Origin of the sequence: Dysgonomonas sp. HGC4 (assembly GCF_001261715.1) — a bacterium.
GTDB lineage: Bacteria > Bacteroidota > Bacteroidia > Bacteroidales > Dysgonomonadaceae > Dysgonomonas_A.
Window position 1 is genome coordinate 1 of sequence record NZ_CVRU01000059.1, and the last position, 45,561, is coordinate 45,561.

Genomic DNA, 45,561 nt, shown 5'->3' on the forward strand with positions numbered 1-45,561 from the left:
TAAAAAAGTAATGCGTAGTGTACTTAAGAAGAACTTATACCAACGTTTATTTGAAGGTAAAAACATATCGTTGAATTGGAATGAAGAAATTTTTAAACCTTTTGATGAATAAAAGGTCCTTTGAGAATATAGAAAAGGCTTATTTCCTACGAAATAAGCCTTTTCTTATATATGTATATTAAATATGTTCTAATAATTACGAAATAAAGATAAGGTCTGTAACCTTAAAATCCTTTGAATCCCATAATCTCGCGTACCTCACGTAATGTTTTTCTGGCACTTTCGCGAGCTTTCTCCGTACCTTCTTTCACTACTTTGTGTAGGTAAGCTTCGTTATCCTGAATATCGAGAATACGATCGCGGATAGGTGAAGTAACTGCAATAATATCTTCAGCCAATTGCTTTTTAAGATCGCCGTAGCGGATTTCGCAACTATTCCATTTGTCATCAAAGTGTTTTACTACTTCTTCTGTTGATACCACTCGCAGAATAGTGAATAGATTTTCGATACAATCGGGCTTAGGAGAATTAGGGCTTTGAGGTCCTTCATCGGTTAAAGCTCTTTTTACTTTCTTTTCTATTACCTTAGGTTCATCAAAAAGATAGATACAATTACCTTCCGATTTACCCATTTTTCCGCTTCCGTCTAATCCCGGAATTTTTATTAATTCGCCTCCGAAGTTATAGGCAATAGGCTCCTTGAAATATTCTACACCGTAAAAATTATTAAAGCGACGGGCAAATTTGCGAGTCATCTCCAAATGTTGTTCCTGATCTTTTCCTACGGGTACTTTATCCGCATTGTGCATCAATATATCAGCAGCCATCAGAGTGGGGTAGGTTAGCAAACCTGCATTCACATTTTCGGGCTGTTTACGGGCTTTATCTTTAAACGATGTAGTTTTTGCCAGCTCACCCATGTAGGCGTGCATATTAAGCAATAGGTAGAGTTCGCAAACCTCAGGTACATCACTCTGAATATAGATTGTCGAGATATCTGGATCGATACCCGCAGCCAAATATTCGGTTAATACGTTTTTTACATTGCCATGTAATATTTTAGGGTCGGGGTGAGTCGTAAGAGAATGATAGTCTGCAATAAAGAAGAAACATTTGTTTTCTTCCTGCATTTTAATAAAATTCCTCAGGGCTCCATAGTAATTGCCTAAGTGCAGATTACCGGTTGAGCGAATCCCGCTCACTACTGTTTCCATACTATGTTATTTAGTTTTCTAGTACAAAGTTAACGATTATTCCAGATTTATTAGCAGTTTATGCTCTTTTTCAGAATCTGATGAAGTTGTGATTGTGAGGATTTCTGTCTCAAAATCATTAAAAGATTCGATTTTGAGATCGACTTTGGGTTGAATGTTTACACTGCTTATTGTCTTCTTATGAGGTAGATATAAGGAAGTCGTATTTCATTTATTTTCGCCAGAATGCAGGCATAAATAAAGATAGTATTGTGAATAGTTCGAGACGTCCTGTTAGCATTAAGAAAGAAAGATACCATTTGGCTGTATTCGAGAGATGCCCAAAGTGTCCGCTATCGCTTAGACTGCCAAGTCCGACATTCCCCATACAAGAAACAGAAGCTGTAATTGAATCTTCGAAATCGATACCCGTAAATGATAATACAAGAAAACTCACAAATAGAATGAGCAGATATAGAAATATAAAAGCAAGAATTTTGGTTACTACATCTACGGGAAGCACCTGATTGTTTATACGTACGGGAAGAATTGCATTTGGATGCACTTGGCGTTTAAACTCATTTATAGCATTCTTGAAAAGTACTACAACCCGAATGACCTTGATTCCTCCGGAAGTAGAGCCTGCACAGGCACAAATCATCATCAAACAGTAAATAAGGAACATATAAAAAGGTCCCCAACTTGTAAAGTCGGCAGTAGAGAATCCTGTGGTGGTTATGGCTGAGGTTACTTGGAAAATAGACGTTCTAAAAGCGTCTTCAGCTACACTTATTTTACCCGAATATATTAAGCCAAGAGTTATAATAGCGGTGAAGGTGATATATATAAAGAAGTACCATTTCAATTCTTCATTTTGAAACAGCTTTTTGTACTTCCCCTTAAATAAGAAATAAATCAGAGAAAAGTTAATTCCTCCTACAAACATAAATATAGTAATAACATAGTCTATATATGCCGAATCCCAATATGCAATACTAGCCTGTTTTGTGGAGAATCCTCCCGTTGAGGCAGTAGACAGTGCATGGCATATGGCATCAAAAGCATTCATGGGACCTAGCCACAATAATACTGCTATGATAGATGTGATAGCTATGTATGTGAACAGTAGTCTTTTTGCGACTTGGGTAACTCTGGGTTGAAAACGTTCGCGAGCAATACCTGTGGTTTCGGCATCGAATAAGAAAGACGCATTTCCTCCGATAATGGGTAGTACTGCTAATGCAAATACAACTATACCAAGACCGCCGACCCATTGAGTAAGGCAACGCCAAAATAATAATCCTAAGGGAACAACATCAACATCGGGTATAATGGTAGAACCTGTGGTTGTAAAACCCGACATAGTTTCGAAGTACGCATCACTTACTTTGGGGATAACACCACTGAATAGGAAAGGAAGCATTCCGAAAGCCGATAAAACCACCCATGAAAGGCTGACAACAAGGAAACCTTCGCGTTTTCCGATAAATTGCTCTCTGGTTTCTGCTCCCAATAAGCGGAATATTACTCCCACACCAATAGTGATAGAAGCACTTATAAGAAAAGCGTCTCCACTTATTTCATGGTAATAGAATGATACAACAGCCGACAGCATCAATAAAATAGATTCTATAATTAATAAGAATCCCATTGTTTTAAAGATGAATCGGAAATTAAAATTTCCCATCTTAAGATTATAGCCAAAGTAAAGTTGAGGTTTTTAGACCTCCTATAATAGCTTTGGATAGCGTACTAACCAAAGACTGTAAACTCTAAATATGTGATCTTGTTTTACGTTATTAATTGAGGTTCGTCTACCTTAATTAAAAAGTTTTTCCGCATTACGTAAAGCATCATCTAAGCAGAATACAACAACATTATCGTATGGTTCTACCTGAGTATCACCGTCTATCAACATTGGTTCGCCATTGCGTATTAATCCTCCCAAAGTCACATTATTAGGCAAAGATAGGCGCTTTATTTCTTTTTTGGTAATTATTGAATTGGGGCGTGCAATAATCTCAGCTACGTCTGCATTTGCAAATGTTAGAGACTTGACGTTTGAAACGTCCGCATTCAATAAAAAACGGTATATATTACTTACTGTAATCAACTTTTTATTAATGATAGAGCCGATGTCGAGATTCTCAGCCATAGAGATATAGTCCATGTTTTCAACCTCAGCAACGGTTTTTCTTACACCAAACCTTTTTGCGGCAAGACAAGCCAATATATTGGCTTCAGAGTTTCCGGTTACGGCTATAAAAGCATCTGTGTCTTTAATACTTTCTTCTTGTAGAAAATCAGAGTTACGACCGTCATCATGGAATACGGTCACATTTTTTGGGACTTTTTCGAGTAGCTTGTAGCATTTCTCTTTATCCGACTCCAGTAGTTTTATATTTATATCGCTAGGTAAATACTGACAGGTACGAATAGCAATACGACTACCGCCCATAATCATTATGTTCTTTACCTCAAAGTCTTTCTTTCCCGTTATAGCCGGAATTTCTTTTATAAACTCTTGGGTAGTAGTAAAGAACAGAATATCACCAGACAATATCTGATCAGATCCTTTCGGAATAATAGTTCTGTTGTTTCTTTTTATAGCTACAATGTGAAATTTCTTCGGGGCAACCGATATTTCGTGCAGGTATTTTCCTACTAATTCAGAGTTATTTCTAATTTTCACTCCTACAAGTATAATTGCACCTCCAAATAATTCGACCCATAGTCTTACCCAAGGTCTTTTTATTGCCGATACAATTTCTTTAGCCGCCAGCATCTCGGGATATACCATCGAATCGACTCCGAGGCTTTCAAAGAAATCTTTATTTTTTGGTAATAAGTATTCGAAGTTATCTATACGGGCAAAAGTTTTTTTTGCTCCCATTTTCGAGGCAAGCATGCAAGAGGTTACGTTGACCGATTCATCAGGAGTTACACCAATAAATAAGTCAGCATCTTCAACCCCTACTTCACTTAAGTCCTTCAATGAAGTGGAAGACCCTTCCATAGTCATTATTTCGAAATGGCTTTTCGAGAAATTTAATTTCTCTTTATCGGGATCCATGATGATAACATCTTGATTCTCGCCCGATAATAGTTTAGCCAAATGGGTTCCTACAGCTCCTGCGCCGGCAATAACTACTCTCATGTCATAGAAGTCTCAATTTTCTCGTTTTTCAAGGCATAGACAATATGCTTCTTTATGCCTTCAACATCCAGTTCACATAGTTTGTTCAGTTCGGCAATAGAACCATGTGTAACGAATTCGTCTGGTAATCCTACACGTGTAACATCTATGTTGCGGAAGTCATTGTCTGAGAAATGTTCTAATACGGCCGATCCTAGTCCTCCGTTTATAACACCATTTTCAACAGTCATCACTTTTGTGAATCTTGCTGCAACCTCATTCAAGAGATCTTTATCTATGGGTTTTAAGAATATGATATCGTAATGAGCTATGCTGTAACCTTTAGTCTCGAGGTCTCTGATTGCTTTCGTAACAGTATTTCCTATTGGTCCGATCGAAATTATAGCCATATCCGATCCGTCTTTTAATTTACGACCTTTACCTATTGGCAAAATCTTCATTTCACATTCCCAATCTTTTAATTCGCCTTGCCCTCTAGGATAACGTATTACAAAAGGACCATCATTACCATAGGTAGCTGTGTACATCAGGTGTCTTAAGTAATGCTCATTATAGGGTGATGCGATAATCAGGTTGGGTATGCAACGCATATAAGCAAGGTCAAATGCTCCATGATGTGTGGGGCCATCTTCACCAACAAGTCCGGCTCTGTCTAGACAGAATATTACATGTAACTTTTGCAATGCAATATCGTGTATTACCTGATCGTATGCACGTTGCATAAATGAAGAATATATATTACAGAACGGAATTAGTTCTTCTTTTGCTAATCCTCCTGCATAAGTAACAGCATGAGCTTCGGCAATACCTACGTCAAAACTTCTTTCGGGAAACTCTTTCATCATAAAGGTCATAGAGCATCCAGAAGGCATGGCAGGTGTTACTCCTACTATACGCTTGTCTTTTTCAGCCAACTCTACCAATGTATGACCAAATACGTTTTGATATAGCTGAGGTTGGTCTTTTGCCTGATTGATTATTCTTTCTCCTGTATCTTTATTGAATTTACCAGGAGCATGCCATTCGGTAGCCGATTCTTCGGCAGGTTTATAACCTTTTCCTTTTATGGTATGTATATGAAGAAGTTTAGGTCCTTTTAGGTCTTTGATGTTTTGGATGATACGGATCAAACCTTTCAGATCATGACCGTCTATTGGTCCGAAGTATCTGATATTTAGACCTTCGAAGATATTCTGCTGTTTGGTAATTAATGATTTCAAACTGTTGTTGAATCTCAGTATGAAGTTTTTACCTTTTTCTGTAATTAGATTCTTTCTTTTGAATTTTTCGTAAACATCATTGCGTACTTTGTTATAGGCATGCGAAGTTGTCATTTTTACGAGATAATCTTTCAAGCCGCCCACATTGTCGTCAATCGCCATATCGTTATCATTAAGAATGATAAGTAAGTCGTTGGGCTGAGAGCTGGCATTGTTTAAGCCTTCATAAGCTAATCCTCCTGTGAGCGAACCATCTCCGATAACAGCAACTACATGTTTGTTCTCGTTTTTAAGGCTCGAAGCCACAGCCATACCTAATGCTGCAGATATAGAATTGGATGCGTGACCTGCTGAGAAGGTATCATATTCGCTTTCATCAGGACTAGGGAAACCTGCCAATCCTCCGAATTTGCGGTTTGTATGGAACTTGTCTCTTCTTCCTGTTAGTATTTTGTGACTATATGCTTGGTGCCCAACGTCCCATACGATGCGATCGAATGGAGTGTTGTAGACATAATGAAGAGCTACTGTAAGCTCTACTGTGCCTAAGCTTGATCCAAAATGTCCCGGATTTTCGGATAATTGATCTATGATAAAAGTTCTAAGGTCTTTGCAAAGAGTTTCCAATTGGTCTAGACTTAAACTTTTAAGGTCTTTTGGATAGTCGATGCTTTTTAGCAACGATATATTATTATTTTGGTTTTCGGGCATATGTGTGAGTATAAATAATCGATCATTTCTTAAGAAACGAAAAATAAAGAGCAAAATTATAAAACAATTATATCTTATCCTATGTTTAGTGAGTAAAATAAAAAAGTATGAGGTTTATAGGCTTACAAATCAATAATAAATAAAATTTATAAACCGTGGCGTATTGCTGTATTAACAAAAATCAACTACTTTTGTTGCTATCATAGTACTAGGCGCGGTAGTTCAATGGATAGAATAGAAGTTTCCTAAACTTTAGATCCGGGTTCGATTCCCGGCCGTGCTACTATAATCTTTTATTTCCTTCGTCTATTAAAACAATTTTAGGTCATTCTTTGTTTCAACTGCATAAAGAACTTAAAATATTACAAAATGAAAAAATTAAACTTAAGATTACTGGTTATTCTGTGTATCGCATTATTAAATGTAGGTTTTGCATCATCACAAATTAGATTTGGTGTGAGAGGTGGTACCGATGTGAGTAATAACCGTATCAATAAAGATATACTGAATGCTAATAATCGCTTAGGATTTCAGGTCGGAGGAGTATTGGAGGTTATGGCTCCTATAATAGGTTGGGGAGCTGAGGCTGCTGTTCTTTACGGACACCAACAATTTGATGTTACTAAAGATGGTTACGATCTTTCTAATTATAACTATTTAAGAGTTCCTGTAAGTTTGAAGAAAAAATTTAGTGTAGTTGGTCTATTCGGTATCTTTATCGTGGTCGGACCATATGCCGAATTTAGACTTAGCGGTGGCGATCTTTCAGGTGAAAGTTTGGCCGAGCAATATAAATCAAAATCATTTGGAATGGGATTTGATGCAGGTGCAGGGGTTGAGCTTCTTAAACACCTAGAAGTGGGTATGTATTATAGAAAGGCTTTGACCGAAAATTATTCGAGTGATGCCCCCAATCTTGGAGATGCTTTGAGAAAAAGACCATCTAACTGGGCTGTAAACTTAACTTATTTCTTTTGAGAATAAATGCTATACATTGATGTAATAGTTCCACTGCCACTGCCAGGCGTGTTTACTTATAAGATACCCGATCTGCTTGCAGATCGGGTTATTGTTGGTAGCAGGGTTATTGTGCAGTTTGGTAAGAAGAAATTCTATACTGCAATTATTCATCATGTATATCATTCGCAAGAGCCTAAAGAAGGGATTAAAGAAATAATATCTGTTCTAGACGATCATCCGATAGTATTACCAGAACAACTTCAGTTTTGGGAGTGGATATCCTCTTATTATATGTGTACCTTGGGGGATATTTATAAAGCAGCATTACCTTCGGCTCTAAAATTAGAGAGCGAAACACTAGTTTTTTTGGATGCATCGTTTGAGGCGAAAGAACCTCTTACAACTAATGAGTCGAAAGTGTTTTATGTACTTTCAGATTCTAAGCCTCTCCGTATTGCGGAAATAGAAAAGCTTACGGGATTATCTAATGTGATTCCCTATGTGAAATCTCTCACAGATAAAGGAGCAGCATACCTTAATGAAAACATTCAAAACAAATACACTGCAAAAACAGAGGTTTCGATACGATTGGCTAAAAACTATTCGGAAAGCGAACTTAATGAGATTTTAGATAAACTAAAGCGGGCTAAAAAGCAAGAGCAAGCTTTAATCTTATTTCTTGAGCTGAAAAAAGAAGCAGGAGATCATCCTGAGTTTTTTATTCAGAAAAAACTATTTCTGGAACAAACGGGAATAAGCTCTTCTGTTGTGGACGCATTAATCGAAAGGAGCGTATTAATTGCATTTCAGAATGAGATAGGACGTTTCGATTATGGAGATCCCGACCTTCTGTCTTCTAAAATGCTTAACCCTTTTCAGGAGAAGGCATACAATCAAATATATGATAGCTTCAAAGAAAAACCAGTTGTGTTACTTCATGGGGTGACATCTTCGGGGAAAACCGAAATATATATTCAGCTAATAAAAGATGCCATTGAGCGTGGTGAACGAGTTTTGTACCTTTTACCCGAAATTGCATTAACTACTCAAATAACTGAACGGCTTAAATCGGTTTTCGGAAATAAATTACTTGTATATCATTCCAGATTCAATGATAATGAACGTGCCGAAACGTGGCAGTCTTTACTTCAAAAAGAAGAATGTCAAGTGGTATTGGGTGCACGCTCTGCTGTTTTTCTGCCTTTACGAAATCTAGGATTAGTTATTGTGGACGAAGAGCACGAGGCTTCTTATAAGCAGCAAGATCCGGCTCCACGTTACAATGCACGTAATGCGGCTATTGTGTTGGCTGGGATTTATCAGGCAAAGACATTGCTGGGAACGGCAACCCCTGCTATCGAAACTTATTACAATGCGCTTTCGGGAAGATATGGTCTGGTGATTCTTAGTAAACGTCATTCTGAAATAGAGTTGCCCGAAATAGTACCCGTAAATACAAAAGACCTCAGAAAAAGAAAACAAATGAAGTCTATCTTATCTCCTCCGTTGATTGAGGAAATGAGAAACGCCTTAGGACGAGACGAGCAGGTGATTTTGTTTCAAAACCGAAGAGGATTTGCTCCTTTGATAGAATGTAAAACCTGTTCTTGGACTCCAAAATGTTTGCATTGCGATGTAAGTCTCACTTTTCATAAAGGACAACGGGTGATGGTTTGTCATTATTGTGGAGCAGTTTATTCGATACCTACCGAATGCCCTGAATGTAAAACTCCGACGTTGGAGATGCAAGGGTATGGAACGGAAAGAATTGAAGAATTAGTGCAGGAAACTCTTCCCGAGGCTAATGTGGTGCGTATGGATTTAGATACAACCCGAAGCAAAAGATCTTTTGAAAGGATAATTGCTGATTTTGAAGCGAATAAAACCAATATTTTAGTGGGTACTCAGATGGTATCGAAAGGGTTGGATTTTGATAATGTAAGTGTAGTGGGTATTCTCAATGCTGACAGTATGCTTAATTATCCCGATTTTAGAGCGCATGAACGAGCTTTTCAACTAATGATGCAGGTGAGCGGACGTGCAGGTAGAAGGCATAAGCGTGGGTTGGTGTTGTTACAAACGGCTCATCCAGGACATCCGATTATTTCTTATATCAGAAATAACGATTATGCATCGTTCTACGAAATGCAAATAAACGAACGTCAACTTTTTAGATACCCTCCTTTTTATCGATTGATAGAAATTGTAATTAGAGGAAGAGAAGAACACGTAGTTGATGGTTTAGCCGTAGAGTTTGCTCAGGTTCTAAGACAATCTTTTCAAGAAAGGGTGTTAGGTCCAGTAAAACCGGGGATATCAAGGGTGCAATCTCTTTATATTCGCAAAATAGTATTGAAGATCGAAAATCAGGCATCACCCCAGAAAATTAGAGAATTAATTGAATTCTATCAAAAGCTGGTGATGCAGAATTCTAAATATAAATCGGTACTTTTACATTACGATGTCGATCCGATGTAAGGTCGTAAATTTTTGTCGTATTTCTGCAAGTATAGTAATCGATAGATAATTATAATAATGAAAAAGAATTTGTTGGGCATGATTGTTTTGTCTCCTCTTTTTATGCTTTCGTGTCAAAATAAAGCGGAAGTTACTCCCTCTCAAACTATAGAACAAGATACTCTGCAATCGGATATTGTGGTTGTTGAAGAGGTTTCTGCTCCTCAAAAGTCTACGATGGCATTGTATATGGAGGAGCAAGGTTTGGTGAATATTCATACATTAGACTCAACTATTCGTGTTGATTTGAAATATGCAACAACTGATAATTTCACTAAAGAAATACTTTACGATGATCTTGCTGAAGCATATCTGCATCCTATTGCGGCTAAAAAACTAGCGAAGGCTCAACAACTATTGAAGGAATGCGATTCTAATTTGTCTTTATTAGTATATGATGCTGCCAGACCGATGTCTGTTCAGAAGAAGATGTATAAAGTGGTGCAGAATACTCCATATCGAGAATATGTTGCCGACCCTAGTAAAACGGGTATGCACAACTATGGTATGGCAGTAGATCTGACGATTTGCGATTCTGACGGGGTGGCTTTAGATATGGGTACATCTTTCGATTTTTTTGGAAAGGCTGCAGGAATCAATCAAGAAGAACAGCTTTTAAAGGAGGGTTTGTTGACTAGAGAACAAATCGATAATCGGAAATTACTTCGTAAGGTGATGACCGAGGCCGGATTTATTACCATACGCGGCGAATGGTGGCATTTTAATGCCAGCTCGCGAGCTGAGGCCAAAAGTAATACTAAGCTTATTGATTAAGATACTGTCTCTTCTTTTATTTTTTTCTGATGCATCTATAATTGGTGTAGTCAAAGAAGGGGAGGTTTCTATCTATTTTATCGATCGGCTTAATTTTAAAAAGCCCGATTTTTTTCTTAGATTTGTATCTGAAAAATGAAATACTTCAAATGGATAATTATATAGTTTCGGCACGTAAATACAGACCTTCGACATTTAAATCGGTGGTAGGGCAGCGTGCGTTGACAACTACACTCAAAAATGCAATTGCAACCAATAAATTGGCTCATGCTTACCTGTTCTGCGGACCTCGTGGAGTGGGGAAGACTACATGTGCCCGTATTTTTGCAAAAACTATTAACTGTCTTTCACCGTTAGCTGATGGTGAGGCATGTAATACGTGCGAATCGTGTGTAGCTTTTAACGATCAGCGATCTTTTAATATTCATGAATTGGATGCGGCATCTAATAACTCGGTTGATGATATTCGTTCATTGATCGATCAGGTACGTATTCCTCCACAAATAGGGAAATATAAAGTATATATTATAGATGAGGTTCACATGTTGTCATCGGCAGCATTCAATGCATTCCTTAAAACATTGGAAGAGCCTCCTCATCATGCTATTTTTATTTTAGCAACAACCGAGAAACATAAAATTCTGCCTACTATTCTTTCGCGCTGTCAGATTTATGATTTCAGCCGTATAAGTATTTCAGATACGGTAGAACATCTTAAATATGTAGCCTCACAAGAAGGTGTTAATGCAGAATTGGAAGCATTAAACGTTTTAGCTCAAAAATCGGATGGGGGAATGCGAGATGCACTTTCTATATTCGATCAGGTAGTAAGCTTTACAGGAGGAAATGTTACATACAAAGCCGTAATTGACAACCTGAATGTGCTTGATTATGAATATTATTTCAAACTGACAGATGCAGTCCTTACTAATAATGTAGTGGATAGTCTACTTATCTTGAATGATATTCTCAATAAAGGATTCGACGGACATAATATTATCTCAGGAGTTGCTTCACACTTCCGTGATTTGTTGGTTTGTAAAGATCCTCGTACAGCCGAATTGTTTGAGGTTGGAGCATCTATTCGCGAAAGATATGTAACTACATCTCAGAGATGTCCTGTTGAGCTTTTATACAGAGCCATAGAGCTTGTTAATGAGTGTGATCTGAATTACAGAGTTAGTAAAAATAAAAAACTTCTAATCGAACTGACGTTAATCCGCTTGTGTCAGCTTTCGAGCAATCCACAATCAGTGGACGAAAAAAAAAAGTCATAATTGAACCTATCTTTCCTGTTGGAGAGGTAGTAACTAATGCCCAACCTACTCCGGCAAGATCAGTAGGAGCGCCTTCTCAAGCCGCTTCGGCATCTGCACCTCCAACAGTAAGACAACAACCCAAAGCAATAAGAAATTCTTCTATTGCAGGTTTTGGTGTGTCTCTTTCTGCTCTGTCTCAAAAAAAGGAAGAGGAAGAAGTTGTAGAGGCTCAGCAAACCGAAATTCTTACGGAAACCTTTACACCTTTGCAGCTTCTGAGTGAGTGGAAAGCGTATGCAGAATCTATTCCCGAAGAACATCATCTAAAGAATACAATGCTTAATTGTTTACCCGATCTTTTAAATAGGGATACTTTTGAAGTTGTTGTTAATAATCCTGTACAAGAACAGAGGTTGTTGGATAATGCTGTTAATATTATGCCGATTCTTCGTAAGAATTTGAGAAATACTCAGGTTCAAATGAAGGTGAGGGTAACTGTGGAGAATGAGAAAAAGCTGGGATTCACATCTTTAGAAAAGTTCAATCTAATGGTTGAGCAAAACGAAAGTGTGAAAAGGTTAAAGGACGAATTTGGTCTTGAATTGATGTAGGGAAAAAAAAGATGGAAAATAATTGAATTTTTTTCTGATTTTATTTGCAGCAAAAGAAAAAAGCCATATCTTTGCATCGCATTTGAGAGAAAGTGCTACCCTTTAAAAGGGCGATTAGCTCAGTTGGTTCAGAGCATCTGGTTTACACCCAGAGGGTCGGGGGTTCGAATCCCTCATCGCCCACAACAGAAACATCTACAAAGAAATTTGTGGATGTTTTTTTTGCTTATATACTGTCTCTGTTTATTCCTTCAAAAAAAAGAAGAAGCGCATTGGCTTCCTCTTGAATATAGAGTGTCATTTATTTCCCTATCCTGATAGAGGTCTTACGACATATCTGTTAAGAATATATTATATCAGATACTGAAGTCTACACTTATCGCGAAATATTGTTCCGATTTACCTCTTGTTGGATTTGTATTGCGGATATTAGGAGATATCTTTAATTGTTTTGCCGGTTGGAATTCGAAACCTAAAATCATAAGTTGTCCATCGAGTTTGTTCCAGCTGTTAGGGTAGTTATCAGCTTGGCTCGATTCAGTTAAATCATAACGTCCATATACCCCATATTTAGGGCTTAGTTTTACCGAAGAGTAAAACGAGAAGCCATGATAGTCTTTCTTTTCTATGAATCCTAAATTGTAAAGGTGATTATATTCTGCACCAAGAGAAACTTTTTTATTCTGATACCCTACAAATAAAGCTGTGATATATTTGTTCTTAAAATTGACTCCTGTTACACCTTCGGGGAGTTTGTCGCGCAGATCTTCACTCTCATTGTAAACATCGCCGTAAGCTCTTAAAACAAGCCCTTTGATGGGTTTTGCTGTAATGCCTAGTGCGTAGCGTGCGCTTGTGCTTTTCTGAATTTTTCGTATACCTTGTCCATTGGTGAATGAAACGTCAACAGAGAACATGGGGTTAAAGGCATATTCGGCAGTAATACCTAGATCTACACTAGGTCCCATATTGTTTAGATCCTGATAAGATTTTTCTACATATCGATGTCCCCAATATGTTTCTTGAAGATTGTACTCTAATAGTCCTAGTAAACCAAAATTTATATTGAATCCGTTGTCTCTCCAATTGACAAAAGCGTTACGTACATACATATTTACGGTGTTAGCATCGGTGCCTGAGATGGGCGATTGATAAGAGGCTCCATCCAGTACTAATTGAGCTTGCCATGTGGGTGTGAATTTATAATTGTACCCAAGGAATGCTCGTCCGATGTTAAAACCTCGCACGTGTTCGGCATTACCCAGTCCCATGCTGTAGTCGAGGAAACCTTTTGCTATAACGGTTCCTGTGGGTTTAAAGCTGAGGGTGTCTTCTGGGGATGATGTTTGTGCGTGCATGAATGCAGGTAGAAAGAGAATCAGGATAAGGTAATAAATTTTAGTCATGTTCAATTCTTATTAAATTTCTACAAATGAAATCCAATAAGGTTAAATAGATATTTCGAGATTGCTAAGTTGTTGTTAAGAGTGATTAAAGATGTGTAACAATAAACAGGGTGGGGCATATAAAGAAAAAAGCTCATGGTTTGAATCACGAGCTTTGATGGTATAAGTTTTCTGAATTACTTCTTCTCTTTTAGTAACTCTTCCAATAGAGCTATTTTCTCTTTCTCTACTTGTAATAGGCGTTCGTAGAGAGCAGCCTTTTCATTAGATAGTTCGATAATCTTTTCTATGGGATTGTAAATATTAGTATTTTCACCCATTAATCCCACAGTCCCTACTTGACTACCATCTTCAAAGGTGTTATTCTCTATATAGATGGTTGCGGGGTCTTCTTCTAGTTCTTTGATTAATTCAACAGAAATGTTCAAAGCTTGAGCTATCTTCACTAAAGTATCATCGTCAATCTCTTGCTTTTGTTCATAATGAGAAACCGCTTGTTGGGTAATGTTTAATGCAGAAGCTATTACCTCCTGCTTGATGCCCAAAGCTTGACGTAAGCGCCTAACATTGCGTCCCTGATGCTTTTTTTTAGTGGTTGTGCTATCTGTTTTCATTACAACGTTGTTTTTTATTTGTATCGAATATGGGAATGAAATATTTTAATTATAGCAAATGTATAAAAATAAGTTGAGAAAACTGCTTGGTTATTACAAGCGTAGGCGTTGTTATTACAAGTTGTTTCGGGACTTTATTTTTCGATAATTTTATTTTCATTTGTGTAATGTTGTTTCTGGAATGTATTTCCTTCATGCTGAACTAACATGAGTCTATTTTAATTCATTTTCTAAATCAATAATTAGAGACATGACAGTGCTGCAATTTATCTGTACAACCAACTAGCTAATATTTATCGATTTGTCATGTGGTATGAAGGCGGGGGAAGGCTAATCTATTAGATTGGTCTTTCTTTGCGTAGAGTGGTGTCTATTCGGAATTTTTAAATTATATCTTTATATTTGAACCGACTAACGATTACTTTAACTATACCTATATCGAAAATATGAATAAAGTTGCTTGCTTTGCAATACTGCTGTTTTTACTGCTTTCATGCCAAACTAAAGTAAAGAATGATACTCAGGTAATAAAAGAGACCTCCGAAAATAGAGAAATTAAAATAGTGCATGATAGTGTCTCTTCAATTAAAAATATAGAAGAAAAGGATTTACCTTCCGAAATTTCTTTTGAGGGAAAATTTAAAGATGCAATATCATGGAGGGATAGGTTAGGCCAACATATTGCCTTGATAGCTGAAACGGGTATTTACGTCAGTCCAAAGTTTAAGCATGAATCTGATGGAGGTGATGCTGAATTGTTCGGTTATCATTATTTATTGAATGGTAACAATAAGCAGTATAATCTGACTTGGAAGGTTTATGATTTTATTTCGGATTGTCCCGTAGATATTTTTGCTGAGTTTATAGACAATACTTTTAAGGTGACAGATCTGGATAAGAATGGTATTGCAGAAGTTTGGATAATGTATATGAAGAGTTGTCATGGAGATGTGAGTCCGGAGGAAATGAAAATAATTATGTATGAGGGCGATAAAAAGTATGCCATGCGTGGAGAAAATAAGATTCGCATAAGTAAAAACGAATCATACGGAGGAGATTTTAAATTTGATGACAACTTCAGAAATGCTCCGAAAGAGTTTCGCGATTTCGCTTTAGATATGTGGAATGAGAATGTGGAAAAGAGATTATGAAAATGGTCGTTAATCCGATAATCTTATCCATGCAACAAGTTTGCTATCCTTGCCTCCGCAACCGTAACGGAAAACTGCTATCATAGTTTCGTCTGCAGCTATCCCGTAACATTCTTCGTTGTTAGGTATTTCAATTTGTGCTGCAAGATATTTTTTATTGTCCTCTAAAATTTTACCTGTTTTTCCGTTTGGCAATAGACTTTCAAGATTGATGTAATCGCCGTTTAGTTCATTTAAAGAGTTAATATTTTCAAGCTCTGGTATGCCAAGTGCTTTTAGTCTTGAAATTATTTTTTCATCCATTTTTTTTCTTTTAATTGTTGAACTATAACAAAAGAAAAAAGGGACTTAACAGCGAAAAATCTGTTAAGTCCCCTTGTGTACTCGGAGCGGAAAAATTAATAATGAAATGACTTGCAGGGTGTTGCAATGTATATCATTAAATACTAATAATTTATGAGATTTCGGCATTTCATCTGATTGTATCAGATTGTGCGAAATTGCATACATGTTGTGCAAGTTTGGCTATCTTGCACAACCGAAAATACAGATGGGATATTGATGTTAAATTTGTTCCTTACTTGTTTCTTCTTGTCTCAGCTTGCTGACAAGGATACACAAGTCAAATTGTTCGATTACAGATAGTTGATGCCATACATTTGCATTCAAAATATAAGAATGTAAAATTTAAATTAAGAAATTATGGCAACAGTAAAAGCTATTGTAAGAAGTAATAGAAAAAATGCAGAAGTTAATGTAAGATTTAGAGTGAGTGATGGTAGGGACATACAATTATTCCATAGTAGTGATATCAAAGTAAAACCTGATGTATGGGATAGTAAAAACGATTGTATTAAAGCGAGGGTAGTTTTCGCTACCGAAAAACGCAATGAAATCAATCGAGCTGTGATAGCAAGAAAACAACTTCTATCCGATTTATATGAAGGAAATAAACATAAGGTAGGGTTAACAAGCGAGATTTTAGAACATTTGGTTGATGAAACTTTGTATCCTGATAAATATAAGAAACCCCAAGATAACCTCTTTGATTTGATAGAGTTATTTTTAACTAAAAGAAGATTATCTAAGGTTAGAGAAAATAATTATCATGTACTTATTAGAGCCTTGAAGCGTTATGAGCTGTTTTATCAGATAAAAAATGGTAAACTCAAATTTAGTCTATCCGTTGAAACCATTAATAGCGATGTGATAGAAGACTTTGAAGATTTTATGAAGAATGAACACATACTTTATGATAAATATCCAAATATATATAAGCAAATACCTTCAATTGTTAATACCAAGCGTAAATGTCCGAAACCACACGCAAGAGGGAATAATACCATCTGTGCATTATTTAATAAATTACGAGCATTCTTTAATTGGTGCAATGAACAAGAGATAACAAGTAATAGACCATTTGATAAGTATAATGGAATCGCAGAAAAATATGGTAAGCCTTATTACATTTCATTGGAAGAACGAAATCAGATAGCAGATTATGACCTATCTAAATATCCACACTTAGAAGTTCAAAGAGATATATTCGTATTTCAATGTCTAATAGGTTGCAGGGTCTCAGACCTTTTAAAAATGACAAAAGACAATGTAGTAGATGGAGCTATTGATTACATACCACATAAGACAAAGAATGAAAGCCCTGACCCTGTTAGCGTTCCATTAAATGATAGGGCAAAAGCACTTGTGAGAAAGTATCAGGGTATAGACAAAAGGGGAAAACTGTTTCCTTTTATCAGTACTCAGAAATACAATGATTCGATAAAAGATATATTTTTGCAATGTGGTATTACTCGTATCGTTACCATATTGAATCCAACAACAGGAGAAGAAGAAAAACGACCTATCAATGAGGTAGCCTCTTCACACCTTGCGAGACGAACTTTCGTTGGAAATTTGTATAAACAGGTAAAAGACCCTAACTTAGTTGGTGCGTTATCAGGTCATAGCGAAGGGAGTAAAGCATTTGCCCGATACAGAAGTATTGATAAAGATATGAAGGTAGAACTTGTAAAATTGATTGAGTAATATATTTAAGTTAGAAAATGAATCTTACAACTATTTTAAAAAGATTTAAGTCTCAAGATAAATTATATAATGGGTTTCAGGCACAGACATTGGATGATGTTCGTGCCTATTCTACATATCTAAATAATCTTCATGATGAGTACTTTATAGAGATAAAAGAACATATTGACAAGATAATACTAAAAGATAATCCATTATCAATACTGAGGTTATATCTTCAAGGAAAAATTTCAGATTTTAATGAAGTGGAACAAAAACGTAATCTTAGAAATGATGAAATAGATAGAATAATTGAGTTTCATAAACAAAAATTAGAAGAGTATCCTAATAATGGTTTTTATGGGATAACTCTTCCTACTTTAATGATAAAGAACTATCAATTAGTACAAAATTACTTTAACAATATCGTTGATTCAGAAACCTTATTAAGAGAACTATCATCTCATGAGAAAGAATATAAGGATATGGTTTCTATATCTTATATGATGGAAAAATCACAAAGAGATTTGATACAAAAATCAATTGGAAAAATCAATGAATTATATACTTTTTATTTCCCAGAGAGCACGAAAGTTCAAGATAAACAGAATTTATTTTTAGAAAAATGTTTTAGTGATTATCTCCACCATGACAAAAAAGATGCTCTAATGGAGAAACTTCATGGATTAATAGATGGAAAAAAGGGTAAATTAGTAGCAACGATAATAAAATCTTTGGAAAAACTAAGTTTCATTGGTGGCTATGAAAATCGTTCAACACTATATAATGCTATGAGAAATGAGTTTGGCGACATTGGAGCAAATGCAGGATTGAATGATTTTATAGCTAATGATTATAAAATATCTGAGATAGAACTTAATAAATACATAGATATACTTAAGACTATCAAATAACTATCTCTCATAAATAAAATAGTTGGTGCAGTGTGAAAACATTGCACTTTTTTTATGTCAACTTGTTTCTTCTTGCGTGGGCTTGTCGACAAGTATGCACAAGTTTAATTATTTATTTGTCAATTATTTATCCTATATTTTTGTAGTGTGAAAAGTATAGAGAGGATATGCGAACCTCTATGACTGCTTTGAATAGCTCGTATACTATTTGAGAGTGGACGTAACCAATAAACATAGAACAATGAATAAAATGTTTGATTTGGTAAATAAATACCCTGACCTGAATATTACAGTAAAAGCAGGGGAGTTAAAAGAGTGGGCTGAATATATCGTAAGATTGACGCACCAAGAGTTAGAACAGCAAGTTGTTAATGCCAAATGTGAGACTTACCTAAGTCGTGATGAAGTCGCAGAGATGCTCCGAGTAAATAAATCTACATTATGGCGATGGAACAAGCAAGATTATTTAAAACCTATTGAAGTAGGTGGAAAACGTAAGTATAAAATGAGTGATGTTAAACGAATTTTAAACAATTAAAAAAATAAATAATGAATAACTATATATTGAACTCAGTGAAGGTTGTAGGGAATACCAATGAGGTAAAACGATTTATTACAAACCATTTATATCAGAAGTATGAAGATATTATATACAATTCTGTATTGGCAATGGAGCATTCTTACTTCTTTGGTGAAACCGAAGAACGTAGTATGTATTCAATAGACTTTATAACTATTTCAACTTTTGCTTTACCTCTAATAATACACCTCAGTAAGGTTTATTATGATTTAGAATTTTGTTATTCATGGCATTCATATCAACAAACCTTCGATTTTGGAAATGTAATAGTAGTATCAGGAGAAATTTTAGAATTACCTTAATTAAATTAAATACCTAATAATCAAAATGAAAATAAATAATATACAAGAAACTATTGAAGGGGCTGTGCCAAGCACTCCCCTTTCACAATACAAAGACTTACTCATTATAAAATCTGCTAATGAGTGGATACAAGAAGCTAAAAAGAAACCCACGCCCAAAATGTTATGTGGAGAACTATGGTTTGAAGGAGAGCTTTGCATATTATTTGCGAGTAACAACATTGGAAAAACTATTCTTGGGGTACAAATAGCAGATAGCATAAGCCGTGGAGTGCAAATGGGGAACTTTAAACTTCAAACACCAAAACAGAAAGTTTTATATCTTGATTGTGAGTTGACTGACAAGCAATTTCAAAGAAGATATAGCAATGAGGACGAAACTGATGAATATTCTTTTGATAACAACTTCAAACGTGTTGAGATAAATTCTAATGCTGACGTTCCAACTTATACCGATTTTGAAACTGGTGTATATCATGCGGTAGAACGAGCAATTATAGAGACTCAAGCAAAAGTTCTTATCATTGACAACCTTACCTTTCTCAAAAGTGGAACGGAGACAGCTAAAGATGCTATACCTCTGATGAAGACACTGAAAATGTTGAAAACGAAGCATGCTTTATCAATCATGGCATTAGCACATACACCAAAACGTGATGCAACTAGCCCATTAACTATAAATGATATGCAAGGGAGTGCTATGATTGGTAATTTTATAGATAGTTGTTTTGCCATAGGTAAAAGTGTCTCTGATGACCTACGATATATCAAACAACTGAAACAGCGAAGTTGCGAACATGTGTACCATGCAGATAATGTTGTTATTGCTGAAATATCTAAACCATCTAATTTTCTGCAATTAGAGTTTGTAGGGAACGGGGAAGAAAGTAAACTTCTGAAACTTCCAAGCGAAAAAGATAAAGATGAGTTGATTACTAATGTCAAGAAATTACGCTCAGAAGGTTTTACTGTCAGAGAGATAGCAGAACAATTGAATATTAGCAAAAGTACGGCTGATAGATTATCAAAGAAGTAATAATTTTCTGTCCCAATCTGTCCCGAATGTCCCACTTCTCAGAGATTGAGACAATGGGACACGTGGGGCAACTCATTGAACCTCTTTCTGCCTATTGCAATATATATAATAAGGGTATGGCGGATAAAGTAGCAAGTTTGGATAGAATTCAGGGAGCGACTATCCGTTTTAGGCAAGCAGGAGATAGGTAGCCATACCGTCCCATGCTCTAGGGTTGGTGTATCCGTATATCTAAAGAACACCAAACTATACCCATCTATATAGTGAGTATGGTTGGGTGTATTTTTTAGCTTTTGATAAAAATTTTCTAAAAAAATTACCGATTATCCACAAGTTGACCTTCAAGTTTCTTCTTATATGCCTGTATGGTCTTATCTGATATCCCAGTAAGTTTTGCAAGACCCCGAATTGTAACATTCCGATTATCCATGTATACCTTCACGAACCTATCATATTTCTCCTGATTAGAAGTTTTAATATTATTATCCTTTAAACTACTTCTGACTGTGTTTTCAGATATACCCAATTCTTTAGCATTCTCTTTTACCGTTTTTGTAAAATCATAACTACCTAAAATATTAGAGTCTCTTGTTTTTCTGCGGGCTTTACCTAATGCTTTAGACTTTTCGGGTCGGGATAGATGCTTTTGCTCAGGGGCAATTAGATACTTCCTTTTGCCTAAATTATCATATTGGCTCATATCTGATTTATAAACGCTGATAGCAATAGTACATATTCTTGATACATTCCAATCGTCAGACTTCTCACACTTGGTTATATATAGCCAATAAATATTTTGAGCAAGTTCCTCTAAAGTTATTTCAGGCTTTATATTTCTGATAGTAATACCCCAATTGAATAGCATATTATTACGATAACCTTTCTTTACTTTCCTAATCTTGTTATCTATATCAAATAGAAAATTTATCTTATATATTCCTTGGTCAGATACATTTGTGTATACATCATTTTGATTAAGAACAGCAAATGATTCATTAGTTAAAGTTGGTCTGAATGTTTCCATATCAAATGAGCCTAACAACGTTACAAGGTCTGATATGGGTGTAGTAATTTGCTCATTTAGCTTTAATGTTCCTCTCTCTTTTTCTAAAATATTACTTTTGAGCTTTTTACTACACTTACCTTTATTTAATAAATTAGTAATATTATAATTATCAATTATATATAGAAATGAATCCAGGTTATATATTTTATCATTTGTAATAATGGTAGCGGAATGACCGCTACCGAACATTTGTTGTGAAACATTGAAACAATTATTATCTATATAATTCAAATAATCATTACCTAAATCTATCAAAATGGTATTTAATAATAAATTCAAATAGTATTTATAACTTTCATTTGAGTCAATGATAAAATCAACTAAGTATACTAATCTAAATCTGTTTAGTTTACCATCCTGTAAATTGCTGATTGTAGTGTAGCTAATATTGGGTTTAAAGGTCAGCTTTTGATAGATACTATCTAAGCTATTAATGCTATCATCAAAATCAAACCAAATGAAATTGGTCTGCTTAAAATTATTAATGGTCTTTTCTTTATTCCCATATTCTCCCTGAACATGGAATGAGTGGCTAAAGCTATATCCTTGTCGAATCAATCCGACCATATCTTTGCAGCTTATATTTTTTCTTATACCATATCTTACATTCTTGAAAATTGGTTTTGTGGTGTAATTCATTATTGATACACCGAGTTCGTTAATCTTAAAACTTTCCATAAACTTATATTTATAGAAAATATAGGATTCCAATGATTAAAGTAAATAGTTAATGTATTTTCAAATAATTATTCTTTTAATCTAAATAAAAATAGTGTTGATAAATAGCCAATATGTAGCTTCACAGACACCTATCGTATATATAATTCAAATGTGCCTTTTTAGTGTTTTTGTTTGTTGATAAGGGTTACAAGAGATATTTAGTATAAAATAGGCTCGAAAACAGCGAATGTGATGGATAGCTAAATAAAATTGTGCTGAATTTTCGGAAAATGAAAAAGGTGGAGTAAATCCACCTTCTGATTTTCATTATCGTACCTCAATAATCAATAATTTTGTCATACTCCAAAAACTGACAGGGTCTAATATGCGTATTGCTAAGTATCCATCATCTTCTTTCTGCAATCGATAACTGTCAGTAGGATGTTTAGAGAGTACTTTAGCCATTTTAGAATAGGGTGATATTCGTCTTACCTTGTTAATATTAACTTTAAGCAGAGAGCTTTCTTTAATATTTCCATTCAGGACTTCACTTAATTCTTTAGTAGTGCCAAATATATAATAAGCTGTTTCAGAATCAGTAACCTTAATATCCTTTGTAGTTGAACTTGTTGTAGTATTGGTTGTTCTATTTGCATTTCCTGATAACTTAAATATAATCGGCATTGTATATATATCTAGCACATTAACTCCATTTTTAGTTGCAGGAATCCATTTAGGCATACTTTTGACTATACGGATAGCTTCTTGGTCAAGAGCAGAGTCAACACCTATTTTAACTTGGGGATTGACTATACTTCCATCTGAATTTACAATAAAACTTACCGTAACACGTCCTTCTATTCCGTTTTCAGCAGCATTGATAGGATACCTTAAGTTCTCACCTATAAATTTCATAAGAGCCTTATCACCCCCTTGAAATTGAGGCTTTGTTTCAGTATCTTCATATCTCAGGCTACCATCTTCTCTATTCACAATAACATTATTGTTAGATTGGTTAGAAGATAATCCATTGCCACCTTTCGGGTAATATATGCGTTGCCCATATTCATATTTTCCGTCCTCTCGTAGCTTCCCATTTTCATAGTATTCTTTGAAAACTCCATGTTTTTGACTATCCTGATATGTATAGGAACTTTCCAACTGACCATTATTGTAGTAGGAACTAAAGATTCCGCTAGCGACACCATTATCATTATATGACTCCTCATATTGTAATTTCCCATTTTCATAATAGTATTTGCATATTCCAATCTTTCGTCCATTCTTATAGGTCTCATCACTTTTTACTTTTCCATTCTCATAGTAGGATTTATATGTACCATTTTTTGATTGGCTTTTTATAGTTGAAAAACTTGAGCTTATTATGGTAATGATTAGTAGTATCAATAATTTTTTCATATTCTATGTTTTATTTGTGGTGGCTTAATCAATACCTAGGTTCATAATCATCATTATTTTGATACCCTTCTTCTTTTACTTGCCCATTTTCAAAGTATGATTTGAATTTTCCATTGGGATAGTTGTCTTTAAATGTTTCTTCACGCTCTAGTTTTCCACTCTCATAGTATGTTTTGCATACACCATCAAGTTTCCCATTTTTGAATATTTCCTCAGATTTAAGTTTTCCGTTTTCATAGTATGATTTTACAAGACCATCTTTTTCGCTATCCTTATATTTTCCCTCACTACTTAATTGCCCATTTTCGTAATATGTTTTAAATGCTCCGTTAAGAATGTCTTGTACAAATGTGAATTCTTGTTTTAATTGACCGTTTTCTTCATAATAGTCTTTATAGACACCATCGTGGGCATTATTTTTAAATGATTTTTCTGTTTCTACCTTTCCATTTTTATAATAGACCCTTGAGACACCTTCCATTTTGTCGTTCTTGTACATATCCTCACTTTTAAGTACCCCATTTTCATAGTAGCTTTTAGATATTCCATTGAGTTTACCATCTGTATACATTACTTCATCCTGAACCTGTCCATTATTATAATAGGATTTGTGGACACCTACTTTTTTCCCATTGTTGGTTTCACCTTCATTCCATAATTGCCCATCTTCATAGTACCATTTGTACTTACCATGAGGAACACCTTTTTCAAATTTTACATCTTCTTTTAGTTGCCCATTTTGGTAATACGATTTTGTGCTTCCATCTATCAAGCCATCCTTGACAGACATTTCTGTTTGTATCTGCTTGACCTTAACATAATCTAGGTCTGCATTATAGTAGGTGACAGCCTTACCTGTAAATGGTTGGGAAGAGTTTACTTCATAAAAAATACCATTGCGGTTTTGTAGTTCTTTTTCGTCAATGGTTTTTTCTTCTTTACAACTGATTAAAGTTATCGAAAGAATTAGTGCTAGAGATAAGTAGTTTCTTAAAAACATATAGTGATAGATTCATTTTGTTCATCTGTCCCAAATGAACTATATAAATACAATGAAGACGTAGGACATTAGCCATCCGCCATCAGGTATCGCCAAACACCTCACTACAAACGACTAAAGCCTACGTCTCATTATATTGAAACGTAGGCATTTAGTTATCTAATCCTTGTAGTGGTTGAAATTTTGGCGATTTCGATGGTGAGGATTATACTAAACGCTTCTTTTTAATTCTAATATGTAACTATATCATCAACGCTTTGAATTTATAGTTAATACAAAGTTATAATATATTTTTAATCTATTTGCTTTTCGTGTAGTATTTTAGCTTGGTTATAAACCTGTTCCAATGTAGGGAAGTTGTCCACAATCCAAACATCTTCATTGATTTTGACTAGACCAAAGACTTGTATATCTTCTTTTTTAGTATCCTTAAATAAATCCTTAATATCCGCATTCAGGCAATCCGCAACCTGCTTAAGCCTTTCAAATGTTGGATTACCATTTAAGCTATTTGATAAGTTGACCCGATTGATTCCAATCATATCGGCAAGGTCTTGCATAGTCTTTTTCTGTTGCTTGAGCAGCTCTTTTATTCTTAATTCTTCCATATATATGCTGTAATGGTTTATTAATAACAAATATACTTATCAAATCGAAACACTATTACAAAATAGTGTTAAATATTTATTATACCATTACATTACTATCGTTTCATTTGCTTTTTTAATAATTTAGCACTACATTTGTAGTGTAAATGATTAATAAAGCATTACAGATATGAAAGCAAAAGTCGGTCAGTATTATTTCGGAAGACATCGCAATATATGGGGTGTATGGGTTTATGACGTAGTTAATACTGAAACAGGCTACACAAGCGGAAAATTCATTAAAGACTGTGTAAATTATGAGGATGCTGTGCGTGAAATGTATGCTTTGAATGGTTGGAGACAACCTAGCACAATATCAAAAAGGTTCTAATTAAAATATAATTATTTATATGAAAAATACTATCAACAACTTAGCATTACTAAATAGAGCCACAAACATGGTTATCAAAGGTTATGACCTTACTCAGTCATTACAAACATCTGTTTTGATTGAAACATTACAATTCAAGTTGATTAATGGAACTGCACATTTTATTTACAGAAAGACTAATGGTAAGCTTCGTGAAGCATTTGGTACATTGCTTGAAAGAGTTGCTGACAGAAATATTAATGGTCGTGGTTATCCAAGAAAGTTAGATGGAATACAAGCCTACTTTGATATTGAAGAACAAGCATGGAGAAGTTTTAGATATGAAAATCTAGTAACAATACTTTAATCATGGAAATTGCAAACTACATCTTATCTATTCTAAAAACCGATTTGAATATTGTTTGGTCTTGGGGATTCAATTCCCCAAAGCCATTAGAAAATGGTTTATCATTTAAAGTTCAGGGATTTTTATACAAAGGTTGGGTATCGGTGGAATACAATGAAGGTTCTGACCTATTTGATATAAAATTATTATCAGACCACCTAAAAGAAGTGAAATCTATTGAAGGTGTCTATGTAGACCAATTAGTCGATGTGATTGATGCTAGTGTGGAGTGCTCTGATAACTATGAAGAAAAAGTAAAGTCTACATATGGATAATAAATGTCCCACTGTCCCAACTCATTATACATGGGACAATGGGACACTTCAATTAATATTCACTTCTCTTATAAGTGAAACAGATAAAGTGCTGATAAACTAATGATTAAATGTTTTATACAAAAACAAGCATTCACTATCAACGATTAACCAATAAAACTGAATATTATTATGAGTAAGAAATTTCAAAATACAACTGCTGATTATCTTGAATGGGATAGTAATATATTACTAATTTTTAAATTGTATCAAGACCAAAATTATAAATTCAGTTTACTAATTGCTTTGGGTTCTTTCTTTGGTATTAGGATTTCTGACCTATTAAATTTGAATTGGTGTGATATACTCAATACTGACATACTGACCATCATTGAGAAGAAAACTAAAAAACAACGTACTATCAAAATCAATGACCAACTAAAAAAACATATCCAATCCTGTTATAAAGAAATTAAACCTCAGTCAACTAATGATTTTATATTCAGAAGTCAAAAAGGTGGTATTTATTCAGTTCAACGAATAAATGTTGTTTTTAAAGAGATTAGAGTAAAGTATAATTTGAAAATAAAAAATTTCTCAACGCATTCCATGCGTAAAAGTTTTGGGAGACAAGTCTACAACAATGCAGGTTCTAATGCAGAATTAGCATTGGTAAAACTCTCAGAACTATTCAATCATAGTGATGTGAGAACCACTCGTAAATATTTAGGTTTACGAAGTGAGGAACTTATGGAAGCTTATGATTTGTTGAGTTTTTAGGATAAATGATAACATTATTATCATTTATCATTATATATATTAATGTGTTGACTGAAGAAGTCTCTTAAATCTTTATTACAACAATACACATAAACACCCTTAATACCTCTAAGCAGTAGGGTTTTATAAATATTGATAATATATTGATTCAATGTAGAATCATTTGTGTTATTCTTCCCATTTTTATCTTTGTAATTATCTTTGTAAACTTCGATAGAGTTGGTCTGTTTGTTATAACCAATCTCTTCTCCAAAAATAACCCCTACATAATTTAAATCATAACCTTGTGTAGTATGTATACATCCAACTTCATTCACAGCATTGGGTGAATTAATAAAACTTATATATGTAGAATTCCATTTTAATTTAGTCTTATCAATTACAATATCAAATAAGCCCTTATCTTTTTTGCTAATCCATTCCCAACTATATCCTGCAACTAAACGAGACAATCCTACTTGATTGTCTCTTTCTATTATTTTATCCCTAAGTAGGGATATATCATCAAATAATAAAAATTCAAATTGTTCTGATTCGAATCTCTCATCATTCATCAAAGTGTTATCCAATAGCTGATTTACAAAATCGGTAAATAGATTGCCTCCTTTAGAGCGAATCTGTGTTTTTAAAAAGATATTGGTATATTCAGGTAATGAAGCAATAGATGTAAATTTCTCTTCCTCGATATCACTTGGCTTAATCGATTGTTGCCTATCATAAAAAAATATTTGATTATTAGACTGTTTCAAAATCCAATCTAATTCTGTCCCTTTATCTATTTCAAATCCTAACGTTCTGTTAGACTCATCAAAAGAACCATAATTGGGGATATTTTTACGCTGTTTTAATCTATGGCTTTCATCTACAAGAACTAACTTGTATTTTCTCTTCACAATATCTGTAGGAGAAATTACCATTTTTCTATCTAACCCCGTAATTTTAGAAAAAACATCTTGTAACGTTTTACGTAGTGATGACATAGAGACGACGAGGGCTATGTCATCCTTCTCGAGATTAAATTTTTGGAGATTAAATTTTAATAAGGAGATAACTTCGGATGAAAAGGAATCATCAATCTCATAATTTTCGTAATATTCAATAGGAGTTACGAGTAACTTAATTAGGTAAATAGCCAAAACAGTTTTACCTGTCCCTGCACTGCCATTTATAATTATTCCTTTTTTATTGTTGGATAAATCTGTTAGTATTTGAATTATAGCATCTTGTTGGTCTATGGTTAGACTTTTATATGGAGAATACTTAAATACATCTGAATTATTTATTTCCTGAATATTTTTTTTTGCAATATTCAATTCTTGCAGTTTTTCCCAAACAAGAGGAAAAACCCTCTCATACTCCTCTTTTTGATAATAATAATGGCTATTATTTCCTAAATTCCCATTTAATAGATTAAATGAACCTTCTGCTGAAAAGTGACTGATTAAAAAGGCTTCTAAATGTAAAATTACAGATTTGTTGAAAAAATCTGAGTGAATTATATGCCTGATAGATAAATTTTTCTTTGATTGATTGTTGTTATGAGAAACAAATCGATTTAAGATATTTATAGTTTCACCAATGTATAAATCTTTTTTATTATTCAGTAAATATACTATTGGTGAATTATATATGCTTGATTCTGATGATATTTTTCCTAAATATTTTCCACTATTATTTACGGGAAAGATTTGAACGGAGTTTTCGTATAGGTTTTTGAACATAGTCACAATTCATTATATTTTTTAGCACTACCTTTTGCTTTATCAATAGGGTATTTCTCTGCGTTCTTTTTTATTTTCTCTAATACAATTTCCTTTACATCTAACTCTAATTTTGAAGCAAGCAATAATGAATAGTTTATGACATCAGCTAATTCTTCTTTCAACTTTTGAATATTGACATCTTCGGCAGACTTCCATAAAAAAAGTTGATTTAATTCTGATGCTTCTATGGATATCGCAAGAGCTAAATCTTTTGCATTATGAAATTGTTCCCAATCCCTTTCTTTTGCAAATAAATTTATTGCTTGTTTTAATTCTTCTAAATCGCTCATCATATATTCTATTAAAAATTAGAGATAAACCTAACTGATAATTCATATTTTGGAAATACTACATATCAGAACAAAGTTAAATAATAAATCTAATTTTGGATTCGCATTCAAAGGAAAGTATTAAAAATCAATCCTATTGATAAATAATATGTTTTGTGTGTTAATCTTTTTACTTGTAGAATAGTAGTCTCAATCTTAAAGATTATCTTTGTTGTGCAAATGTTGTGCAAATGACTAAATGAAAAAACGCTAACCAATTGATAAAACAATGATTAGCGTTTCTAAAAGTACTCGGAGCGGGAGTGGTCTAATATCAAAACCAAATTTGATTATTTTTAATTAATTGATTCTCAATATCAGTTTATTATAAAAATTATTTTTCATCCTTTTTAATCGTATATAATCTAAAATTTATCCCTATTTTTATCCCTCAATAATTTTAAGGGATAGAATACTATGCAAAAAGAAATTAGTTCAAATGAAAATATTAAAGAGGTTATAGATAAAAACGACCTCTTAAACCTGTTCTCCACATCAATGGGCAACTCCGAATATAAACTGATTGAGTATTGTGAGTCAAATGATTTTAAAAACTACTCGACCATTATAGAGGAATTTGAGGCTATTCAAAACGATATTTATGATTATATTTTTAAATTAACAGAGCCTAATATTCAATTATCAGGTGTAGAAATAGAGGAAATTAGTTTTCAATATTGTACACAGAAATATAGTTGGGTAAATGAGGTCGGGGTGAAAGCAATTAATAGATGGTTAGTTTGGATGTGTTGGCATGAGGGAATATTTAAAAATTAGGAGCTAGTTATGGAAGTTTCATTTTACTTACGCAAAGAACTACTAAACAAGAATGGGTTAGCACCAATACGAATGCACATTACATTTAATGGGCAATTGATAAAGAAATCCATTAAAGGTGTAAATACAAAACCCGACCAATGGAAAGATAAAAGGATGCGTATTCGTGCCAACTATAAAACCGAAGAATACAATTTTCATGTTGAATATAACCAAATCTTAGATGACCTTGAGGAACGCATAAGGGATATAGAACGTTATGCTTTGCTCAATAAGATAGAATTGACAAAAGAGTTTATTCTTGATAAGTTGGAGCAAAAACAGAAAATTAATGTAGAACATGATTTTTTCGACACTTTCAATGAATTTATAGAAACGAACCGTTCTGTATCTTCACCCAATACAACAAAAGGACGAGTAACGATTCTGAACTTCTTAAAAGATTTTGCGGAGCATAGAGGTAGACAAATAATCCTCGATAATATCAACAACCAATTTTATGAAGAATTGAGAGAATATGCTTTTGAGGAAAAAGAAGTCCGAAACAACTATTTTTCTAAGATAGTTTCTATTATTAAGCGTTTTATGTCGTGGGCGGAAGAACGAAACTACCATACCAATACACAGTATTCTAAATTTAAAGCTTCGGAAGAAGAGATAGAAGTTATATTTCTGAACACGGAAGAGCTTATGACTTTATATAATTTCAATTTCAAATCGGAAAGATTATCTAAAGTGCGTGATTTTTATTGTTTTGGCTGTTTTACAGGATTGAGATTTTCTGATATTCAGAATTTGAAACCTTCTAATATCTATGAGGATTATATTAAACTCAATATTAAGAAGACAAAGCAAACCGACCATGTAATACCCTTGAACAAGTTTAGTCAAGGAATACTCGATAAATATAAAGACACTCCTTTTGAGCCTCTCCCCTCTATATCTTCTCAAAAGTTGAATAAGTACATCAAGGAATGTTGCAAAGAGATGGGGCTTGACACTCCTGTTACAATAACCCGATATGTAGGTAGTCAAAGAATTGATACAACAATGCCCAAATATGAGCTAATAACAAGCCACACAGCTAGAAAAACATTTGCCACAGTTTCCCTAATACTTGGTATGACCGAACGATTTGTTAAAAGTGTAACGGGTCATAAGCGTGACGCTTCGTTTAATCGCTATGTGAAAATTGCAGAACAGGAGGTGAAAAAACAAATGGAAAATACTTGGGATAAGTTATGATAAAGGATAATAGACATTCCCCAATATTAGATTTATTCTTGAAATCTATTAACCCTCAAGAATATACAAGTTCTGATTATATTAAAAATCTCATATTAGATTTAGTCGATTATTCTCATAATCTGTTAGAGATAGAACATGTTATACACACCATATTAGAAAAAGTAAATTTCATTGAATGTGAGTGTCCAACCAATGATTTAGGTGTAGAATTTGATATTGTTGAGATTCTAAGTAATAAAGGATATAAAACTATTGACTACTATTTTAATAATTTTGAGTATCCCAAAGCAATAAGTAAGCTTGCCAATTTGAGGTTTTCATTTGAAGGGCGACTTTTAGAACTAGCAACTGCATCTATATTTAAACTGGTCTATGAAAATCAGATTGCCTGCATCAATGATCATTTGCATCGATTATGGACTCTCCAACGGGAGCAAATAAAAGCAAAGACATATAATAGGCAAGGGAAACAATACTATTCACAAAGACATCAAACATTAGATATTATAGATGCTATTGGAGCATATATGGTATATCCAAAATCAGAAGCAGATAGTATTCTGTCTCATATAGGTGTAGCCTATGATGATTCTCTTATGTATCGAATGGAAGTCTTATTGAGTGATTGCTATATAGATCATAATGGAGATTGTGGAATACCTTTTATTTACATTAAAAATAGCAATATTGAAATAGATATATTGACAAAACAGCTAATTGATAGAAATTTAAAATCAAACCAATTTGGGTCAAACTCAATTATTCTAACAAGCTATTTAGATTCAAGTGCGGTAAATGATATTATCTTGCTCGAAGAAAAGATATATTTACTTTTTAATAATTTCAATTCTGAAATATCTAAGATACATATTCACATATTTATAAGTACGTTACAAAAGAAAAACATACATGAGTTTGGATATGGAGAGGCTATTTATGTGAGAACTTTACTTATTGAAACAATAAAAGCTAATAAAGACCTAAATCGCAAATTTATTTTATTACTATATTTCTTGAAATATGACAAAGATCTATCTACCGATATATTTTGTGTCAGAAATGTGACTAAATTTATTGAGGTTCTTTCTGATTATTTCCCCGAATCAACATCGTTAAGCTATGATTCGATAAAATCTTATTTAACTAGAAAAGATAGGGTAAGTAAAAATTTTAAGGACTTTGGACTAGAAATTGGAAATATTTGTCATTTTCCATCTGATTTTATAGAAAAACACAGAACATTACTAAATAGTGTAGAATAGTGTAATTAGATACCCTCTAAGTTTGCCATCAAATCATTTAAAAATAATTTGACATGGCGAAAACAAATTTAAAGCAACTCAAGGCTGTTGAGAATATACAGCTTAACACGGATGGTTCGATTATAATTAAATTGAATCAAGAAGAAACTCCTCAAAATCTCACTCTCCCAAAAGAAATTCAGTTTGAAAAGGATAGATTATCTCAAGTAGAAGCAGCAAATCTATTTCAAGTGACTGTTCAGACAATCATTAATTGGTCTAAGAAGGGCATAATTTGTAGGTATAAACTAGGAAATCGAGTTTTTTATTTAAAGTCGGAATTGTTGGAAGCAGCCAAAACAAGTTCTTCTCTACAGAAAATTTAAAATTGAACATATGGATAAAAAGAGCATTCCTTATGTGAGAATAGGTACAACCTATTACAAAAAGGTAAAGAAGCCGTTAGCGTCTGGTGACACGGTAGAAATACTTATACTTTGGAACAAGGATACAATAATATCTGATCACGGAAAAGATTATCTTGCTAAAATAGAGTGTTATGATGGATTCTGTAGTATACCATCTCACATTCAATATAAAGCAACGATTGGGAGTTTCTACAATCAATATCATGAGTTAGATTATAAGCCAAAAGCAGGAAACTGTACTACTATTCTTACATTTTTAAAGCACATATTCGGAGAACAGCATGAGTTTGGCTTGGATTATCTCAAAATACTCTATGAGAATCCGTTGCAAGCCTTGCCAATTCTTTGCCTTGTCAGTTCCGAACGTGGAACAGGTAAGACTACATTTTTAAATCTCCTCAAATTGATGTTTGGCAAAAATATGACACTTAATACCAATGATGATTTCCGTTCTCAATTTAATTCAGATTGGGCAAATAAACTTGTGATTGCTGTAGACGAGGTATTACTTGATAAACGAGAAGATTCAGAGCGGATTAAAAACCTATCTACCGCTCGACAATTCAAAGCAGAAGCTAAAGGTAAAGATAGACAAGAAGTTGAGTTCTTCGGCAAATTTATTCTTTGTTCGAATAACGAAATTAACTTCATTTGCATTGATAATGAAGAGACTAGGTATTGGGTGCGTAAAATATTGCCTTTCGAAAAAGAGTTGAACTCCACGTCATTAATGTTTATTGAACATCTAAAAACAGAAATTCCTGCTTTTTTAGATTTCATAATAAATAGATCATTCCATACAGAGAATAAGTCTAGAATGTGGTTTACTCCTAAGCAACTTGAGACCAACGCATTGATAAGATTGAAAAGTAACAACAAATCATTGATAGAAAAAGAAATGATAAATGTACTTGAAATGATATTTGAAGATAGGGATTTAGACATTATACAATTTCAGTTGCAAGATATTATTGCCTCAATGAATAATCTTAATTATCGAAGCCTCTCTATAAGCAAAGTAAAAGAAATACTAGTTTCAAAATGGGGGTTATCTACATTCAATTCCTCGTATACAAAATATATAGTATTCCCTGATGGAACAATTTCAACTAGTTCACATAAGGGTAGGTATTACGAATTGACTAAAGAAAAATTCTTCGGAATAAATTACTAATTCTGTTGAATCGTTGATAGCTATATATAAGTGGATATATAATAATGAATTAACTATCAACAATAAGTTCAACAGTTGTCAACACGATCAACAGTACAATGTAAATTAAAAATTAAGTCTCTTTGTTGTTGATACTCTTGTTGACGATAACTAATTGATTGATAGAGCCTGTCAACAAATCAACAGTTTCAACAGCATTTTCATCCCTTAAGATAAATAGAAAACTAAATGATACTTTTTTCCCTTTTGTTTTTTCTCTTTTTATTATTGAATTGATTAGCAAGAGGGGAACGTCACAGAGTAACATTCCGAATATTAAGCATAGCTTAATGAGATAGTTGCAATGTCATATAAAATCCTAAAATGTAACATTTGTAACTAAAGGGAAGAGAAATGTCTGTCCAACAATAAATTACAGATTATGGAACAAAAAATAATACGCATATCTGCATCATTACACTGCGAATATAAAGAATTGGTGTCTAGGTTTCCAAAACTGACGTTATCTACTGCAACAGAGCTTTTAATCAAAAAGGCTCTCAAACGTGGAGAGATTGAAGACAGTAAAGACACAGCTTACAAAGCAGTTAAAGAATTAGACCAGACATTTAGAAAATGGATGCGACAACAAGAAAAGACCCATCTCTCGAAAATTTCAGAAGAGTTACTTGCTTTAGCTCATGAGCTACAAGATACAGCCACAAAAACAGATATGGAAAAGGTCGGAAATATGCAAATATCCATCATTGAGAAAGCCTTAAGTAACCTTGCTACTTTTCTAGTTAATGATTACGAAAAGACAAAATCAGAACTTAGCGAATTAAAAAGCCAAATAAAAAAACAGTCAAATATTATAGACGAAAAACTATCTAAAAAGATATTCTAATGTACACCAAGATTATAAATCCCGCTGTACATGGGAAAACAGCTTACAGTAACACAGGCTCATGTGGTGCATTAGTCAATTATCTGAATAAAGAGAATGCAGATTATCAATTAGTTGATAGAGAACTCTTCTTTAATCACGAGAGTTATAATATAACTTCTAACGAAGTTTTACAAGCTATAGACAACAATCACAAAGGCTTGAGGCGAAACACGCCTAAGTTTCATAGTCTTGTAATTGCACCTACGGCTCAAGAGCTTTACCATATTCGACAAAGTACCGAAAAGATGAAAGAATATACACGAGCAGTTATGGAGCAGTATGCTAAAAGCTTCAATCTCCCCAATGGAAAAAAGCTATCAAGTCATGATTTAGTTTGGTTCGCTAAATTGGAACATAAGCGAAACGGTGAGTATTCGGCTAATAGTATGCACATTCACATCATTGTATCGGCTAGAGATAAGAGCCAATCAATAACAGTGAATCCCAATATCAATAATAGAGACCGCTTTAATCGGGTGCAATTCTACATGAATAGTGAAAGAGTCTTTGATAATATGTTCGGATTCAAAAGAAAGGAATCATTGTTATACAACCATCAAATAAACAAACATGGTTCTTTCTCCGAAAAGTTAAGTTTGTGTCAAGAAAATTTGAAACATCGAGAAGCCAAAGAGGCTATTCATAATATTGTCGGTATTTTTCAAGGATTGGATTATGAAAATGAGCAAGATAATGCAAGAAGACGGAGACGAAAAAGGTAATAATATGATATTATCATAATGTAATATTGTTATATTTGGGAATGCTATCACTATATATTTTAGAATGGCAATGAGTAATAATAATTAATTATTTATGGATACACTAAATCAATTAGTAGTAATTCTTGGAGGGTGGGCTGTTATTGTTAGTGCAGTTATTTATTTTTTTTCAAAAAGAATTGCTGACAAGCTTAATGTAAGGTGGAAAGAGAGTGCAGAGAAGAATGTTACAATTTTACAGAGTGAATTGACAAAAAACAATAATAGTCTTAGTCATTTAATTTCTCTTTATGGAACTAGTTATCACCAAGCTCAAGAGCGAAGGATTAAAGCTATTGAGGTTTTATGGATAAATTTATTGCAATTTAAAGATACAATACCCTCTACGGGATATATGATTTATAATATATTGTCAGATGACGAAATTGAGGCATACTGGAAAAAAGAGACAGATAATAAAAATTTTCTTGCAGGACAGAATATATTGTTGAATATAAATGAAATAGAACGCTCAAATAAAATTTTAGCCTTAATTACAGAGATTGATAGAGAAAGACCTTTTATAGGAGAGAATATTTGGCTATATTATGATATTTACAAAACTTTTATTGGTCGAATTGGATTTCTCTTAATTAATGGTACTGAGAAGAGATATTTCAAACATTGGCATAAGGATTCACTGATTAATAGTCTTTTTGATAAGACATTAACGCAAGAAGAGATAAACTATATTTACTCATCTAAAAATGAATCACTAAGAATAACAATGAGTTTTTTAGAAAGTAAATTGTTAAATGAAATAAATAGAACATTATCGGGGGAAGTATTGTCGGAATCAGCACTTGATAGGATAAAAAAAATGGATGAAGTTCTTAATTTTTCAAAATTATAAAATGCTCACAATCTACCTTCTTCGCCATGCCGAAACTGACTACAATGCCCACGCACAATTTATCGGCGGTCGGTCAAATCATATTCCATTATCAACTAAGGGGAAAAAACAAGCATTGGAAATTGGTAAGGTTTTGAAAGATTCAAACATTCAGTTTAACCAAGTATATTGCTCCATAGCCAACCGAACCCGTGAAACACTTGATTTAATCCTTTCTCAAGCTCAAATAACAAGCAATCCGATTATCTATTCCGAAGAATTGCAAGAACTTTCTCAAGGCTATTGGGAGGGCAAACTTCGCTCCGAAATATATACTTCCGAACAATTAGCTGAAATTAATTCCAATCAATGGCTTTTTACTCCTCCCAATGGAGAATCTCAAAAGGAGGTAGAAGATCGGATGTTAGCCTTTATCTTGTCCGAAATATTAGATAGGCATACAGAAGGTGATTTTTTGATTGTAGGTCACGGAATCGCTTTTAAATGCTTGTTGAGAGGTATTCTTGACATATCTTCCCAAATGGCTTACAAACTCACTATTGACAATACTTCACTCACAAAGCTATCCTATGATAAAGAAAAAGGTTGGTTCGTAAATTATCTGAACCAAACCTTAATCATTTGATAAATATATTTTACTTTTAATTAGCTAGTGTATAATAAGACACAGAAGCATTTTTATTCGTGGCTGTAAACGTCTTTACTCCATCAACAAAAATAGATGTAGTAAACATTGTATTTTCGTCTATGATCTCTGAATCGTCATGAGCCTGTGCAGAAATATAGCATACCTCACTATATTTCATATCCAATTCAACATAAAAAGGAGATTTCACATACATAATTTTTGCGTCTTCATCTACATGTGCCAAATCTGTATTTTTCGTGCTGTACATAATCCGCATAGTTATATCAGGATTATCACAAGAAGCCTCATAGCGTACTTTGTAAGTTTTGTTAGTGCCTGTACCCTCATTCTCATTCTCGTTATCATCACCACATGAGGAAAGAACAAAAGGGAGAAAAAGGATAAGTGTCAGGATAAATTTATTCATAATATGTTTAAATGTAAATTGATAATCATTTAGTGTATAATATTTTATTGTAATTTTATAATATTATCACATTGTTATAATGTAACATTATCATAAAATCATATTTTCTTGAAGTTTTCGGCTATGTCAAAATAGATTTGCTTGTCTATTGTTTCAGCAGATAATACCAAGCCTCGAAATGGGTTGTTTTCTATATCAATAATGGTAGCCTCTAATTCTTTTCCTGTGTTGTTATGCTGAACATTTTCGGTTACAATAACTTTATCGCCTACTTTGAAATCCGATTGTTGTAATGCTAAAATCTCCGATTCGGAGGCAGGAGTCAATAAATAATATTTACTATTCCATCTACCACAAACAATCACTATTGGTACTGTTTCGGCTAATGTTAAGTATTTATTAATGCTACGAACAAACTGTGATAAAGTAATTCCTATCATAATGTTATATTATTGTTTTATCATATTATTACATTTTTCGCCATCGGCAGAGAGAATAAACAGAGCAGAAAGTTCCTGTCTGGTTTGTAACTGTGGATTGAAGAAAGAAAATTTACAATCTGCTGTCTTGGCTAATATCTCAGAAGTGTTGCGGGAATCATATCTATTCAGATAGTCCACTTGCCAATTTTCAGCAATGGTAAGTTCGGATTGGCATTTCTCAAGTTCTTTCTCCCATCGAGAGATAAGAGATTTTGCTACAACTTGATTCTTTTTTCCCCTTTGTTCCTGTATTTTATCTTGTAGACGTGAAATAGAGTTTTGAATAGATTCAATTTTCTTCGCTTTCTCCGCCTCAAATTGTTTCCGCAGAATAGATATACTATCAGCTACCGTAATATCCGAAACATCAATAGATAAAATTTCTATTAGCAAATCAGTTTTAATACCCTTTTTATCAGTTTCTAAGTAATTAATTATTGTTTTCTCATAGTTAGAGGGTGGAGAACAAGATAACCAAACTAAGGGGAGAAGAATAAGGTAATATATCTTTCTCATGATGCAATAGATTGATAGGTGTTAGAAAATAGATCAAAAGCTATTGATAATCCTTGTGACTCTGTTTGCCCGTTTTCTATTGCTTCATCATATAAATTGCTAGCGGACCAAAGCATTTTCCATGCAAGAGACAAAGCATCTATGTCGTCAATGTCAGGATTTTGTTTCTTGACAATCTCAAAGGCGGTAGGCATAAATAGAGCCTCGATTTGCTCTATAGAACTAATTTTACTCATATTCTGTATATTTTGTGGTTAGTAATCATTTGGTAACTATTTCTTAGGTAGCATTTCACTAAACCACAAAAAGAAGACGTGGTACTCACCAAGTCCGTAGGAGAGGTACTGGTATACCCGACAAACGAAACAAGGCAAGCCCACGCCTAGACGGCATGAGCATTGCACAGTTTCCTTGTTTGTCTAAAAATTACCAGTTTTCTCCTACAAGGTTTATGTGAACGCTAATGTTATATTTTTATATGCGACGCTTCGCTTTTATGTTATTGGCAAAGATATAAATAATTCTTTTTTAATTACTTCTAATCTAATAGATTTGCTTTTAACTTTTTTATATATTTGTTAGTGATAAACTTAACAGACTCAATATGATTAAATCAAATACTCGAGGTTCAGAATGGAGGAAATGGGATTTGCACATTCATTCTAACGCTTCTGACGGGAATGGAAGTCCATCAGATATAATTGACGCTGCAATAAATAGAGGTTTATCTGCAATCGCAATAACAGACCATCATACAGTTGATAATTTAGATGAAATTAAGCAGATTGGTCGCGAAAAAGGGGTATTAGTAGTTTCGGGTATTGAATTTAGAACAGAATATGGAGCTAAATCTGTACATATGATTGGTCTGTTTCCAGATTATCATGATGGAGTTAAATTGGATGCAAAAGCTATTGAAGATTTCATCCTAAGCCCTCTTTGCTTGTCAAAAACACATATTATTTCTTTAGGTCGAAGAAACAAACCAAAAGAGAACTTGACAGACGAACAAGCTTTTAAAGAAGGGATGTTTCTTTGTCAAGTAGACTTCAAAGATGCTGCAAATTTAATTAGAAAACATGGAGGTATTATATCTGTACATGCTGGTTCTAAGGCGAATTCTATCGATGAAGAAATTAAACATCAAGGAAAATCTACAAAAAATGTTCAAGAGTTGTATGATTCTTTAGGAACATTAAAGGAGGAATTGTTAAATGGGTATGTTGATATTTGTGAAATTCGAAAAGAAAATGATAGTGAAAGCTTTTACCTAAAAACATTTGGGCTTCCATCAATTATTGCATCGGATGCTCATAGAATAGACGAAATTGGGAACAAGTTTGTTTGGATAAAAGCAGATTTATCGTTCGAAGGGTTGAAACAGATAATATATGAGCCAGAACAAAGAGTAAAAATTCAGGAGTCCGAACCTGATACAAAGGAAAATCACTTAGCTATTGATTCTGTTAAATTTCATTGTTCAGATAATACATTTACTGACAGTTCTATTTACTTTAATCGTAACTTGAATGTCATTATAGGAGGGAAATCTTCTGGAAAATCATTATTGTTAACATGTATTGCAGAAGTTTTAAGAGGAAATACTGATTTGAGGACAAAATACGATCTTCAAGATAAGGTGAAAGATTTTGATTTTGAAGTAAAGTTAGTATCAACTGAATTAAGTGATAAGTTGAGTAATCATAAAGGTGTACGTAAGGCTAGTATTATTCCAGAGATAAAATATATTTCTCAGAATGAATTAGCAACATTAGCAGACCATCAAATAAAAAAAATAAGTAATCAACTAAATAAATTAGTGAGGGGATTGCTAAGAGAGGATTCTGATACAAACTTGTATTATGAAAACTTTCTTCAAAATGTCAAGGCTTTTGATAAAGAGCGAGAAGATATTATAAATAAATATTTTGAAATATTAGAGACGAAACAAGCACTCCAAACTAATATTTTCGAATTAGGACAAAAGAATGTTATAGAAGTTGCAATAAAAGAAAAGCAAGATGCGATAAAAATAGTTACAGATAAAATAGGGTTTGTTGAAGAGGAAAAAAAACAATATGAAGAAATAAAGCTAGCAATAGATAGTAAACAAAAAGAATTAGAACAGTTAAAAAAAGAATCTTTATTAATAATAAATTTCTTCTCCAATAGCGAAAACTCTTTAAAAGAAATAAATGCGGAAAAAGAAAGACTAGTTCATAGTACTAGCTCAAATTTATTAGACGCTCTAAAAGAGCCTTTGACAACTTTAAATAATATCTTGAGTTCTTTCTTTAAAATAAATTCGGAAAATGAGATTCAAAAAATTGTAGATAATCTATTCTCTAAAATAAATGAAGAAATAGGAATATTAAATGAAAAGCTGAAACCTTTTTTGAGTAAGATTGAGAATCAAAAAATATTAGAAGAACTCGAGAATACTCTAAAAAATCAAACCGCTAAAAAGAAGGAGATTGAGAAAAAGGAAAAAGAATTGGTAGATATAGAGACTAAATTATCTGAAACGAAGGAACTGTTGCTCCAATCCTTTAGAAATACTCATACAGAATATACAAAATTGATTCAAAATTTCGGAACGAGATGTTCTTTATTGCAGGATGACAAATTGTCTATAACAGGAAAAACCTTTTATAACTTCTCTAAGTTTAGAAAAGCGGTTATACAACACATAAGTGGAAGGAAGAATAGCAACTGGGATTATACAAAATATCCAGTATTGAATGATAAAATGTCTAGTATGTCATCGGAGGATGCAAATTTGGATAATATCTTATTATTTTCTCTTAGCAATTTATTTGATGCAGTAATAGCGGGAGATTATTCTCTTAATCAATCGACCTCCTCAAAGAATTTCTTAAAACTAATATTTGATGACTACTTTTATGATTATTGGAATGTAGAGTATCAAGGAGACAATTTAGGTAAAATGTCCGCAGGTAAAGCCAGTTTTGTTATTTTAATGCTTATTGTAGGTCTTAGTAAATCAAAATCACCACTATTAATAGATCAACCAGAAGATAATTTAGACAATCGTTCTATTTCTACAGATTTAGTTAATTACATTAGAAGTAAAAAAATAGAAAGACAAATTATTCTAGTGACTCACAATCCTAATATAGTTGTAAATGCTGATGCAGAGAATATTATTGTAGCGGACCAAAGGGGACAAGATAATAATTCTACCTGTCTTTTTCAATTTAATTATATCAATGGTGCAATAGAAGATACCAAACCTAAAGATATATCTGTCACTGATACTTTAAATAGTATGGGGATTCGAGAGCATATCACGGAAATAGTAGAAGGTGGAGAAGAGGCATTTTTGAAAAGAGAACGAAAATATAATTTTAAGAGATAAGAATTATTTAAGTCAAACTAAAAGATTACATTATGGAAGCAAAAGTACAGTACAATGATTTTAAAGGCACAGTAGCTGCTGATGGTATTGACCCGCATAGTGCAGGCGTATTAGTGCAGTTTTTGGAGGAGAAAGGAATCGATACAGAAAGGTATAATCCAGTAGGATTCGATTTTTATACAGGAGAGAGAGAATATTGTAGTTTTAGTATTATTTGTATAGACAATCAAGAGCAAAATCTCGTTAAATTTGGTTTTGAGAAAAAACAAACACTACAAGAATTTTTTAATTTATTTAAACGATTTAATGTTATTGGCATTAGCAAATATGCTAGAATTGAAGGGTTAGAGTTAAAACCTGAAAGTATAATGATTGAAGATAGAGAATAATCTATCCCTCAAATCATCCCTCTTTAAAAATAAAAAAGCTTATAATTAATCGATTATAAGCTTTTTTTGTACTCGGAGCGGGACTTGAACCCGCACAACCATATGGTCACAAGATTTTAAGTCTTGCGTGTCTACCATTCCACCATCCGAGCAGCCTATGAGCGAAAGACGGGATTCGNNCAACTGAGCTACTTTCGCAAAATGAAGATCTACTTTCGTTTGTCGTTACAAACTACTTCGGTAAATGCGAGTGCAAATGTAGAATCTTTTTTTGATTTGACAAACAAATTTGTCACTTTTTAAACATTGCTCAGTATTTATTATTCCAATCTATACTGGTTGTTAGGCTTAGTGTCCTATTCCTCAAAGTAATAAATGAAAGATGAAATTCATTAATTTCTTATTCTAAATAAATAGCCTTCGCGCATTACTCTATAAGCTTTCAGGAATTCAGTTCCGGGGTCAGAGATTGCTTTGCCTGTACCATCTGCAATGTTATAGATTGTTTTGCACTTGGGGCATTGAGCGTGTAAGCGGTTACTCAATACTTGTATTTCGTTTTTGAGAGGAGCTTCGTTAGGGCAGCAAGCATCATAAGCGTATATCCACGAGGCATCTAAGTTGCTGATGGCTATAACTCCTGCATATCCAGCATTGGGGTATTTTTTTGAATAGAATGGGTTATTAAAGTCATTTTCGAGTTGAGTTTGTATATCTATAATAACCGTTTTGTAAGGTATAGAGCTATTTTTATTCTCTTCTTTAGCGCAAGCTGAGAATAAGATGATAGCAGATAGTGTAAATATATATTGAAGTATTCTTATCATTATTTTAAAATGTTGTCTATTAATTGTAATTCTTCTGCTGAAAAGTGAGGATTGTTTAGAGCGGCAATATTATCCTTAAGTTGCTTCACTGAACTTGTACCCAATATAACGGAAGTTGTATAAGGATTGTTTAATACCCATACTAGAGCCATTTCAGCAAGAGTTTGATTGCGTTTTAGGGCTAACTCATTTAATAGTTTCGATTTCTCAATAGCTTCGGATGTAACCTGATCTTGTTGAAGAAAACCGCTTGCTTTTGCTGCTCGCGAATCTTGAGGAATACCGTTCAGGTACTTATTAGTGAGTAGTCCTTGTGCCAAGGGGGAGAATGCAATAAATCCGCTACCCTCGTCATGTGTTAGTTGTAGCATTTTCTCCTCTACATTGCGGACAAACATATTGTAACGATCTTGATAGATAAGGCAAGGAACATTATTTTCGTTTAATATTCTGAATGCTTCCTTTGCCATTTCGTACGGATACTTTGATAATCCTATATACAAAGCTTTTCCTTGTCGTACTATGTCGACTAAAGCCATCATCGTTTCTTCAACGGGAGTTTCGCTATCGTATCGATGACTGTAAAAGATATCAAAATACTCCAAGCCTGTTCGTTTCAAACTTTGGTTGATGCTTGCCATAATATATTTACGTGATCCTCCGTCTCCGTATGGACCATTCCACATAAGATGTCCTGCTTTAGACGAAACAATCATTTCATCGCGATGTGTAAATAAATCATTCTTAAGAACCTTTCCGAAAGTTTCCTCTGCACTTCCCGGAGGTGGTCCGTAGTTATTTGCCAAGTCGAAATGAGTTATACCCTGTTCGAAAGCATAGAGCAACATTTCACGAGAATTATTATAATCGTCAATTGCTCCAAAGTTATGCCATAAACCTAAGGAAAGGATAGGAAGCTTTAATCCGCTGTTTCCACAAAACTTGTATTCCATACACTTTTAATTTTATAGAGTAACAAATGTAAAAAATCTAAATAAGAACACCGTTGTGAAGATATTTAAAATATAATAATACCAATAATTTAGGCAGACTTAATATCTTTGTATTCAGTAAAAAAGGAAAAAGGCTTAATGATTTACTTTTAGAAGTGTTTTAAAGAAGCTGAAGAATGAGGTAGATTTTCCACTATTTAGATAAGATATGTCATTAGAATTATTCACGTTTGTTTTATTTCTGGGAGCTATAGCTGCCGGTTTTCTGGGTTCTCTTACGGGGCTTGGAGGTGGGGTCGTAGTAATCCCATTACTTACTTTAGGTTTTGGAGTTGATATGCGTTATGCTATTGGTGCAGCTTTAGTCACGTCGATCGCAAGTTCGTCGGGTGCCGCTGCCGCTTACATTAAAGAGGGTATAACGAATGTTAGAATAGGTATGTTCTTGGAAATAGCAACTACTACGGGTGCGGTTTTGGGAGCTGTTATTGCTATTTGGTTAGATAAAAAATATATCGCTCTTATTTTTGGTTGTGTGCTGATCTTTTCTGCAATACGAACTATAAGTAAGAAAGAAGAAAAAATAGACCCTTCTGCGCCTAGTGATAAGTTAGCCGAGAAACTCAAGTTAAACGGTTCTTATCCTACTAAAGAAGGAGTTGTAGATTATAAAGTTCAGAATGTTGCTGCTGGTTACTCTTTGATGACCTTAGCCGGAGTTTTATCGGGTTTATTAGGTATTGGTTCAGGAGCATTAAAGGTATTGGCTATGGATACTGCCATGAAAATACCTTTTAAGGTGTCTACAACTACAAGTAACTTTATGGTGGGGGTAACTGCTGCCGCTAGTGCTGTTGTTTACTTACAGAGAGGCTATATCGATCCGGGATTGGCAATGCCTATTGTGGTAGGGGTTCTGCTTGGTGCTTTCTTCGGTTCAAAACTATTGCCGAAAGTAAATGTCAAAAAACTTAGATTGTTATTCAGTATTGTAATCTTCTTTTTGGCAATATCAATGATGTATAATGGTTTAACCGGTAAATTGTAAGAGAGATGAAACATATATTTTCAAGAGAGTTTTGGGGCGAACGCGATGTTGAACAATACATCGGTAAGCTGTTGCGCTATGGAGTAATGTTATCATGTGCAATTACTATATTCGGTGGAATCATTTATCTTTATCAGCATAAAGGTGTTATGGTCGATTATAGTCCTGTTCCTACGGGAATGGCGTTTGGTGTAGATGAGTATTTACGAGAATTGAATACTATATTTCCCCGAATGCTCGATTTTGATGGTGCAGCTATCGTTCAATTCGGAGTACTTGTACTTATTGCTACTCCTATAATTCGGGTTGCCTTTTCGGCATTCTCTTTTCTGATTGAGAAAGACTATTTGTATGTAGTTATTACATTAATTGTTTTGGCTATAATTTTAGCTAATATGTTTTTAGGACTTCATTGAGTTTCTAAAGAAGATTTTATAT

The 45,561-nt window shown here is 33.7% G+C and carries 47 protein-coding genes, 3 tRNA genes and 1 pseudogene; 30 read left to right on the forward strand and 21 right to left on the reverse strand.

The window, feature by feature from the left end:
* Positions 1-224 precede the first annotated feature (224 nt).
* The 4 genes from trpS to dxs form a co-directional block, all read right to left on the reverse strand.
* A complete protein-coding gene (gene trpS / locus HGC4_RS05845) occupies positions 225-1,214 on the reverse strand; it encodes a tryptophan--tRNA ligase (protein ID WP_050709198.1) in 990 nt (329 codons plus the stop codon).
* A gap of 211 nt (positions 1,215-1,425) precedes the next feature.
* Positions 1,426-2,880 carry a TrkH family potassium uptake protein gene (locus HGC4_RS05850; protein WP_050709199.1) on the reverse strand — a complete coding sequence of 485 codons (1,455 nt, stop codon included), beginning with the start codon at positions 2,878-2,880 and terminating at the stop codon, positions 1,426-1,428.
* A 132-nt stretch (positions 2,881-3,012) separates the two neighbouring features.
* Positions 3,013-4,350 (reverse strand): Trk system potassium transporter TrkA, encoded by a 1,338-nt coding sequence (trkA, locus tag HGC4_RS05855; protein WP_050709200.1) that lies wholly within the window; start codon positions 4,348-4,350, stop codon positions 3,013-3,015.
* Positions 4,347-6,281: a 1-deoxy-D-xylulose-5-phosphate synthase gene (gene dxs, locus HGC4_RS05860; protein WP_050709201.1), complete on the reverse strand. Its 1,935-nt coding sequence runs from the start codon at positions 6,279-6,281 to the stop codon at positions 4,347-4,349. The genes trkA and dxs overlap by 4 nt, the downstream gene beginning before the upstream one ends.
* A gap of 211 nt (positions 6,282-6,492) precedes the next feature.
* Here dxs and HGC4_RS05865 point away from each other — a divergent pair.
* The 6 genes and pseudogenes from HGC4_RS05865 (at position 6,493) to HGC4_RS05890 (ending at position 12,585) form a co-directional block, all read left to right on the forward strand.
* Positions 6,493-6,564 (forward strand) — tRNA-Arg (locus tag HGC4_RS05865).
* 86 nt (positions 6,565-6,650) lie between these two features.
* The gene (locus tag HGC4_RS05870) at positions 6,651-7,259 is read left to right on the forward strand and encodes a porin family protein (protein WP_050709202.1); all 609 of its coding nucleotides are present in this window, start codon (positions 6,651-6,653) and stop codon (positions 7,257-7,259) included.
* A 6-nt stretch (positions 7,260-7,265) separates the two neighbouring features.
* Positions 7,266-9,719 (forward strand): replication restart helicase PriA, encoded by a 2,454-nt coding sequence (gene priA / locus HGC4_RS05875; protein WP_050709203.1) that lies wholly within the window; start codon positions 7,266-7,268, stop codon positions 9,717-9,719.
* A 57-nt stretch (positions 9,720-9,776) separates the two neighbouring features.
* Entirely contained in the window at positions 9,777-10,532 is a 756-nt protein-coding gene (locus HGC4_RS05880; protein ID WP_242047171.1) for a M15 family metallopeptidase, read from the forward strand.
* Between the two features lie 149 nt (positions 10,533-10,681).
* A pseudogene (locus HGC4_RS05885) lies at positions 10,682-12,402 on the forward strand (DNA polymerase III subunit gamma/tau).
* A 108-nt stretch (positions 12,403-12,510) separates the two neighbouring features.
* Positions 12,511-12,585 (forward strand) — tRNA-Val (locus tag HGC4_RS05890).
* A gap of 173 nt (positions 12,586-12,758) precedes the next feature.
* Here HGC4_RS05890 and HGC4_RS05895 read toward each other — a convergent pair.
* Positions 12,759-13,808, reverse strand: a complete 1,050-nt coding sequence (locus tag HGC4_RS05895; RefSeq protein WP_050709204.1) for a hypothetical protein — start codon at positions 13,806-13,808, stop codon at positions 12,759-12,761.
* 176 nt (positions 13,809-13,984) lie between these two features.
* Positions 13,985-14,422 carry a helix-turn-helix domain-containing protein gene (locus HGC4_RS05900; protein ID WP_050709205.1) on the reverse strand — a complete coding sequence of 146 codons (438 nt, stop codon included), beginning with the start codon at positions 14,420-14,422 and terminating at the stop codon, positions 13,985-13,987.
* Positions 14,423-14,868: 446 nt separating this feature from the next.
* On the opposite strand from HGC4_RS05900, the gene HGC4_RS05905 reads away from it, so the two are divergent.
* Positions 14,869-15,573, forward strand: coding sequence for a M949_RS01915 family surface polysaccharide biosynthesis protein (locus HGC4_RS05905; RefSeq protein WP_050709206.1), 705 nt, complete (start codon positions 14,869-14,871; stop codon positions 15,571-15,573).
* 9 nt (positions 15,574-15,582) lie between these two features.
* Here HGC4_RS05905 and HGC4_RS05910 read toward each other — a convergent pair whose 3' ends face one another.
* Complete coding sequence (locus HGC4_RS05910; RefSeq protein ID WP_050709207.1) at positions 15,583-15,876, reverse strand: hypothetical protein; 294 nt, start codon at positions 15,874-15,876, stop codon at positions 15,583-15,585.
* Positions 15,877-16,275: 399 nt separating this feature from the next.
* Here HGC4_RS05910 and HGC4_RS05915 point away from each other — a divergent pair, with 399 nt between their 5' ends.
* The 6 genes from HGC4_RS05915 to HGC4_RS18585 all read left to right on the forward strand — a co-directional run bounded on the left by HGC4_RS05915 (position 16,276) and on the right by HGC4_RS18585 (position 20,621).
* Positions 16,276-17,619: a site-specific integrase gene (locus HGC4_RS05915; RefSeq protein WP_050709208.1), complete on the forward strand. Its 1,344-nt coding sequence runs from the start codon at positions 16,276-16,278 to the stop codon at positions 17,617-17,619.
* 17 nt (positions 17,620-17,636) lie between these two features.
* A complete protein-coding gene (locus HGC4_RS05920) occupies positions 17,637-18,512 on the forward strand; it encodes a hypothetical protein (RefSeq protein WP_050709209.1) in 876 nt (291 codons plus the stop codon).
* A 214-nt stretch (positions 18,513-18,726) separates the two neighbouring features.
* Positions 18,727-19,050 carry a helix-turn-helix domain-containing protein gene (locus HGC4_RS05925; protein ID WP_157258148.1) on the forward strand — a complete coding sequence of 108 codons (324 nt, stop codon included), beginning with the start codon at positions 18,727-18,729 and terminating at the stop codon, positions 19,048-19,050.
* A gap of 11 nt (positions 19,051-19,061) precedes the next feature.
* A complete protein-coding gene (locus HGC4_RS05930; RefSeq protein WP_050709210.1) occupies positions 19,062-19,394 on the forward strand; it encodes a hypothetical protein in 333 nt (110 codons plus the stop codon).
* A gap of 25 nt (positions 19,395-19,419) precedes the next feature.
* Positions 19,420-20,430, forward strand: a complete 1,011-nt coding sequence (locus HGC4_RS05935; RefSeq protein WP_050709211.1) for an AAA family ATPase — start codon at positions 19,420-19,422, stop codon at positions 20,428-20,430.
* A gap of 26 nt (positions 20,431-20,456) precedes the next feature.
* Positions 20,457-20,621: a hypothetical protein gene (locus HGC4_RS18585; RefSeq protein ID WP_157258150.1), complete on the forward strand. Its 165-nt coding sequence runs from the start codon at positions 20,457-20,459 to the stop codon at positions 20,619-20,621.
* A 125-nt stretch (positions 20,622-20,746) separates the two neighbouring features.
* Here HGC4_RS18585 and HGC4_RS05940 read toward each other — a convergent pair whose 3' ends face one another.
* The 4 genes from HGC4_RS05940 to HGC4_RS18370 all read right to left on the reverse strand — a co-directional run bounded on the left by HGC4_RS05940 (position 20,747) and on the right by HGC4_RS18370 (position 25,183).
* Complete coding sequence (locus HGC4_RS05940) at positions 20,747-22,174, reverse strand: hypothetical protein (protein WP_050709212.1); 1,428 nt, start codon at positions 22,172-22,174, stop codon at positions 20,747-20,749.
* 309 nt (positions 22,175-22,483) lie between these two features.
* Positions 22,484-23,575, reverse strand: coding sequence for an energy transducer TonB (locus tag HGC4_RS05945; protein ID WP_050709213.1), 1,092 nt, complete (start codon positions 23,573-23,575; stop codon positions 22,484-22,486).
* Positions 23,576-23,603: 28 nt separating this feature from the next.
* On the reverse strand, positions 23,604-24,575 hold the full coding sequence (locus HGC4_RS05950) for a toxin-antitoxin system YwqK family antitoxin (protein ID WP_050709214.1): 972 nt from the start codon (positions 24,573-24,575) through the stop codon (positions 23,604-23,606).
* A 293-nt stretch (positions 24,576-24,868) separates the two neighbouring features.
* Complete coding sequence (locus tag HGC4_RS18370) at positions 24,869-25,183, reverse strand: helix-turn-helix domain-containing protein (protein ID WP_082204086.1); 315 nt, start codon at positions 25,181-25,183, stop codon at positions 24,869-24,871.
* A gap of 169 nt (positions 25,184-25,352) precedes the next feature.
* On the opposite strand from HGC4_RS18370, the gene HGC4_RS05960 reads away from it, so the two are divergent.
* The 4 genes from HGC4_RS05960 to HGC4_RS05975 all read left to right on the forward strand — a co-directional run bounded on the left by HGC4_RS05960 (position 25,353) and on the right by HGC4_RS05975 (position 26,972).
* Complete coding sequence (locus HGC4_RS05960) at positions 25,353-25,553, forward strand: hypothetical protein (protein WP_050709215.1); 201 nt, start codon at positions 25,353-25,355, stop codon at positions 25,551-25,553.
* 67 nt (positions 25,554-25,620) lie between these two features.
* A complete protein-coding gene (locus tag HGC4_RS05965; RefSeq protein WP_157258152.1) occupies positions 25,621-25,899 on the forward strand; it encodes an SH3 beta-barrel fold-containing protein in 279 nt (92 codons plus the stop codon).
* 2 nt (positions 25,900-25,901) lie between these two features.
* Positions 25,902-26,213, forward strand: a complete 312-nt coding sequence (locus tag HGC4_RS05970) for a hypothetical protein (RefSeq protein WP_050709217.1) — start codon at positions 25,902-25,904, stop codon at positions 26,211-26,213.
* A gap of 171 nt (positions 26,214-26,384) precedes the next feature.
* Positions 26,385-26,972, forward strand: coding sequence for a tyrosine-type recombinase/integrase (locus tag HGC4_RS05975; RefSeq protein WP_050709218.1), 588 nt, complete (start codon positions 26,385-26,387; stop codon positions 26,970-26,972).
* 20 nt (positions 26,973-26,992) lie between these two features.
* Here HGC4_RS05975 and HGC4_RS05980 read toward each other — a convergent pair whose 3' ends face one another.
* Both HGC4_RS05980 and HGC4_RS05985 read right to left on the reverse strand, forming a co-directional pair.
* The gene (locus HGC4_RS05980) at positions 26,993-28,693 is read right to left on the reverse strand and encodes a DNA/RNA helicase domain-containing protein (RefSeq protein WP_050709219.1); all 1,701 of its coding nucleotides are present in this window, start codon (positions 28,691-28,693) and stop codon (positions 26,993-26,995) included.
* A 2-nt stretch (positions 28,694-28,695) separates the two neighbouring features.
* Entirely contained in the window at positions 28,696-29,025 is a 330-nt protein-coding gene (locus HGC4_RS05985; protein ID WP_050709220.1) for a nucleotide pyrophosphohydrolase, read from the reverse strand.
* A gap of 456 nt (positions 29,026-29,481) precedes the next feature.
* On the opposite strand from HGC4_RS05985, the gene HGC4_RS05990 reads away from it, so the two are divergent.
* Genes HGC4_RS05990 through HGC4_RS06010 form a run of 5 tightly spaced genes read left to right on the forward strand, consistent with a single transcriptional unit; the run spans position 29,482 to position 33,932 of the window.
* Positions 29,482-29,841: a hypothetical protein gene (locus HGC4_RS05990; RefSeq protein ID WP_050709221.1), complete on the forward strand. Its 360-nt coding sequence runs from the start codon at positions 29,482-29,484 to the stop codon at positions 29,839-29,841.
* Between the two features lie 9 nt (positions 29,842-29,850).
* Positions 29,851-31,086, forward strand: coding sequence for a site-specific integrase (locus HGC4_RS05995; protein WP_050709222.1), 1,236 nt, complete (start codon positions 29,851-29,853; stop codon positions 31,084-31,086).
* Positions 31,083-32,351 (forward strand): hypothetical protein, encoded by a 1,269-nt coding sequence (locus HGC4_RS06000; protein ID WP_050709223.1) that lies wholly within the window; start codon positions 31,083-31,085, stop codon positions 32,349-32,351. The genes HGC4_RS05995 and HGC4_RS06000 overlap by 4 nt, the downstream gene beginning before the upstream one ends.
* 53 nt (positions 32,352-32,404) lie before the next feature.
* The gene (locus HGC4_RS06005; RefSeq protein ID WP_050709224.1) at positions 32,405-32,716 is read left to right on the forward strand and encodes a helix-turn-helix domain-containing protein; all 312 of its coding nucleotides are present in this window, start codon (positions 32,405-32,407) and stop codon (positions 32,714-32,716) included.
* Positions 32,717-32,726: 10 nt separating this feature from the next.
* Positions 32,727-33,932, forward strand: a complete 1,206-nt coding sequence (locus HGC4_RS06010; protein ID WP_050709225.1) for a primase-helicase family protein — start codon at positions 32,727-32,729, stop codon at positions 33,930-33,932.
* Between the two features lie 112 nt (positions 33,933-34,044).
* On the opposite strand, the gene HGC4_RS18820 is transcribed toward HGC4_RS06010, so the two are convergent.
* Positions 34,045-34,239, reverse strand: coding sequence for a hypothetical protein (locus HGC4_RS18820; RefSeq protein WP_185099952.1), 195 nt, complete (start codon positions 34,237-34,239; stop codon positions 34,045-34,047).
* Positions 34,240-34,353: 114 nt separating this feature from the next.
* Between HGC4_RS18820 and HGC4_RS06015 the strand changes: the two genes are divergently transcribed.
* The 4 genes from HGC4_RS06015 (at position 34,354) to HGC4_RS06030 (ending at position 37,099) form a co-directional block, all read left to right on the forward strand.
* Complete coding sequence (locus HGC4_RS06015; RefSeq protein ID WP_050709226.1) at positions 34,354-34,818, forward strand: hypothetical protein; 465 nt, start codon at positions 34,354-34,356, stop codon at positions 34,816-34,818.
* A complete protein-coding gene (locus tag HGC4_RS06020; protein WP_050709227.1) occupies positions 34,818-35,582 on the forward strand; it encodes a DUF5712 family protein in 765 nt (254 codons plus the stop codon). The genes HGC4_RS06015 and HGC4_RS06020 overlap by 1 nt, the downstream gene beginning before the upstream one ends.
* A 94-nt stretch (positions 35,583-35,676) precedes the next feature.
* The gene (locus HGC4_RS06025; RefSeq protein ID WP_050709228.1) at positions 35,677-36,474 is read left to right on the forward strand and encodes a hypothetical protein; all 798 of its coding nucleotides are present in this window, start codon (positions 35,677-35,679) and stop codon (positions 36,472-36,474) included.
* Between the two features lies 1 nt (position 36,475).
* Positions 36,476-37,099, forward strand: coding sequence for a histidine phosphatase family protein (locus tag HGC4_RS06030; RefSeq protein WP_082204088.1), 624 nt, complete (start codon positions 36,476-36,478; stop codon positions 37,097-37,099).
* Positions 37,100-37,115: 16 nt separating this feature from the next.
* On the opposite strand, the gene HGC4_RS06035 is transcribed toward HGC4_RS06030, so the two are convergent.
* The 4 genes from HGC4_RS06035 to HGC4_RS06050 form a co-directional block, all read right to left on the reverse strand.
* The gene (locus HGC4_RS06035) at positions 37,116-37,529 is read right to left on the reverse strand and encodes a hypothetical protein (protein WP_050709230.1); all 414 of its coding nucleotides are present in this window, start codon (positions 37,527-37,529) and stop codon (positions 37,116-37,118) included.
* A gap of 98 nt (positions 37,530-37,627) precedes the next feature.
* Positions 37,628-37,969: a hypothetical protein gene (locus tag HGC4_RS06040; protein WP_050709231.1), complete on the reverse strand. Its 342-nt coding sequence runs from the start codon at positions 37,967-37,969 to the stop codon at positions 37,628-37,630.
* A gap of 9 nt (positions 37,970-37,978) precedes the next feature.
* Positions 37,979-38,527 (reverse strand): hypothetical protein, encoded by a 549-nt coding sequence (locus tag HGC4_RS06045; protein ID WP_050709232.1) that lies wholly within the window; start codon positions 38,525-38,527, stop codon positions 37,979-37,981.
* The gene (locus HGC4_RS06050) at positions 38,524-38,763 is read right to left on the reverse strand and encodes a hypothetical protein (protein ID WP_050709233.1); all 240 of its coding nucleotides are present in this window, start codon (positions 38,761-38,763) and stop codon (positions 38,524-38,526) included. Before HGC4_RS06050 ends, HGC4_RS06045 begins: the two co-directional genes overlap by 4 nt.
* 368 nt (positions 38,764-39,131) lie before the next feature.
* On the opposite strand from HGC4_RS06050, the gene HGC4_RS06055 reads away from it, so the two are divergent.
* Positions 39,132-41,906, forward strand: a complete 2,775-nt coding sequence (locus HGC4_RS06055; RefSeq protein ID WP_050709234.1) for a TrlF family AAA-like ATPase — start codon at positions 39,132-39,134, stop codon at positions 41,904-41,906.
* A 32-nt stretch (positions 41,907-41,938) separates the two neighbouring features.
* Positions 41,939-42,295 (forward strand): hypothetical protein, encoded by a 357-nt coding sequence (locus HGC4_RS06060; RefSeq protein ID WP_050709235.1) that lies wholly within the window; start codon positions 41,939-41,941, stop codon positions 42,293-42,295.
* A 69-nt stretch (positions 42,296-42,364) separates the two neighbouring features.
* Here HGC4_RS06060 and HGC4_RS06065 read toward each other — a convergent pair.
* The 3 genes from HGC4_RS06065 to HGC4_RS06075 form a co-directional block, all read right to left on the reverse strand.
* A tRNA-Leu gene (locus HGC4_RS06065) sits at positions 42,365-42,447 on the reverse strand.
* Between the two features lie 240 nt (positions 42,448-42,687).
* Positions 42,688-43,122, reverse strand: coding sequence for a Rieske (2Fe-2S) protein (locus tag HGC4_RS06070; protein ID WP_050709236.1), 435 nt, complete (start codon positions 43,120-43,122; stop codon positions 42,688-42,690).
* Positions 43,122-44,075: an aldo/keto reductase gene (locus HGC4_RS06075; protein WP_050709237.1), complete on the reverse strand. Its 954-nt coding sequence runs from the start codon at positions 44,073-44,075 to the stop codon at positions 43,122-43,124. Before HGC4_RS06075 ends, HGC4_RS06070 begins: the two co-directional genes overlap by 1 nt.
* 208 nt (positions 44,076-44,283) lie before the next feature.
* Between HGC4_RS06075 and HGC4_RS06080 the strand changes: the two genes are divergently transcribed.
* Together HGC4_RS06080 and HGC4_RS06085 are read left to right on the forward strand one after the other, a co-directional pair.
* On the forward strand, positions 44,284-45,123 hold the full coding sequence (locus HGC4_RS06080; protein WP_050709238.1) for a sulfite exporter TauE/SafE family protein: 840 nt from the start codon (positions 44,284-44,286) through the stop codon (positions 45,121-45,123).
* Positions 45,124-45,128: 5 nt separating this feature from the next.
* Positions 45,129-45,539, forward strand: a complete 411-nt coding sequence (locus HGC4_RS06085; protein WP_050709239.1) for a DUF1634 domain-containing protein — start codon at positions 45,129-45,131, stop codon at positions 45,537-45,539.
* The last annotated feature ends 22 nt before the right edge of the window (positions 45,540-45,561 follow it).

Excerpts from the sequence above, each read along its gene's own strand:
- trpS (WP_050709198.1), bottom strand. The coding sequence starts at position 1,214 with ATGGAAACAGTAGTGAGCGGGATTCGCTCAACCGGTAATCTGCACTTA.
- HGC4_RS05850 (WP_050709199.1), bottom strand. The coding sequence starts at position 2,880 with ATGGGAAATTTTAATTTCCGATTCATCTTTAAAACAATGGGATTCTTA.
- trkA (WP_050709200.1), bottom strand. The coding sequence starts at position 4,350 with ATGAGAGTAGTTATTGCCGGCGCAGGAGCTGTAGGAACCCATTTGGCT.
- dxs (WP_050709201.1), bottom strand. The coding sequence starts at position 6,281 with ATGCCCGAAAACCAAAATAATAATATATCGTTGCTAAAAAGCATCGAC.
- HGC4_RS05870 (WP_050709202.1), top strand. The coding sequence starts at position 6,651 with ATGAAAAAATTAAACTTAAGATTACTGGTTATTCTGTGTATCGCATTA.
- priA (WP_050709203.1), top strand. The coding sequence starts at position 7,266 with ATGCTATACATTGATGTAATAGTTCCACTGCCACTGCCAGGCGTGTTT.
- HGC4_RS05880 (WP_242047171.1), top strand. The coding sequence starts at position 9,777 with ATGAAAAAGAATTTGTTGGGCATGATTGTTTTGTCTCCTCTTTTTATG.
- HGC4_RS05895 (WP_050709204.1), bottom strand. The coding sequence starts at position 13,808 with ATGACTAAAATTTATTACCTTATCCTGATTCTCTTTCTACCTGCATTC.
- HGC4_RS05900 (WP_050709205.1), bottom strand. The coding sequence starts at position 14,422 with ATGAAAACAGATAGCACAACCACTAAAAAAAAGCATCAGGGACGCAAT.
- HGC4_RS05905 (WP_050709206.1), top strand. The coding sequence starts at position 14,869 with ATGAATAAAGTTGCTTGCTTTGCAATACTGCTGTTTTTACTGCTTTCA.
- HGC4_RS05910 (WP_050709207.1), bottom strand. The coding sequence starts at position 15,876 with ATGGATGAAAAAATAATTTCAAGACTAAAAGCACTTGGCATACCAGAG.
- HGC4_RS05915 (WP_050709208.1), top strand. The coding sequence starts at position 16,276 with ATGGCAACAGTAAAAGCTATTGTAAGAAGTAATAGAAAAAATGCAGAA.
- HGC4_RS05920 (WP_050709209.1), top strand. The coding sequence starts at position 17,637 with ATGAATCTTACAACTATTTTAAAAAGATTTAAGTCTCAAGATAAATTA.
- HGC4_RS05930 (WP_050709210.1), top strand. The coding sequence starts at position 19,062 with ATGAATAACTATATATTGAACTCAGTGAAGGTTGTAGGGAATACCAAT.
- HGC4_RS05935 (WP_050709211.1), top strand. The coding sequence starts at position 19,420 with ATGAAAATAAATAATATACAAGAAACTATTGAAGGGGCTGTGCCAAGC.
- HGC4_RS18585 (WP_157258150.1), top strand. The coding sequence starts at position 20,457 with ATGTCCCACTTCTCAGAGATTGAGACAATGGGACACGTGGGGCAACTC.
- HGC4_RS05940 (WP_050709212.1), bottom strand. The coding sequence starts at position 22,174 with ATGGAAAGTTTTAAGATTAACGAACTCGGTGTATCAATAATGAATTAC.
- HGC4_RS05945 (WP_050709213.1), bottom strand. The coding sequence starts at position 23,575 with ATGAAAAAATTATTGATACTACTAATCATTACCATAATAAGCTCAAGT.
- HGC4_RS05950 (WP_050709214.1), bottom strand. The coding sequence starts at position 24,575 with ATGTTTTTAAGAAACTACTTATCTCTAGCACTAATTCTTTCGATAACT.
- HGC4_RS18370 (WP_082204086.1), bottom strand. The coding sequence starts at position 25,183 with ATGGAAGAATTAAGAATAAAAGAGCTGCTCAAGCAACAGAAAAAGACT.
- HGC4_RS05960 (WP_050709215.1), top strand. The coding sequence starts at position 25,353 with ATGAAAGCAAAAGTCGGTCAGTATTATTTCGGAAGACATCGCAATATA.
- HGC4_RS05965 (WP_157258152.1), top strand. The coding sequence starts at position 25,621 with ATGGTTATCAAAGGTTATGACCTTACTCAGTCATTACAAACATCTGTT.
- HGC4_RS05970 (WP_050709217.1), top strand. The coding sequence starts at position 25,902 with ATGGAAATTGCAAACTACATCTTATCTATTCTAAAAACCGATTTGAAT.
- HGC4_RS05975 (WP_050709218.1), top strand. The coding sequence starts at position 26,385 with ATGAGTAAGAAATTTCAAAATACAACTGCTGATTATCTTGAATGGGAT.
- HGC4_RS05980 (WP_050709219.1), bottom strand. The coding sequence starts at position 28,693 with ATGTTCAAAAACCTATACGAAAACTCCGTTCAAATCTTTCCCGTAAAT.
- HGC4_RS05985 (WP_050709220.1), bottom strand. The coding sequence starts at position 29,025 with ATGAGCGATTTAGAAGAATTAAAACAAGCAATAAATTTATTTGCAAAA.
- HGC4_RS05990 (WP_050709221.1), top strand. The coding sequence starts at position 29,482 with ATGCAAAAAGAAATTAGTTCAAATGAAAATATTAAAGAGGTTATAGAT.
- HGC4_RS05995 (WP_050709222.1), top strand. The coding sequence starts at position 29,851 with ATGGAAGTTTCATTTTACTTACGCAAAGAACTACTAAACAAGAATGGG.
- HGC4_RS06000 (WP_050709223.1), top strand. The coding sequence starts at position 31,083 with ATGATAAAGGATAATAGACATTCCCCAATATTAGATTTATTCTTGAAA.
- HGC4_RS06005 (WP_050709224.1), top strand. The coding sequence starts at position 32,405 with ATGGCGAAAACAAATTTAAAGCAACTCAAGGCTGTTGAGAATATACAG.
- HGC4_RS06010 (WP_050709225.1), top strand. The coding sequence starts at position 32,727 with ATGGATAAAAAGAGCATTCCTTATGTGAGAATAGGTACAACCTATTAC.
- HGC4_RS18820 (WP_185099952.1), bottom strand. The coding sequence starts at position 34,239 with ATGTTACTCTGTGACGTTCCCCTCTTGCTAATCAATTCAATAATAAAA.
- HGC4_RS06015 (WP_050709226.1), top strand. The coding sequence starts at position 34,354 with ATGGAACAAAAAATAATACGCATATCTGCATCATTACACTGCGAATAT.
- HGC4_RS06020 (WP_050709227.1), top strand. The coding sequence starts at position 34,818 with ATGTACACCAAGATTATAAATCCCGCTGTACATGGGAAAACAGCTTAC.
- HGC4_RS06025 (WP_050709228.1), top strand. The coding sequence starts at position 35,677 with ATGGATACACTAAATCAATTAGTAGTAATTCTTGGAGGGTGGGCTGTT.
- HGC4_RS06030 (WP_082204088.1), top strand. The coding sequence starts at position 36,476 with ATGCTCACAATCTACCTTCTTCGCCATGCCGAAACTGACTACAATGCC.
- HGC4_RS06035 (WP_050709230.1), bottom strand. The coding sequence starts at position 37,529 with ATGAATAAATTTATCCTGACACTTATCCTTTTTCTCCCTTTTGTTCTT.
- HGC4_RS06040 (WP_050709231.1), bottom strand. The coding sequence starts at position 37,969 with ATGATAGGAATTACTTTATCACAGTTTGTTCGTAGCATTAATAAATAC.
- HGC4_RS06045 (WP_050709232.1), bottom strand. The coding sequence starts at position 38,527 with ATGAGAAAGATATATTACCTTATTCTTCTCCCCTTAGTTTGGTTATCT.
- HGC4_RS06050 (WP_050709233.1), bottom strand. The coding sequence starts at position 38,763 with ATGAGTAAAATTAGTTCTATAGAGCAAATCGAGGCTCTATTTATGCCT.
- HGC4_RS06055 (WP_050709234.1), top strand. The coding sequence starts at position 39,132 with ATGATTAAATCAAATACTCGAGGTTCAGAATGGAGGAAATGGGATTTG.
- HGC4_RS06060 (WP_050709235.1), top strand. The coding sequence starts at position 41,939 with ATGGAAGCAAAAGTACAGTACAATGATTTTAAAGGCACAGTAGCTGCT.
- HGC4_RS06070 (WP_050709236.1), bottom strand. The coding sequence starts at position 43,122 with ATGATAAGAATACTTCAATATATATTTACACTATCTGCTATCATCTTA.
- HGC4_RS06075 (WP_050709237.1), bottom strand. The coding sequence starts at position 44,075 with ATGGAATACAAGTTTTGTGGAAACAGCGGATTAAAGCTTCCTATCCTT.
- HGC4_RS06080 (WP_050709238.1), top strand. The coding sequence starts at position 44,284 with ATGTCATTAGAATTATTCACGTTTGTTTTATTTCTGGGAGCTATAGCT.
- HGC4_RS06085 (WP_050709239.1), top strand. The coding sequence starts at position 45,129 with ATGAAACATATATTTTCAAGAGAGTTTTGGGGCGAACGCGATGTTGAA.